This is a genomic window from Lutispora thermophila DSM 19022 (genome assembly GCF_900142105.1).
GTDB classification, from domain to species: Bacteria; Bacillota; Clostridia; order Lutisporales; family Lutisporaceae; genus Lutispora; species Lutispora thermophila.
Window position 1 is genome coordinate 1 of sequence record NZ_FQZS01000018.1, and the last position, 57,671, is coordinate 57,671.

General features: G+C 36.4%; 58 protein-coding genes, 1 pseudogene and 1 other annotated feature (1 of these 60 running past the window's edge). Of the genes and pseudogenes, 45 read left to right on the forward strand and 14 right to left on the reverse strand.

Annotation, left to right across the window (positions count from 1 at the left end):
* Positions 1-334: pseudogene (locus tag BUB48_RS12625) on the reverse strand (hypothetical protein); the annotation flags it as partial.
* Positions 335-380: 46 nt separating this feature from the next.
* The gene (locus tag BUB48_RS12630; protein ID WP_084524595.1) at positions 381-1,673 is read right to left on the reverse strand and encodes an L-cysteine desulfidase family protein; all 1,293 of its coding nucleotides are present in this window, start codon (positions 1,671-1,673) and stop codon (positions 381-383) included.
* A gap of 428 nt (positions 1,674-2,101) precedes the next feature.
* On the opposite strand from BUB48_RS12630, the gene BUB48_RS12635 reads away from it, so the two are divergent.
* The 6 genes from BUB48_RS12635 to BUB48_RS12655 all read left to right on the forward strand — a co-directional run bounded on the left by BUB48_RS12635 (position 2,102) and on the right by BUB48_RS12655 (position 9,086).
* The gene (locus BUB48_RS12635) at positions 2,102-3,835 is read left to right on the forward strand and encodes a sigma-54 interaction domain-containing protein (RefSeq protein WP_073026596.1); all 1,734 of its coding nucleotides are present in this window, start codon (positions 2,102-2,104) and stop codon (positions 3,833-3,835) included.
* 388 nt (positions 3,836-4,223) lie between these two features.
* A complete protein-coding gene (locus tag BUB48_RS12640; protein ID WP_073026597.1) occupies positions 4,224-6,722 on the forward strand; it encodes a GxGYxYP domain-containing protein in 2,499 nt (832 codons plus the stop codon).
* Positions 6,723-7,015: 293 nt separating this feature from the next.
* On the forward strand, positions 7,016-7,576 hold the full coding sequence (locus tag BUB48_RS12645) for a GNAT family N-acetyltransferase (RefSeq protein ID WP_073026598.1): 561 nt from the start codon (positions 7,016-7,018) through the stop codon (positions 7,574-7,576).
* Positions 7,577-7,833: 257 nt separating this feature from the next.
* Positions 7,834-8,061, forward strand: a complete 228-nt coding sequence (locus BUB48_RS18600) for a hypothetical protein (RefSeq protein WP_242944212.1) — start codon at positions 7,834-7,836, stop codon at positions 8,059-8,061.
* Entirely contained in the window at positions 8,058-8,255 is a 198-nt protein-coding gene (locus tag BUB48_RS19155) for a GNAT family N-acetyltransferase (protein WP_242944213.1), read from the forward strand. The genes BUB48_RS18600 and BUB48_RS19155 overlap by 4 nt, the downstream gene beginning before the upstream one ends.
* Positions 8,256-8,609: 354 nt before the next feature.
* Positions 8,610-9,086: a pyridoxamine 5'-phosphate oxidase family protein gene (locus tag BUB48_RS12655; protein ID WP_073026599.1), complete on the forward strand. Its 477-nt coding sequence runs from the start codon at positions 8,610-8,612 to the stop codon at positions 9,084-9,086.
* Between the two features lie 301 nt (positions 9,087-9,387).
* On the opposite strand, the gene BUB48_RS12660 is transcribed toward BUB48_RS12655, so the two are convergent.
* Positions 9,388-9,948 (reverse strand): winged helix-turn-helix domain-containing protein, encoded by a 561-nt coding sequence (locus tag BUB48_RS12660; protein WP_073026600.1) that lies wholly within the window; start codon positions 9,946-9,948, stop codon positions 9,388-9,390.
* 440 nt (positions 9,949-10,388) lie between these two features.
* On the opposite strand from BUB48_RS12660, the gene BUB48_RS12665 reads away from it, so the two are divergent.
* The 10 genes from BUB48_RS12665 to BUB48_RS12710 all read left to right on the forward strand — a co-directional run bounded on the left by BUB48_RS12665 (position 10,389) and on the right by BUB48_RS12710 (position 19,194).
* Positions 10,389-10,766, forward strand: a complete 378-nt coding sequence (locus BUB48_RS12665) for a BlaI/MecI/CopY family transcriptional regulator (RefSeq protein WP_073026601.1) — start codon at positions 10,389-10,391, stop codon at positions 10,764-10,766.
* A gap of 1 nt (position 10,767) precedes the next feature.
* Positions 10,768-11,085, forward strand: coding sequence for a M56 family metallopeptidase (locus BUB48_RS12670; protein WP_073026602.1), 318 nt, complete (start codon positions 10,768-10,770; stop codon positions 11,083-11,085).
* A gap of 31 nt (positions 11,086-11,116) precedes the next feature.
* Positions 11,117-11,641: a M56 family metallopeptidase gene (locus BUB48_RS12675; protein ID WP_073026603.1), complete on the forward strand. Its 525-nt coding sequence runs from the start codon at positions 11,117-11,119 to the stop codon at positions 11,639-11,641.
* A gap of 84 nt (positions 11,642-11,725) precedes the next feature.
* The gene (locus BUB48_RS12680) at positions 11,726-12,238 is read left to right on the forward strand and encodes a hypothetical protein (RefSeq protein WP_073026604.1); all 513 of its coding nucleotides are present in this window, start codon (positions 11,726-11,728) and stop codon (positions 12,236-12,238) included.
* Between the two features lie 127 nt (positions 12,239-12,365).
* Entirely contained in the window at positions 12,366-13,439 is a 1,074-nt protein-coding gene (locus BUB48_RS12685; RefSeq protein WP_073026605.1) for a hypothetical protein, read from the forward strand.
* 309 nt (positions 13,440-13,748) lie between these two features.
* Complete coding sequence (locus BUB48_RS12690; protein WP_073026606.1) at positions 13,749-14,879, forward strand: hypothetical protein; 1,131 nt, start codon at positions 13,749-13,751, stop codon at positions 14,877-14,879.
* A gap of 519 nt (positions 14,880-15,398) precedes the next feature.
* Positions 15,399-16,097, forward strand: coding sequence for a response regulator transcription factor (locus BUB48_RS12695; RefSeq protein WP_073026607.1), 699 nt, complete (start codon positions 15,399-15,401; stop codon positions 16,095-16,097).
* On the forward strand, positions 16,087-17,679 hold the full coding sequence (locus tag BUB48_RS12700) for a HAMP domain-containing sensor histidine kinase (RefSeq protein WP_084524597.1): 1,593 nt from the start codon (positions 16,087-16,089) through the stop codon (positions 17,677-17,679). Before BUB48_RS12695 ends, BUB48_RS12700 begins: the two co-directional genes overlap by 11 nt.
* Positions 17,680-18,017: 338 nt before the next feature.
* On the forward strand, positions 18,018-18,608 hold the full coding sequence (locus BUB48_RS12705; protein ID WP_073026608.1) for a hypothetical protein: 591 nt from the start codon (positions 18,018-18,020) through the stop codon (positions 18,606-18,608).
* Positions 18,601-19,194 (forward strand): TVP38/TMEM64 family protein, encoded by a 594-nt coding sequence (locus BUB48_RS12710; RefSeq protein WP_073026609.1) that lies wholly within the window; start codon positions 18,601-18,603, stop codon positions 19,192-19,194. Before BUB48_RS12705 ends, BUB48_RS12710 begins: the two co-directional genes overlap by 8 nt.
* 44 nt (positions 19,195-19,238) lie before the next feature.
* Here BUB48_RS12710 and BUB48_RS19160 read toward each other — a convergent pair whose 3' ends face one another.
* Both BUB48_RS19160 and BUB48_RS18610 read right to left on the reverse strand, forming a co-directional pair.
* Positions 19,239-19,436 (reverse strand): transglutaminase-like domain-containing protein, encoded by a 198-nt coding sequence (locus BUB48_RS19160; RefSeq protein WP_084524599.1) that lies wholly within the window; start codon positions 19,434-19,436, stop codon positions 19,239-19,241.
* A gap of 3 nt (positions 19,437-19,439) precedes the next feature.
* Positions 19,440-19,568 (reverse strand): transglutaminase domain-containing protein, encoded by a 129-nt coding sequence (locus tag BUB48_RS18610; protein WP_139249985.1) that lies wholly within the window; start codon positions 19,566-19,568, stop codon positions 19,440-19,442.
* A 598-nt stretch (positions 19,569-20,166) separates the two neighbouring features.
* On the opposite strand from BUB48_RS18610, the gene BUB48_RS12725 reads away from it, so the two are divergent.
* The 8 genes from BUB48_RS12725 to BUB48_RS12755 all read left to right on the forward strand — a co-directional run bounded on the left by BUB48_RS12725 (position 20,167) and on the right by BUB48_RS12755 (position 29,566).
* The gene (locus BUB48_RS12725; RefSeq protein WP_073026611.1) at positions 20,167-21,135 is read left to right on the forward strand and encodes a small ribosomal subunit Rsm22 family protein; all 969 of its coding nucleotides are present in this window, start codon (positions 20,167-20,169) and stop codon (positions 21,133-21,135) included.
* A 306-nt stretch (positions 21,136-21,441) separates the two neighbouring features.
* Positions 21,442-22,539 (forward strand): ATP-binding cassette domain-containing protein, encoded by a 1,098-nt coding sequence (locus BUB48_RS12730; RefSeq protein WP_333782607.1) that lies wholly within the window; start codon positions 21,442-21,444, stop codon positions 22,537-22,539.
* Positions 22,540-22,547: 8 nt separating this feature from the next.
* Complete coding sequence (locus tag BUB48_RS18965; protein ID WP_333782608.1) at positions 22,548-23,096, forward strand: ATP-binding cassette domain-containing protein; 549 nt, start codon at positions 22,548-22,550, stop codon at positions 23,094-23,096.
* A gap of 64 nt (positions 23,097-23,160) precedes the next feature.
* Positions 23,161-24,123 carry a UV DNA damage repair endonuclease UvsE gene (gene uvsE / locus BUB48_RS12735; protein WP_073026612.1) on the forward strand — a complete coding sequence of 321 codons (963 nt, stop codon included), beginning with the start codon at positions 23,161-23,163 and terminating at the stop codon, positions 24,121-24,123.
* 147 nt (positions 24,124-24,270) lie between these two features.
* Positions 24,271-25,362, forward strand: coding sequence for an NlpC/P60 family protein (locus BUB48_RS12740; RefSeq protein WP_175548420.1), 1,092 nt, complete (start codon positions 24,271-24,273; stop codon positions 25,360-25,362).
* A gap of 93 nt (positions 25,363-25,455) precedes the next feature.
* Entirely contained in the window at positions 25,456-26,676 is a 1,221-nt protein-coding gene (arcA, locus tag BUB48_RS12745) for an arginine deiminase (RefSeq protein WP_073026614.1), read from the forward strand.
* A gap of 514 nt (positions 26,677-27,190) precedes the next feature.
* Positions 27,191-29,026, forward strand: a complete 1,836-nt coding sequence (locus BUB48_RS18885) for a peptidoglycan-binding domain-containing protein (RefSeq protein WP_073026615.1) — start codon at positions 27,191-27,193, stop codon at positions 29,024-29,026.
* Between the two features lie 144 nt (positions 29,027-29,170).
* Positions 29,171-29,566 carry a hypothetical protein gene (locus BUB48_RS12755; RefSeq protein ID WP_073026616.1) on the forward strand — a complete coding sequence of 132 codons (396 nt, stop codon included), beginning with the start codon at positions 29,171-29,173 and terminating at the stop codon, positions 29,564-29,566.
* A 143-nt stretch (positions 29,567-29,709) separates the two neighbouring features.
* Here BUB48_RS12755 and BUB48_RS12760 read toward each other — a convergent pair whose 3' ends face one another.
* A complete protein-coding gene (locus BUB48_RS12760; RefSeq protein ID WP_073026617.1) occupies positions 29,710-29,982 on the reverse strand; it encodes a thioredoxin family protein in 273 nt (90 codons plus the stop codon).
* 448 nt (positions 29,983-30,430) lie between these two features.
* On the opposite strand from BUB48_RS12760, the gene BUB48_RS12765 reads away from it, so the two are divergent.
* The 7 genes from BUB48_RS12765 (at position 30,431) to BUB48_RS12790 (ending at position 36,629) form a co-directional block, all read left to right on the forward strand.
* Positions 30,431-31,432 (forward strand): ABC transporter ATP-binding protein, encoded by a 1,002-nt coding sequence (locus tag BUB48_RS12765; protein ID WP_073026618.1) that lies wholly within the window; start codon positions 30,431-30,433, stop codon positions 31,430-31,432.
* A complete protein-coding gene (locus BUB48_RS12770; RefSeq protein WP_073026619.1) occupies positions 31,419-32,216 on the forward strand; it encodes an ABC transporter permease in 798 nt (265 codons plus the stop codon). The genes BUB48_RS12765 and BUB48_RS12770 overlap by 14 nt, the downstream gene beginning before the upstream one ends.
* Positions 32,200-32,997 carry an ABC transporter permease gene (locus tag BUB48_RS12775; RefSeq protein WP_073026620.1) on the forward strand — a complete coding sequence of 266 codons (798 nt, stop codon included), beginning with the start codon at positions 32,200-32,202 and terminating at the stop codon, positions 32,995-32,997. Before BUB48_RS12770 ends, BUB48_RS12775 begins: the two co-directional genes overlap by 17 nt.
* 126 nt (positions 32,998-33,123) lie before the next feature.
* Positions 33,124-33,342 (forward strand) — a binding site (T-box leader).
* A gap of 191 nt (positions 33,343-33,533) precedes the next feature.
* Positions 33,534-35,090 (forward strand): sodium/proline symporter, encoded by a 1,557-nt coding sequence (locus BUB48_RS12780; protein ID WP_073026621.1) that lies wholly within the window; start codon positions 33,534-33,536, stop codon positions 35,088-35,090.
* On the forward strand, positions 35,068-35,208 hold the full coding sequence (locus tag BUB48_RS18135; RefSeq protein ID WP_175548421.1) for a hypothetical protein: 141 nt from the start codon (positions 35,068-35,070) through the stop codon (positions 35,206-35,208). Before BUB48_RS12780 ends, BUB48_RS18135 begins: the two co-directional genes overlap by 23 nt.
* A gap of 52 nt (positions 35,209-35,260) precedes the next feature.
* Complete coding sequence (locus BUB48_RS12785; protein ID WP_073026622.1) at positions 35,261-35,695, forward strand: hypothetical protein; 435 nt, start codon at positions 35,261-35,263, stop codon at positions 35,693-35,695.
* A 25-nt stretch (positions 35,696-35,720) separates the two neighbouring features.
* Positions 35,721-36,629: a GNAT family N-acetyltransferase gene (locus BUB48_RS12790; protein ID WP_073026623.1), complete on the forward strand. Its 909-nt coding sequence runs from the start codon at positions 35,721-35,723 to the stop codon at positions 36,627-36,629.
* Here the strand turns inward: BUB48_RS12790 and BUB48_RS12795 are convergent.
* Positions 36,626-37,297, reverse strand: a complete 672-nt coding sequence (locus BUB48_RS12795; protein ID WP_242944216.1) for a VCBS repeat-containing protein — start codon at positions 37,295-37,297, stop codon at positions 36,626-36,628. The genes BUB48_RS12790 and BUB48_RS12795 overlap by 4 nt on opposite strands.
* 217 nt (positions 37,298-37,514) lie before the next feature.
* On the opposite strand from BUB48_RS12795, the gene BUB48_RS12800 reads away from it, so the two are divergent.
* Complete coding sequence (locus BUB48_RS12800; RefSeq protein ID WP_175548422.1) at positions 37,515-37,838, forward strand: DUF3870 domain-containing protein; 324 nt, start codon at positions 37,515-37,517, stop codon at positions 37,836-37,838.
* Positions 37,839-37,989: 151 nt separating this feature from the next.
* Positions 37,990-38,895: a DUF4392 domain-containing protein gene (locus BUB48_RS12805; RefSeq protein ID WP_073026625.1), complete on the forward strand. Its 906-nt coding sequence runs from the start codon at positions 37,990-37,992 to the stop codon at positions 38,893-38,895.
* On the opposite strand, the gene BUB48_RS12810 is transcribed toward BUB48_RS12805, so the two are convergent.
* On the reverse strand, positions 38,864-39,979 hold the full coding sequence (locus BUB48_RS12810; protein WP_073026626.1) for an amidase domain-containing protein: 1,116 nt from the start codon (positions 39,977-39,979) through the stop codon (positions 38,864-38,866). The genes BUB48_RS12805 and BUB48_RS12810 overlap by 32 nt on opposite strands.
* Positions 39,980-40,077: 98 nt before the next feature.
* Entirely contained in the window at positions 40,078-41,019 is a 942-nt protein-coding gene (locus BUB48_RS12815) for a M15 family metallopeptidase (protein WP_073026627.1), read from the reverse strand.
* A gap of 136 nt (positions 41,020-41,155) precedes the next feature.
* Between BUB48_RS12815 and BUB48_RS12820 the strand changes: the two genes are divergently transcribed.
* The 4 genes from BUB48_RS12820 to BUB48_RS12840 all read left to right on the forward strand — a co-directional run bounded on the left by BUB48_RS12820 (position 41,156) and on the right by BUB48_RS12840 (position 45,340).
* Complete coding sequence (locus BUB48_RS12820) at positions 41,156-42,100, forward strand: AAA family ATPase (RefSeq protein ID WP_073026628.1); 945 nt, start codon at positions 41,156-41,158, stop codon at positions 42,098-42,100.
* A 9-nt stretch (positions 42,101-42,109) separates the two neighbouring features.
* Entirely contained in the window at positions 42,110-43,225 is a 1,116-nt protein-coding gene (locus tag BUB48_RS12825) for a DUF58 domain-containing protein (RefSeq protein ID WP_073026629.1), read from the forward strand.
* Between the two features lie 3 nt (positions 43,226-43,228).
* Positions 43,229-44,470 (forward strand): hypothetical protein, encoded by a 1,242-nt coding sequence (locus tag BUB48_RS12830; RefSeq protein ID WP_073026630.1) that lies wholly within the window; start codon positions 43,229-43,231, stop codon positions 44,468-44,470.
* Positions 44,471-45,007: 537 nt separating this feature from the next.
* The gene (locus BUB48_RS12840; protein WP_242944214.1) at positions 45,008-45,340 is read left to right on the forward strand and encodes an NUDIX domain-containing protein; all 333 of its coding nucleotides are present in this window, start codon (positions 45,008-45,010) and stop codon (positions 45,338-45,340) included.
* A 120-nt stretch (positions 45,341-45,460) separates the two neighbouring features.
* Here BUB48_RS12840 and BUB48_RS12845 read toward each other — a convergent pair whose 3' ends face one another.
* On the reverse strand, positions 45,461-45,958 hold the full coding sequence (locus BUB48_RS12845; RefSeq protein WP_073026631.1) for a GAF domain-containing protein: 498 nt from the start codon (positions 45,956-45,958) through the stop codon (positions 45,461-45,463).
* A gap of 11 nt (positions 45,959-45,969) precedes the next feature.
* A complete protein-coding gene (locus tag BUB48_RS12850; protein WP_333782611.1) occupies positions 45,970-46,650 on the reverse strand; it encodes an MBL fold metallo-hydrolase in 681 nt (226 codons plus the stop codon).
* A gap of 165 nt (positions 46,651-46,815) precedes the next feature.
* Between BUB48_RS12850 and BUB48_RS12855 the strand changes: the two genes are divergently transcribed.
* Positions 46,816-47,184, forward strand: a complete 369-nt coding sequence (locus BUB48_RS12855; protein ID WP_073026633.1) for a VOC family protein — start codon at positions 46,816-46,818, stop codon at positions 47,182-47,184.
* A 198-nt stretch (positions 47,185-47,382) separates the two neighbouring features.
* Here BUB48_RS12855 and BUB48_RS12860 read toward each other — a convergent pair whose 3' ends face one another.
* Positions 47,383-48,573: a coenzyme F420-0:L-glutamate ligase gene (locus BUB48_RS12860; protein WP_073026634.1), complete on the reverse strand. Its 1,191-nt coding sequence runs from the start codon at positions 48,571-48,573 to the stop codon at positions 47,383-47,385.
* Positions 48,574-48,696: 123 nt separating this feature from the next.
* Between BUB48_RS12860 and BUB48_RS12865 the strand changes: the two genes are divergently transcribed.
* The 3 genes from BUB48_RS12865 to BUB48_RS12875 all read left to right on the forward strand — a co-directional run bounded on the left by BUB48_RS12865 (position 48,697) and on the right by BUB48_RS12875 (position 50,679).
* A complete protein-coding gene (locus BUB48_RS12865) occupies positions 48,697-49,578 on the forward strand; it encodes a LysR family transcriptional regulator (protein WP_073026635.1) in 882 nt (293 codons plus the stop codon).
* A gap of 79 nt (positions 49,579-49,657) precedes the next feature.
* Complete coding sequence (locus BUB48_RS12870; RefSeq protein ID WP_073026636.1) at positions 49,658-49,864, forward strand: cold-shock protein; 207 nt, start codon at positions 49,658-49,660, stop codon at positions 49,862-49,864.
* Between the two features lie 62 nt (positions 49,865-49,926).
* The gene (locus BUB48_RS12875; protein WP_073026637.1) at positions 49,927-50,679 is read left to right on the forward strand and encodes an exodeoxyribonuclease III; all 753 of its coding nucleotides are present in this window, start codon (positions 49,927-49,929) and stop codon (positions 50,677-50,679) included.
* Positions 50,680-50,831: 152 nt separating this feature from the next.
* Here BUB48_RS12875 and BUB48_RS12880 read toward each other — a convergent pair whose 3' ends face one another.
* Both BUB48_RS12880 and BUB48_RS12885 read right to left on the reverse strand, forming a co-directional pair.
* A complete protein-coding gene (locus BUB48_RS12880; protein WP_073026638.1) occupies positions 50,832-51,947 on the reverse strand; it encodes a Ger(x)C family spore germination protein in 1,116 nt (371 codons plus the stop codon).
* Positions 51,944-53,347 carry a spore germination protein gene (locus BUB48_RS12885; RefSeq protein WP_073026639.1) on the reverse strand — a complete coding sequence of 468 codons (1,404 nt, stop codon included), beginning with the start codon at positions 53,345-53,347 and terminating at the stop codon, positions 51,944-51,946. The genes BUB48_RS12880 and BUB48_RS12885 overlap by 4 nt, the downstream gene beginning before the upstream one ends.
* Before the next feature lie 80 nt (positions 53,348-53,427).
* Between BUB48_RS12885 and BUB48_RS12890 the strand changes: the two genes are divergently transcribed.
* The 4 genes from BUB48_RS12890 to BUB48_RS12905 form a co-directional block, all read left to right on the forward strand.
* Positions 53,428-54,528 carry an endospore germination permease gene (locus BUB48_RS12890; RefSeq protein ID WP_073026640.1) on the forward strand — a complete coding sequence of 367 codons (1,101 nt, stop codon included), beginning with the start codon at positions 53,428-53,430 and terminating at the stop codon, positions 54,526-54,528.
* 160 nt (positions 54,529-54,688) lie between these two features.
* The gene (locus BUB48_RS12895; protein ID WP_073026641.1) at positions 54,689-56,257 is read left to right on the forward strand and encodes an ATP-binding protein; all 1,569 of its coding nucleotides are present in this window, start codon (positions 54,689-54,691) and stop codon (positions 56,255-56,257) included.
* A gap of 168 nt (positions 56,258-56,425) precedes the next feature.
* Positions 56,426-57,109, forward strand: coding sequence for a phosphoribosylaminoimidazolesuccinocarboxamide synthase (locus BUB48_RS12900; protein ID WP_073026642.1), 684 nt, complete (start codon positions 56,426-56,428; stop codon positions 57,107-57,109).
* A 113-nt stretch (positions 57,110-57,222) separates the two neighbouring features.
* Positions 57,223-57,671: the 5' portion of a 50S ribosomal protein L25 gene (locus tag BUB48_RS12905; RefSeq protein ID WP_073026643.1), read on the forward strand. Its footprint extends 127 nt past the window's final position; only the first 449 of its 576 coding nucleotides appear in the window; the start codon lies at positions 57,223-57,225; its stop codon lies beyond the right edge, outside the window.

Sequence of the window (57,671 nt, forward strand, 5' to 3'; positions counted from 1 at the left end):
CAACCAATGGAACACAAATGAACCAGCAGAATGCTACCATGCCTGCAAGGCCTGCCAGTGTAATGACGATGACTTTCCATTGTTCAAGAAGTTGTTTGACGCTGATTATTGTACCCATGTGGGTGATGCAAAGCATGATTGCTATGGTTCCTCCCAGAGGAGCACCTAGACCTGCCAGATCTACTATGTTATTTGGGAAGAATGTCCAATAACCGACTAGAAACAGGCAGGCCGTGACGAAACAAGACGGAATCCATGCCTTTGATTTTGTTCCTATGAACTCACCTATATAGTATGCAATGGCAAGAACGAGGAACGCTACTATGTTACTCATAAAATCCCTCCTATAAATTGATGTTTTTTAGTTGATTTATGTTTTGCTACACACATTTTTGTAGCATTACATCTAAAATAGTGCTGTCTGTATTGCTCATACCGTCAATGGAAACTTTAGCGAGATTCATTATTGTTTTTTCAGCAGTTTCACCAAGTATTCCATTATCCGATGGGATATAGATATTTTGCAGGGCCATATTGGAGGCATCTATTGCCGCATCTACTGCCACCGAAACTTTATAAGAGCAGCCCAGCTTTGCCCCGTCGCATATCATTCCGGAAATACCGGCTACCATATTGTTTATGGAACCTTTAATCTGTTCTTTATTTCCGCCCATCATATAGGTCAATCCAGCGGCACTTCCAACGCCTGCTGCAACACCGCAACCGCAAACAGGGGATAAGGTTCCAAGGTAAGCCTTGACAAATATAGTTACCAGATGGCTTAATGTTACGGAGCGAATTATTTTTTCCTTAGGAATATTCATACCGGAGCCGATGACAGCTATAGGGATAATGGTCACGAGGCCGTGGTTTCCTGAACCGGCACTGCTCATAACCGGAAGCAGATATCCAGACATTCTGGCTTCTGAAGCTGCGGCGGTATAGGCCTTAGCCTTAGAGAAAATGTCGTAAGCTTTGCCGTAAAAGCATTTACCTATTCCCTTGCCTAAGTCTTCGTTAATGCCAACATTGGCAATTCTCATATTCATATCGATACCGTCTTGAATAAATGCCAAGTTTTCTAAAGGTGTGCTGTTTGCAAAGTCTATGAGGTCATCAAAAGAAAAATCTTTGATCTTATATTTAATGTCCTTATTATGGGAGTTATTTTCTTCGGTATGTTTTGTTTGGGAAACATCACAATTATAAAGAATGACATCATTTTTGCTTTCGAATACGATGTTTGAATGACTGTTCTTTATTATTACGCAAGCCCTATCATTCTCTCCGAAAGCTTCCACATTAATATAAAGATTGTCAGCCTTTTCATCCAGACTCAATCTGATTATCTTAGAATCTATTATTTTTATGGCAGCTTTTATGCTTTCATCCGTTACATCTTTTAGAACTTCCAGTTGATACTTAGATTTTCCGATCACCAGCGAAAGAGCTGCGGCGAAAATTATACCTTTTTCATTGGTCCCAGGTATACCTACTCCCATTCCGTTTTTTAAGACATTCTTATCCACTTTGATTTCAAGTTTTTTTACCTCATCATTAAGCAATTCCTTAGCACGAGCTACAGCATAAGCCACAGCGCCGGGCTCTGTACACCCTAAAGCAGGTTTGACTTGATTCTTAAGGATTTCAATCAGAAGCTTATCATCTTTCATATTCATTACCTCCCGATTATTGAAAATGCAAGTAACATGCCAAAGCATCCAGCGAAGTCATGAAAGCTTTGAAACACTTTATTATGTTTATGGTGAAGAGGACATGGGATACTTGATATTGCTGATTTCAGCATATGACAGTGACATTGCTGCCTTTGCTTTCATATCATTGGCTGATGCGCTTTTACAATTAACTATATTTATCAAATTTGATAATTAAAGTTCCAAAATATTAGCAATGGAGCTATAATATGAATTGATGGTGAATATTTATTAAAAAAGATAAGCTTTTATCAAACTTGATAAATATATTGAACCAGAGGAAAACTAATATTTTGACAAGTATAATTATGTTATAATACTGAATTATGTAATCACATATTTATAATAAGGTTTGCTCTTTATACTCATTGAAAGGAAGTGATGAAATGAGCGTTTTAAAGAGCATCAAGAATGAACTTCAGCATATTATAGAGGCCATGAATGCGGTAACCAGCATTGATATAACCATTGTGGACGAAAATATGGAAAGAATTGTAGCTACGGGCATCCTAAAGGAAGGAGTAGGACAAAAGGCCCCCGTTAATTCCGTATTTCATAGCTGTCTTACCACGGGACAGCAGTATTTCATAGAAACTCCTACAGTGGATTCAATGTGCATTAATTGTACCAATCATTCTAACTGCAGGGAATTGGTGGAGATGTGTATTCCCATTAAGTTTAATGATGAGATAATCGGCGTTTTAGGCATGTGTGCCTTTGACAGGCAAGCTCAACAAAATCTTATAAACAACAAGGAAAGCTATATAAGATTCGAAAGTCAGCTTGGCAATATCATATCCACCATGCTCAGCGAAAAGAAATTCGGAATGATGCTGGAGTACCGTTCTTCTGAGCTATTGACTCTCATAAACTCTCTCAATGAAGGAATAATCATAATGGATAATAACAATGATGTGATTACCACAAATAAATATATAGTGGAGAAGTTACATTTGAGAAATGAATGTCCCTTTCCGATAAAAAGCATTTTACCGGCTAAAGTATATGAAAAACTGATATCAAATAACTTCTGCGGTGAAATAGGACCTGTAAATATCAATGGATATGAATTCATCATAAATGCAAATCCTATACTGATAAAAAATGAGAAGACGGGAATCATATTGGTTTTCTCTGATTTCAAAAAAATGAGGGAGTCTGTATTGAATTCTGCCATCAGCAAAAACCTTATAACCTTTGACTATATTTTAGGTGAAAGCGAAGCCTTTGTATATGCCCGCCAGCAGGCAATACAAGTAGCCCAAAGCGATGTTTCGGTAATGCTCATAGGAGAAACGGGCACAGGTAAGGAGATGTTTGCAAGAGCTATACATGCAGCCAGCCGTAGAAAGAATAATATCTTTTTGCCTATTAACTGCGGTGCCATACCGGAAAACCTTATAGAAAGCGAACTCTTCGGATATGAAAAAGGCTCTTTTACCGGTGCCAATGCCACAGGCAAGATTGGAAAGTTTGAGATTTGCAAAGACGGAACCCTTTTCTTGGATGAGATAGGAGACCTTCCTTATGCTATGCAGGTAAAGTTGCTTCGGGCTTTGGAGGAGAAGGAAATAATCAGAGTTGGCGGGCATACCCCAATCAAAGTTAACCCGAGAATAATCTCTGCCTGCCATGGTGATCTGAAGGCTATGGTAGAAGAAGGAACCTTCCGGGAAGATCTGTATTACAGGCTCAATGTGGTGCCAATATTTATACCTCCGTTAAGAGAGAGAGGATATGATATAATAATATTGTCCAGGTATTTCCTGAAACATTTTTCTCAAGTTTACAATAAAGATCTAAAAGGCTTTACGGAGGAATGTGAAAACTTTTTGATGAGTTATACTTTTCCGGGTAATATAAGAGAACTTCGTAATCTCATTGAATATGCGGTGATTTTTGAAGAAAGCAACCTCGTCGGAACGGAAAACATCAGAAAAAAGCTGGGCCGTACAAAAGAACGAAACAACATGACTTTGGGAGATATGGTAAAAGCCTATGAAAAGAAGATCATAGAAAGCTATCTTCAGCATTCGGGCAATAGCCTGGAGGCCAAGAGAGAAGTAGCCAGACAGTTGGGCATAAGCATAGCCACTCTTTATAGGAAGTTGGAATCATGACATTGGGCATCTTCGAGAAACTCGATGGAAATATTAATGGGTATGGTCTGTTATGCGGTGTTTAAAGCAAAATTAACCATACCCATTAATATTTAAATTTTTTGCTGTAATTTATTGATATTTAATTAACCAGATTTTGTACAAACAGAATGAAACAAATTGGATTAAATCACCTTGGTAAATCATCAAATAAATACAAAGAATGAGACAGAAAAGTTGAAACTGTGCAGTACTTGTTTCATTTAAATTGGAAAATATATATAAAAAGCCGAAATTAAATTATAAATTTATGGAAATTATGACATTGATAACTTGTATATAAAATATTCCGTCACCTTATACTATGATTAATCACCTTAATCATTTTATAAGGAAAGAAGGGATTTATTTGGATAAAATTTCTAAAAGAATGGTATCATTCTTATTAATATCGATAATGACTATTTCAATGGTATTATTTCCGGATACGGCTATTGAAGCTCAAGGCATAGATGAAAAAAAAGAGGTTAATCTTGTGGTAGATTCGCCGGGTAATGTAGATGCATTACCTAAGAATTTTCGCAAAACTACAGATTTAAGCATAATAAAAGATAATAAAAGCCTAAATTTAACGGGATTAGATAAATTAAATATTTCAGGCAGCCAGCAATTTTCGATGAAGAATTTTCCCATGCTCATAGATGCAATTGGTACTTCACTGCCAATAACTGTGGTAGACTTGAGACAAGAATCCCATGGATTTATCAATGAATACTCCGTAAGTTGGGCAGACGAAAAAAACAGTGCCAATTTGGGCTTGACCAGAGATCAGGTATTGCTGGATGAAGTAAATAAGCTGAACAGCATTAAGTTGAACACACCTATCAGTTTTTACAATCATCCTAAATTGACCATAACACCCACAAAAGTCCAAAACGAGGATAATCTTGTAAAGTCAAAAGGGTTGTCTTATCTGCGTGTAACTGTAAGAGACGGAGGAATACCCACCGATGACATGGTTGACTACTTTGTAGATGCCATAAAGGCACAACCGAAAAACGCGTGGCTTCATTTTCACTGCAAGGAAGGTATTGGAAGGACTACTACCTTTATGGTCATGTATGACATGATGAGAAATTATAAGTCAGCTAGTGCAGATGAAATCATAAAGCGACAGTTGGCTTTGGCAAATTTTAAGGAAAGTACAACCCAATCCTTCTACAATAAGGAAAGGATAGGTTTCTTGAATCAATTCTATGAATACTGTAAAGCTCATGGAAATAACTTCGATGTAGAATGGAGTCAATGGAAAAAAGCTGCTGCCAATTCAGCAGCTTTTCCTTTTAAACTGATTTCTGATATATTTTCCAGCTATATGAAGAATCCGGTATTGCCGAGGAGCTTGTATGTTGTATCTCTGGACTCTATGACACCAAGTGAAAAAGCCATGATTTCAAGCCTGCAGGGTATAGTAAACGGATGTTCCGTTTCACAGATATACACACTTAGTTCTTCCCATCCTGACTATAAAATATGGTTGGAGGATTTAAGGGATAATTATAATGTTTATTATAAGATAATTTCTGATCCCTGGGAATTGATAAGCATTTACAAGGACTATATAAATGGATATATCATATATGGCAGCAAAGTACAAAAAGATCCTTCCATAAACAATGCTTGTTCTCTTGCTTCGTTAACCAATGCTATAGTTGTGGAAGAATCACTTGAGGATAAAGTGAAGAGCTATGGTATAGAAAAAATGATAGGAGACTGCCGCAATACCGACGAAAGCTGGGCTTATGAAAATCTGTGGGATAAGGGGCTAAATCACTCCATGGTAATTCAGCTTTCTCCTGACAAAGCAGCTCCATTGAGAGACTATGCCATTATGACAAAATCGCTTGTATTCTATGAAGACAGTGTAGATGAAACTGATTTGAGAAGCAAAGTATTTTCATCAATGAAAGGAAATGCTGTTTGTTTGGGATGGGGACCTGATGAGTTCATCAATGTAAGTACGGCTTCAAAATATGGTGTTGCTGTAGTGGCAGCAGATTGGTCATATAATCTGACTACTTTAAGCGCATTTCCGTTAAAATCTATACCTAAAAAACCATTGCCACCTGTTGTGAAAGAGGATAATGTTCATTATGTGACTTTTCTCATGTCAGATGGAGATAATCAGCAGTGGAATTTGGGCAATAATTATTCTATTTATAAATGGTTTGGACATCCAAATAGATACAAGCTTAACTTGGGGTGGACCATTAGCCCGTCGCTATACTATTTGGCACCCACTGTATTTCAATTATATTATCAAGGCATAAGCAATGAAGAGGCAGATAACAATTTTATCGTATCACCGTCAGGAAACGGATATATTTTTCCAAGCAAATATGACATAAGGAAACTAGGTTCATATATCAATGTGCTGAATAGCTACATGGAGCGAGTAAACCAAAAGTATGTTGCTATAATAGACGACTCTTCCTTGTATGATGTACAACTGTGGGATAAGTTTACTGCAAAACCAAACATAGATGGGATATTCTATCTTGACTATAGCAGGCATGATAAATATAAGGGAGAAATTTTATGGTCCAATGATAAACCAGTCGTATCCTGCAGGGATTTGCTGTGGAATAACATTACCAGTGAAGATGAACTGGTAAAAAGAATTAATGAAAGAGTTAATGCAGGAGAAACAGATATAACAAAAACCAGTGCCTATACTTTCGTTTATGTCCATGTATGGAGTAAAGGCGTCAATAATGTTGAAGAGATTGTAAACAGGTTAAAAAAGAATCCCAAAGTAAGAATAGTAACTCCTGAAATGTTCATGGAATTGATAAAGAATAATGTGAGGCATCGGGAACGGTTCTCGGTGTCTTATTTAAAAACATAGAGAGGATTTTTATTTCTGATATATTGGATGTGGGGTAGAGCTACCTTCTTTAGTTCAAAAAAGCTGGGCTTGTTGAGTATTACTATGATTATAGTAGGCAAATATAAATATTATTTATGAAAAGTTATGGTTTTGAGAGTTTATTTCAAAGCTGTATAATACCATTGGTGTTTCATAAAAATAAAGAAAGGGAGTGTTTGGCATGATTAAAATGACAATAACAGCTAAGTTAGCAAGGAGGGTACATATCCTATAGGCCCTCCAAGTAAATTATTGAAATTCAGGGGGTAACTATGAGGATTCAAAAAGATAATATTGTAATCAGAAGCGCTATTATTGATGATGCCATTCAATTAAACAAGTGGTGGAATGACGGCAAGGTTATGGAACATGCAGGTTTTCCAAATGGGTTAGGAGAGCCTATAGAAGATACTATTGAAAACATTAAAAGAAGGACGGACATATTAAACCAGCTTTGCATTATAGAAATTGACGGTGAAGCTGTAGGTGAGTTGAGCTACAGCATTAAAGGGGATACAGCATATCCTGGATGGAAAATATGCAATTTTAATTATCAGAATAAAGGGTATGGTCCCAAAATCATCATGATGCTGTTCGAATTTCTTTTTACAGATGAAGCCATTAATTCAAAATGTGAAGTAGAAAAAATTGCTTGGGATACCATGCTGGAAAACGAAAGGGCCCAATTTGTCTATGAAAATAAAATTGGAGCCAGGAGAATTGGAATAAGAAAAGACTGTTGGAAGGATCAGAATGGCAAGTTGAGAACTGTTGTTGACTATGAACTTAGCAGGGAAGAATTCTTTAAGGTTAAAGAAGAAAGATTTGCGTAGCTTGATTTAGTTTAAAATATGTAATGATATTCAAAACAAAGCATTAGGCTTATATACTTAAGCCTAATGCTTTGTTTTGAATGAGCCTATTTTTAATAGATTCATGTATCTTAGGAATATGTGCCTTTTATACTGTTATTTACAAAATATGGAAATGAAGTTGGGGAATTAAAGTCATATAAGAATTAAGGGGTGAATAAGGTGGTTAAATTACGAAATCTTCTTCAAATTGAAGAGTAAATTTGAGGAGGGTAAAAATGAACAAAGTAATTATTAAAGAAGATGTAATACCTGAAATAGACCAATTAGCAGTCTTGTATAACGATGCAGGATGGTATACTTATACAAATGATGTAATAAAGCTGAAAAATGCTGTCCAAAATTCGTTAAAAGTGATTACTTCATGGGACAATGAAAAACTGGTTGGACTCATTCGTGTGGTAGGAGATGTTTTTTTTTCATCGTTTATATACAAGATATTTTGATTTTAGAAGAATACAAAGGACAAGGCATTGGGAGCCGATTATTAATGCTGATTCTGGAACGCTATAAAACGGTTCGCCAGATAGTTTTAATGACGGAGCAAACCGAAAAGACAATAAATTTTTATAAGAAAAACGGGATGATAAAAGTCGAAGATTACAATTGCGTTGCTTTTGTGAGGTTTAATGGAAATTAGCAGAAACATGGCTGTATTTTTTTGAAAAATACCTGTCATGACTTTGAAAATAACAATAAAATAGGCCATGTTTTGAACTAAATAGAAGAGTAATGACAGGTTATACTGAATTTAATAAAACATGACATACAGTTGTCATATTAAAAAAAGTATAATTATAGAAAACAGAAGAAGAGAAAATGAAGGCACATGTAGAGGAAGTCCTTATTTACAGGGGATGTATATCAGCTAAGATCATGGGAGTTTGTGTTGTCTCTATGATATGGTTATTGCTTAGTTATGGGTCTGTCAAGGGGTCACCATGATCAATGGGAAAGCACTTCATTTAAAACATATTTAAGGAGGAGTATATAAATGAGCAAATACGAAAATGCAATGAAACTTATGGAGGAGTTTTGTGGAAATGGCAAGGACAATCTTATCGCTCTTGCTACAATATCATTGACACCGAACGCCGCTGGTAATCCACGTCCTTCTGTTCGCATTGTTGATGCATATTATGAAGACGGTAAGTTCTATGTTTCTTCAGCTTCATGGAAAAACAAAACCCTGGAGATTGAAAAGAACAATGAAGTTTCTGTCTGCGGATTGGATCTGTTCACAGCTCATGGTATAGCTGAGAACCTAGGATGGGTTAAAGATGAGAAAAATGCAGAAATAAGAGCCAAGATGAAAAAATACTTCGAATGGTTCAATGACCATGCTAATGAAGACAGCCCTGAGTCAATTGTTTTGCAAATTACTCTTACAGAAGCAACAATTACTGATAACGAAAAAAAATATGGCGACTGGCAATATAAAGTTGATTTTGTAAATAAAACAGCGGAGTAAGTTCATTTGTTCTTAGGAAGTACAAAATAAATCATGCTGCCTATAATTAAAAACGTAATTATATAATTATTATTTGAAGGGAAAGGTAATAAACCTTTCCCTTCAATGTTATGGTTCCATTTACCATATAGATCCTAAAATTCTGGCGAAGCATTCTTATAGATCTTAAAATTTATGGTTGAATATACTGAATTACCAAAAAACAAGGGCTTGAAAGATATTGCCGGACAGACTGAAACTAGCAATGTTTCAGAAAGTGTGTTCATATACAAACCAACAAAGTTATCTGTACTTTCTAATGTTAATCGGAAGTTTTATCCGGGTACTTTATTTCTCCATTAATGAGCTTTTTTATAAAGCCTGCTTGCATTATAGCATCGAATTCTCGAACATCAAAACTGTTATTTATAAAAAGCTTCCCCAGCTCCGTAAGTTTGTAAAAGCCTCTTTTAGGAGATTCTATTAGGCCTTGATTTTTAAGCTTAAGTATAACAAACCTAACCCGATTTTCGTAACGACTTATATTGGCTTTGGAAGGGATGTTTCTCTGATTAGAGCTTATATTTAGTGCATTTGCACAATATTCGTATATTTCTTGCACATTTGCACCTAATTTGGAATCCTTTGGCTTAGCTATGTATTGAAAAACATAAGGGATCATTTCTTTTTCCGTAGGTAAGGAGCTATCGTTGTTTTGACTTAAGTCTGTTATTCCATTGGAGTTGATTTCTTTTTTTATAAGCGATATTAGCGAATTATTGATGGAAGTTTGTGCGTTAACCCATTCCAATACTTCCTTATCCACATTCAATGGGAATCTTATGCTTATTGTATCTCCTTCTGCAATTTTTTTTGGTGCCATGGGAATCCCTCCTGTTATTCATATTTGTTTTTTACAATATGTAATTACAATGTATATTATATAATGTATGCGCAATGAAAGCAAGTTTTTTTTAAAAAAATTTTGAAATCATAATACGTTTCACCTATCATTTTTTTCTATTCTAAAATTAGCTTTAAGCCTTTTTCTACGAAATGCTTTACTCTTTTATTGGTGAAAAATTACTTAAAAATGTATTTGAAGATGAAACAATAATAACTGGGAGATTATTGATGTGCTTGAATTAGATTTAAAGGATATTCTATTTTTAGATAAAATGATACCAAAGCAAAATGAGTTTTGAGAAATCTATAGATATATTTTAGACATTTGCAAAAAATAATTTTAAATTCTATTGATATTTATTTTAGGCAAGTGTAAAATATAAATATAGGCAATTGTCTAAAAAGGAGACGATATGAATGAGCAGTTTTAGAAGACTACCTGACACGGAATTCGAGATCATGAAAGTGGTGTGGTCAAAGGAACCGCCCATAACAAGTAACATGGTTATGGAAGCCTTAGGTAATGAGCGCGGATGGAAAGCACCGACTGTAATTTCACTGATGCTCCGGCTGGTGGAAAAGGGGTTTTTGCGGACAGAGAAAAAGGGTAAGGAGCGTACCTTTTTTCCGCTTATAAGCAAAGAGGATTATCTGAAATTCGAGACAGGTAACTTTATGAAACTTTATCATGAAAACTCATTTCTTAGTTTTGTGAATACTCTTTATGATGGCAAGCAGCTTAAGGATTCCGACATCGAAGAACTGATGAAATGGGTAAAAGAACGGAGGACTTGACGTGCAGGTGTTTATGGCTGCATTAATGGAATGTTCTGTCACCATGTCGGTGCTTATATTGGCATTTATTCTTGCTACTCCGTGGTTGTCAAGAAAATATTCTGCAAAATGGTTGTATTATATCTGGTTGGTGCTTGTAATAGGTCTAATCATTCCATTCAGGGTTCATCCGGATACAGCGCTTATTCAGATTGAGGCTGACCCTGATTATATAAGGCAAATCATGCCGGGATATGGGGATAATGCTGTAGAGGTAGCAATTTCAGACAATATACCGACACAGGTTCTATCGGTAATTCTATGGCGTCAAACCGGTTAAGCTGCAAATATGCCCCTGTATTTCAAGTCCAATGCTCATTGGCTTTTTAAAACCTGTAATCTTATTGCCGGGGTATGATTTTTCAATGGATGAATTGTCATACATCCTCAAACATGAGCTGATACACTTAAGACGAAAGGATTTGTGGTATAAAAGGCTGGTGTTTATTGCTACTGCCATCCACTGGTTTAATCCTGTGGTGTATGCCATGGCAAAGGCAATAGCCTCACAATGCGAGATATCATGTGATGCTGAGGTAGTAAAAAAGGCTGATATTGGCACGAGACAGCGTTACAGTGAAATCATCATTGGAATCATTAAAAATCAATCAAGAACTCAAACAGCATTCTCAACAAATTTTTATGGAGGTGAAAAAGGCATGAAGAAAAGAATATTTTCCATTATGGACACAAGCCAAAAAAAGGCAGCAATTGTAGTTCTTTGCCTGGTTTTGGCAGCAACACTGGGGACGGGGGTGGTGGCATCTGCAACCAGTTTACCGCCGGTTCACGAATCATATGCCACATATGTACTTTCATCAGGAGAAGACCCTTAACAGGCTGTCCAGAATATATCTACAAAAGAAGATTTGCTATCAGAATACGGGCGGTTCGGCATTTCCTTCGATAAAGACGGGAATATGTATTTTAATGATGAGCTTGTGAGGTATTTTTGGGATGGTGTGGAGTCAGGCAATAACGCTTCAATTGTTAATTATGAATATTTGAATGAAGATGGTGTAATTGACGTTCACACAATACGCAAAGTCGAGGACAATGGGGATGGAAGCATAAATCCTTTTGGTGACTTGATTGGAATTGTGAAATACACACAAGAGGAATTCGCTCAAAGAAACTTGGATGATTTGAAGGGATACTACAATCCGGTCACATATGTAATGGGAGATGTTACATCAGAGGGTAAAACATTTGCAGAGATGTTTGCTGAGTATAAGGCTTTTGGTATTGAATACAAAGAGCTTCAAGAAAACGGCAGGGGTAATGTTTATTATAACGGTCAATTAGTAAAAAAATTTATAGATGAAAATAAAGCAGGCGGCATTTTTACTTATGAGTCTGTTGACGGTGGGCAAATCACTGTTCATACAATTTATGATCAAAAGGGAAAGTTGATAGGAGTTGAAAAACAGTAAGGGGCCTCAATGGATTTGACACGCAGGATAGATTAAAATTCATGAATTTGAGATATGGTAAATGTACAGAAGATGAATCAATTTTATGAAGGATTTTTCAACAAAAAATATATAATGAGGTGGGGTTATGAAAAATAAAATATTATTTAAACTAATTGCTGTATCCATGATATTAGCTTTGGTTGTCTGCTCAAAAAGCCTTGCATTTGTCAATGAAGACAAGTCTTTAGAAAAGCCAATGGGGAAAATTTACTTGTATGGAGAATATCATGGCAATGAAAAGATATTGGAAAAAGAATTGGAACTATGGAGTAAGTATTATCATGAGGATAACATGCGTCACTTATTTGTTGAAGAGCCTTATTATACTGCGGAGTTTTTAAACCTTTGGATAAAGGCAGACAACGACGATATTTTAAATGAGGTCTTTGAAGATTGGAAAGGTACAGCATCCTATAAGGAATGTGTCAAAGAGTTTTATAAAAAAATAAAAAAGCAGTGTCCGGAAACTATTTTCCATGGAACTGATGTAGGGCATCAATATGATTCAACGGGGCGACGATTTTTAAAGTACCTTGAAGAAAATAATATGAAAGGAACAGAGAAATACATATTGACCATGGAAGCCATCGAACAGGGAAAAGTTTTTTATAAAGATGAAGACTTTGCTTACCGGGAAAACAAAATGGTAGAAAATTTTATCCGCGAGTTTGACAAATTAGAGGGCGCCAATATTATGGGAATCTATGGGGGAGCACATACAGATTTTTATGCTATGGAATATAATACTCAATCCGTTCCCTGCATGGCTAATCAATTGAAAGTGCGTTATGGAGATGCCATTTGGGCAGAGGATCTGACATGGTTAACAAAGATGATTGAACCAGAGAGAGTGGATAAATTCACCATCAATAACAAAGAGTATAAAGCCAGCTATTTTGGAAAGCAAGATTTAAACGGTTTTAATGGTTATGCCTATAGACAATTCTGGCGCTTGGAAAATGCTTATGATGACTTTAAGAACAATGAGAAAACAGGGGATGTATTGCCTTATGATAATTACCCAATGTTGATAGAAACAGGCCAGGTTTTTGTTATAGACTATGTAAAAACAGACGGATTTGTAGAAAGAACATACTATCGCTCTGATGGGTATGTCTGGGAAGGGTTGCCTTCAACAGAAGAGTTTGTCATAAAATAGGTGGCAAAAGCGTATAAACCATAAATTCATATGAATCTATTAAGGGATATAAGTAAAAAGCTTGGTACAATGCAAGCATGCCAGGCTTTTTCTATTTATATCCGATACATAGTATAATTAAAATAGTATATGTCAAAACAAAGCAAAAAAATAGGGGAATTTAAGGATACAAGGAAATTAATATAATTGATTCTTGTCGCTTCCAGCTATCATGATTTAAAAGAATTGTCCAACAACTATATTTAATATGACATGCTGATGTCATATTAAATACATTATAATAATTTTAAAAACAGAAGGTGAGAAAACATGAGTGCACATGATAGAGGCCCAATAACTCAAAAACCCATCAGTGAAATTGCTGAATACATAAAAAATTTGATACCGGCCAATATACCTGAGAATTATGCCATAAAACCCAGATTTGAAAGCATCGCAAAGGAAGAGATCATACGAAAGGGCGTTGTTGCTTTCAGAGATTTTTTGTATTTATTTTGCCACCGTTTAATTTCAGATGGACATTTATTTGTAAAGCCACAAAAAAATCCGAAGAGCCAGATGGATTATCCCTTTTTACATAGTATTACAGATCTGTTAGCTGATATAGGTTACTATGGTAAGCTGTCTGAGGATGGACAAACATTATTGGTAACAGAATTGCCCTCATATACATCTTCAATTGATGGGAAAGGGAATAAAAAAAATCCAAAAAACTCTTCTTCTATGCTGCTTGAATGCTTGCGTTTTTTAACTTTATGTGGTTTTGCTTTTAACGGTGTTGATTTAGAAGCAAAGAAGGTTAATATTTCCGGAATAGGATTATTGGAAGTATCATACCCCAATGACCCTGTCTTGTTGGTTGGGTTGAAAGTTATGGCTATTGCAGATGTAGAGTTGCGCAGGAAAAGATATATAAACGACAATAATCACGATAATCTTTTATGTTGTGATTACAGGTTAATAAAGGAAGAAGATTCAGATGTACTTGATGTTTTGAGAGATTTTTTACATCCGTTACCTGAAGAAGTCCAAAAGCTGGCATTAGAATTGCACCAGCGTTATATAGATATGGGAATGACTTGTGCAGTCATTAAATCGGTATTGGATATTCATTTTGCTTATGCAGATATAAAGAATAGTCGGAAAGTCTTATCCACAAAAGATATATATCAAAAGAGAGCATGGGAGTTTTCCTTTACCATGAGATTTGGTTATTGCTTAGTTATAAAAGCCAAAAAAGTAGATAAATATTCTGATGTTATCAAAGAGTTTCCCTCACACTTGCAACAATTAATTGCAAGGGGATATGGCTGTGACAGGAAGTTGCGCAATGAACCATGTCAGTGCGGTTGTCATGGATTCCGCATACCTTTGGACAATTCAATATTAAATATTGGCAGCAGCATTGAAACATGGCTTGATAATGAAATAAAAAAATAAACCCTCTCTCTAGATTAAATAAATATGGTCTGCCTGAAAAGGTATAAATCATATAGTGCTAGGTGCATAAGCTGTCAGGTTGATAACAACTAAATGTATAACCTGATAGCTTGTTCCTGGCACTTTTTGTCCTATTTTGGCATCTTTATTTAATTATTGGGGTTTGGGGGAGTTTTGATCTTTGGAATAAGCGATTAGTACCACTTGTTCACCCAACTCCTAGGTTAATTCCGCTTCATATTTTTTAACTTTGCTCTAAGCTTTGCATCATCTTTTATTTCTGCAAGTCTATAGTTTTCTTAATCCATCGGAACACCTCCTGGTTTTTACTGTTGTATTCAAATATGGCCATTACATCAGGTTTTCAGCCATTCGATTATTAGCATGTACAAAAAACAGATGTACAGTTATATGGTTAAGAAAAATTTAAGATTTTCTCAAAAATTTATTATGAAAAATGTTATATAATGGGAAGGGATAATAAATAGATGATTAGTTTATTTGGTGGTGGGATAGTCTATGATCAATAAGGAAACGGTGCTTATTGTTGATGATGAAAAGGAAATCAGCGATTTAATAGAAATTTATCTTAAAAATGATGGCTATAGTGTGTTGAAGGCATCCAATGGGCTTGAGGCCATTAAGATTCTGGAAGAGAATGAGGTACATCTCATCATTCTTGATATAATGATGCCAAAAATGGATGGGATACAAACCTGCATGAAAATAAGGGAAGAAAAAAACATGCCTATAATTATGCTATCTGCTAAAAGCCAGGATATAGACAAGATTATAGGTCTTAGTACCGGTGCTGATGATTATGTGACAAAACCGTTTAATCCTTTGGAGCTAATGGCTCGTGTCAAGTCTCAACTAAGACGATATACAAGGCTTAATACTCCAAAACCGTCAAAGAAGGATGAAATTGAAATTGGCAATATAAGCATAAATGTTGCTACCCATGAGGTGTTTGTTGATGGGAAAGAGGTAAAGCTTACCCCAAAGGAGTTCGATATTCTTGAGCTTCTTGCAAGAAATAAGGGTATAGTATTCAGCACACAAAAGATATTTGAAAGCGTATGGAAAGAAGATTATTATGAATCTGACAATACAGTGATGGTGCATATCAGAAAAATAAGGGAAAAGATTGAGCTGGATCCGAGAAAACCTCAATATATAAAAACTGTTTGGGGAGTGGGGTATAAATTTGAAAGTTAGATTTTTAGACTTTTCATGGTTGATGAAACCAATAGTCTGGCTCATGAAACCAATTATCCGGTTGGTGAAGCTGCTTTTTTGGCCCATAAGAAAATTGCTTTCACCAGTGAAGCAATTTTCCAGATCTTTAAAAGCAATTTGTCAAGAAATTATTATCAGGATTAAAGCCAGCATTCGAATGCAATTGATTCTGACTTTTGTCCTATGCCTTTTGGTGTCTATATTTCTTGGAACCTATACTTATGAGACTTTGACGGCTTATACAAGAAATGCCTATATAGAATACACCATAAGCATGTATGAAACTGATGATATTGTGAGAGGTATTGCTGAAAGCATTGAGGAGACGCCTGATTTACGGTTGGATGATGATTATATTCAGAAAATTATAGATGAAGCTGTTGAAGAGGGAAATTTAAAAGTAATGATTACGGATATGGATGGTAAGGTATTATACAAATCAGCCAATGTTGTAGAAAATGAGATTGATTTGTATGAACTGATTAGAAATATAAAGCATGTAGAAGACCGTTCGAGAGTTCCCCAAACATTAATGGAATATTCCTGCCTTTATCCTTCAAGGCTAAAGGACATGAAGGTTTATGTTATCGGCACCGGAGTACCTGAAGCAAATATTGCCTATGAATATACAGGAGCTGGAGCAGCCACCTTGATAACCACAATTGTGTACATAGGAGTATTCATCATAACTTTTCAACTTCTCACAAAGAAAAAGATGAAATATATAGAGGAAATAGCCGCAGGACTTCAGGTCATATCTACAGGTAACCTTGATTTCAGAGTGCCAAGGAAGGGGTCCGATGAACTGGCCTCTCTTGCCAATAACATTAATAATATGGCAGAAGAACTTAAATCCAAGATAGAAGAAGAGCGGAAAGCGGAGAGAACAAAAAATGAATTGATTACCAACATATCACATGATTTGAGAACTCCCCTTACTTCCATTATGGGATATTTGAAACTCATAAGTGATAAGAAATATGAAGACAGCAAGCAATTAGAGGATTTTGTAAACATAGCCTATGGCAAGGCAGAAAAGCTTAAGACGCTTATAGATGATCTTTTTGAATACACTAAGATATCTAACGAAGGTATTAAGTTAAATATTGCCGAAGTAAATATAAATGAACTTTTGGAACAATTGATTGAAGAATTGGTGCCTGCCAGTGAGGAGAACCAATTGGAATTCGTAAAGGAAATACCTCATGAAAAAATAATTGTGAATGTGGATGCAGATTTGATGGTTAGAGTTTTTGAAAATCTTCTGGTCAATGCCATTAGATATTCCTACAAGCCAGGAAAGATAGCCATCAATTTAAGTTGTATTGATGGTAAGGTTACAGTGTGCATAGAAAACAGAGGAGATCCCATACCTTCAGAAGAACTACCTAATCTTTTCAATAGGTTTTATAGACTTGAGAAGTCCAGAACATCATCCATGGGTGGTTCAGGCCTTGGACTTGCCATAGCTAAAAGCATAGTGGATCTTCACCAAGGAGATATATGGGCAGAATGTAAAGGAAACTGTATCAGGTTTTTCGTAGGATTGAAGCAAAAATAGCCTTTGAAAAAGCGATTACATGGCTTTTTCTCCATGTTCAATTTAAAATGATTTATAGAAGGGCTTCCTTAGATGTAAATACTTTTGAAGGATGCCCTTTTTATAATGCTAGGAAAGTATAAATTTTTAATTTATACTCTCCGCAAAAGCATTTCAAGAAAGGCTTCATTGATTGATAAAATGCTTCCAAAGAAAGCCTTCCTTATTTCTAAAAAGTATGTATGTCAATATACATAAAGTTTTAAAGCAAATTTAAGATAATATTAAGATATTGTTTAATGATTGTTAAACTCCTTATTGCATAATAAATGCATCACATAAAAAGGAGTTTATGAATCATGGATAAAAAGCATATTTATATTGTCCTTGTTAGAACCAAAACTTTAGTTTCAAGGCTTGTAAGGCTATTTATGAAGGATGAATATACCCATGCTGCAATTTCCTTGGATAGGGACCTAAAACATATGTACGGTTTTGGGAGGAAATATACATATAATCCTTTCATTGGGGCCTTCAGGAGGGAATATATAGATAGAGGAGTTTACAAGCTTCATAAGAAAGTACCCTGTATGGTGTTGGAGGTGGAAGTTTCGGATGAGCAATACAAGAAGGCTCAAAGCATAATAAAACGGTTTTATACTAACAGCCATCTCTACAAATACAATTACAAAGGACTTTTATGTAATTTACTTAATATTGGGACATGGGATGATAAACATTTCCTTTGTTCAGAATTTGTTTATTATGTTTTAAATGAAATAGGAATTGTAGATTTTAATATGCCTAGAAACCTGGTAAGACCCCAAAGCCTATTGAATATCAAAAGCAATGTTGTATATAAAGGAGACTTAAAAGGTTACAAGCAAAGAAAGAGAGATTTTGCCGGGGCAAAAAGTCTTATCAGGGGGTTAAGCACCGTATATGAGTAACAGGGCGGAGAAACTAAAGCATATTTTTAGGGTTTTAGTGGTTATTGGAGCGTTAATTTGTATAGGGGTATATGTAAAAGTAAGTGGCATTATGCAGGTCCTTACATCATTGGAGGAGTTTAGAAAATATATAGCCGGCTTTGGAGCAAAAGCAGATTTGGTGTTTTTCATTGTCCAGCTTGCTTCTGTCATTTTTGCACCAATACCGAGCAATGTAAGTTCAGCGGCAGGAGCAATGATATTTGGTTTATGGAAGTCCTTTATCATCAGCACAACTGCAATAATATTAGGGTCTATCATTGTGTTTGCGCTGGCAAGAAAGTTTGGGAAGCCCTTTGCTGACAGGTTTGTAAATGACAAAGTTACAATCAAATATGGACATCTTCTTGCAATGAAAGGAGAGATGCTGCTGGCTATAATGTTATTCCTTCCTTTCTTTCCCGATGATGCAATTTGCATTGTGGCAGGGCTCAGCAATATAAAATTCAGCAAATTTCTTACCATCGTTATTTTTACTCGGCCTTGGGGGATTCTGGTTTCATCGGTTGTCGGTTCAATGGATACAATTATCAGATGGTGGGGTTAAGAAATCTAATTGCAGGGAGGTACACAAATAAAATGCCCGATTTCCTATTGATTTAAGTTTACTTTCAGGTATGATGACTTCCTTAAGATTGGAACATTATATGCAAAAATCCAAGCATGAGATCCATTGGTTAACCTAAACACATTTCCAGTTTCTATTCTGGCAGGTATGCCTACAGCACGAAGCAGTCTGATGGTTGATGTACAATAATCACTGCAGTGTTCAAATCTTGCATACAGAATTCTTCATAGTATAGTATTGTAAGTTTTTTCAGTAAGTTTGAAGCCATACCACATGTTTGTTGCAACCCAATAAAAGATTTTTCCTGCTTTCTCATAATCTGTAGTACATACTGCCGTAATTTCTTCAGCCAATTTAATAAACTCAGGGGTTTTCAAGCCGCTGGTCGCATTATCCTCTCTCAGATAATATTCCAGCACGGCAGGATAATTTTCATATTTAGCATACTCTTTTTTGTTGTATTCAAGTATCTCATATGTAGAGCCTCTACAAACCGGTATAATGGATAAAAAATAATATATACTGGAAAGCTTGATAACAAGCGTTTCTCCATTAGTAAGTCTCCATTCTGCAATTTAGCATTAGTCCGATAGATGTTCTGTGGATTTTCCTATTTTGGGAGAATCAACATGTATAGACGGATGAGATAAGGACATGAGTTGGATTAACATCCGCAAGGTTGAATTTTCTGCCAAATAGAGCCTTGTCCAAGTTTAGAAAACATGCGGAAATATGCCAAAATATCAAGTATATATTACCATCATGTGCAAAATGCTGTCAACAAAAGCTCTGGGGCGTAGCCCTCGGCACAGCCTATGACCAATAAGAGAACAAGCTAGAAATGATATATGAAGTTAGGTTATTATTATGGTATAATTCAACGAAGCAGATAGCAGATCTGGGGTTTTTATAGACATTTCATAGAGCATAGCTAGAGCGGAGGTAGTGTCAATGGAGTTGCCTATTGGACTTAGAATAGCCATAGAAAATGAGATTACAGGAATTAGACATGAGCAATTAAAGCAGGATGCTCAAATGCTAAGTAAAAGATATAGAAATGAGAGCAAAGAAGGAAGAAGATTGATTACCAGCAGTAACGAAGCGGCAGCTTATTCGGTGGTAAGGATGCCAGCAACATATGGGGCTGTTTACACAGCCCTGAGATATACTCTCAACCTTATCAATTGTAAAATAGAATCATTGATGGATGTTGGTGCAGGGACAGGCACTGCATCTTGGGCCGCTGATTCCCTAATTCCTTTAAAAAGAATCCTATGCCTGGAAAGGGAGAGGGCAATGGTTCAGGTAGGCCAGAGGATGATGCGAGAGGGTTCTCCAGTTTTGAGAAATGCGGAATGGGTGAATTATGACCTCGCCATGGATGAAATTCCAGAGAAAGCAGATTTGGTCATTGCTTCCTATGTATTGAATGAACTCACAGAAAAAGAAAGAATTAAAGCTTTAGATAAGCTGTGGCAGTCAGCGGATAAAATATTGCTGATTGTGGAGCCAGGAACCTCAGAGGCATATTTTCAGTTAAAAAGGATGAGAGAGTATATGCTGACTAAGGGAGCTCACATAATTTCACCCTGTCCCCATGAAAATGGGTGTGGGATTCCAGAGAATGATTGGTGTCACTTTAGCTGTAGAATACCCAGAAGCAAACTGCATCGTTTATTAAAAGAGGGAGAATTACCTTATGAGGATGAAAAGTTCACATACTTGGCTATAGCCCCTCAACAATACAGTAAGCCGGAAGGACGTATATTAAGGCATCCCATCATTGAGAAGGGAAGAGTGACCCTTGATATCTGCTGTCCGGATGGAATAAGGAAAGTGAATATCACCAAGAAGGATGGGGAATTATATAAAAAAGCAAGGAAAGCCAACTGGGGCGATGAATTTGGGTTGACAATATAGCTTGTATAATTGTATAATTTAGTAAAAATTAAGAAAGGTAAGGTATTTGCAGCGATGAGAATATAAGTTCACTTCATAGGATGATAAATACGGTTATATGATGAGGTCTTGGGAAAAGGCTTTGTAGTCATGCTTATGAGTGGATAGTATTCTGAAGCTGCAAATGGCTTGTTTCATAATATGCTTAATGAATAGTGAAGACTGACAGATAAAGTCTGCCAGCTTCTATTTAGTGTGGTCTAATTTATTATGCATTTGCATATTATATGGAATACTATCCTCTCTAAAGAAAGGGAGGATTTTTTTATGTTATTGATTGAGTGCAATAATATTAAAAAATATTTTGGTGATAAGTTGATATTGGATTTTGAGCATTTGGAAGTTCATTCGGAAGATAGAATAGGAGTAGTTGGCATAAACGGAGCAGGCAAAACTACACTGCTCAATATATTGAGCAGTAGGCTTGAACCCGATGAAGGTCAGGTAAAGCTATATGGAAGGGTAGCGTATATATCCCAGCTGGAGCCTGCCGAAAGGCAGAATATAAGCAGTGAGATGGCTTCAAGATTTGGTGTTGGAACTGTTTGGAATGAGCATATGAGCGGTGGAGAGAAGACAAGGTTCAAACTGGCGGCGGCTTTGGATGACAACAGTTCTGTGATACTGGCAGATGAACCTACCAGCAATGTAGACATGGAAGGCATTGAGCTAATGGCAGAAAAGTTCATGGAGTACAATGGTGCCTTGATGGTCATATCCCATGATCGAAACTTTTTGGATAAGATATGCAATGAGATTTTGGAAATAGAAGATGGCAAAATAAAATTATACAATGGCAATTACAGCGCATACAGGGACCAAAAGATTCATGAAAGAGAAAGAGCCCAACTTGAATATGAGGAATATGTGAAAGAGAAAAAGAGGCTTGAAGGCGTTATTGAAGGATTAAAGCGGAATGTGAAGAGCATGAGAAAAACGCCAAAAAGGATGGGAAATTCTGAGGCGAGACTCCACAAGATGGGACCACAGAAATCCCAAGCAGCTTTGGAGAGGGCAGTTAAGAATGTGGAAAAAAGAATTCAACACCTTGAAGTAAAAGAAAAGCCTAAGGAGCAGCCTGAAATAAAGCTGGATATTCAGGAAGGAGACAGACTCCATAGCAAAATAATTATAGAGGGGAAGAATATTACAAAGGTCTTTGGTGAAAAAATCATATTTAAAGAGGCTTCCTTCAGCATCTACAATAATTCTAAAGTCGCTTTGATTGGTCCAAATGGATGTGGCAAGACAACTCTGATAAAGATGATTATGGACAATGATGCCTCAATAAGAATTGCTAAAGGAGCCAAGATAGGATACTTCAGTCAGGAAATGGATATTCTCAATAAAATCTTAGCATCATAGAAAATGTGATGGAAAGCAGCATATATCCTGAAAGTTTCGCAAGATTATTGCTTGCTAGACTGCTTTTCAGGGGAGATGAAGTTTACAAAAAGGTTCATGTGCTAAGCGGAGGAGAACAGGTGAAAGTTTCCTTTGCCAAGATGCTGTTGCAGGATATTAATCTGCTGATACTTGATGAACCCACCAATTATATGGATATAAACTCCCTTGAGGTTATGGAGGAAAGCCTTAGGGAATATAACGGCACATTATTGTTTGTTTCCCATGACCGTAGATTTGTTGATGCTTTGGCAGATCATATCATGACGATTGAAGACATGAAAATAAGGATGTTTTCGGGCAATTATGCAGAATATCTGGAGAAAAGAAAAAAGTCTGGAAATGAGACTAAAGAAGATATTGAAAAGCAGGTACTGTTGTTGAGGAATAGGCTTTCGGAAGTCATAGGCAGATTGTCTATGCCATCTAAGAATGATGATGTGGAAGCATTGAATAAGGAATATTTCAAGATAATGGATGAACTGAGAGAGCTTGATAATATTTTGAAAAGCTTTTAAGTATTTAAGACTATGGTAATAATAAGGGGGAGCTTTCATAGATAATTTTACAAGGTGGTATTTTATGATTTTTAGACTGGGATATGTGGCAATGACTCTCAATTTGGCTGATTGCTCCCCTTCAACAACTGTGACGGTTGCAAACTTTAGCAAGTTGTCGGATGATGATACCAGGTTATATAAGCTTAGGAAGATAACACAGAAGAATCTTCATAATACCCTCAGAATCCTAAGATATAATGAGGCATACAATATAAAGGTTTTCCGATTTACATCCAAGTTGGTGCCTCTTGCTACTCATCCTCTTACAGAGGGATGGGATTATGCAAAGGACTTCGAAAAAGAGTTTAAGGAAATAGGGGACTTTGTAAAGTCGAGGGATTTCAGAGTTAGCGCTCATCCAGGTCATTACACTTTGATAAATTCTAAATCAAAAGAGGTTGTGAAGAGCTCTATAAAGGATCTGGAGTATCATGTGAGAGTATTTGAAGCCATGGGCCTTGAAGATTATAAGTATAAGCTTGTGATACACATTGGTGGCTTATATAAGGACAAGGAAGAATCCATTGAGAGGTTTAAGGAAAACTTCGTGATGCTTCCTGATGGAATCAGAAAGAGGTTAATTCTCGAGAATGATGACAAATCTTATACTGCCTATGATGTGCTGAATATATGTAAAGAATTAAAGGTGCCTATGGTTTTAGATGTTCATCATCACAGATGTGTTAATAATGGAGAGGACCTTGAGGATCTTTTGCCTGAGATCTTTGATACATGGAATGGAGAAGCCTTTAATCCTAAAGTACATTTTTCAAGCTCAAAAAACCCTAAGAACTTTAGAAGCCATGCAGATGATATTGATGTTGATGAATTCAGAAGCTTCTTGGATATAGCTAAGAAAATAGGAAGAGATTTTGATGTAATGCTGGAAGCTAAGAATAAAGATGTGGCTTTATTGAATCTCTCCAACAAACTTGAGAAGATAGAAGGAATAAAGAAAATTAATGAAGGAGAATTTGAGATCTAAATAAACATATAATGGGTATTAAACCATACAATTACGCCCATGGAAGAATAAAGTTGACACAGATAATAAAATATATGATATTATGTTAACATAAAAATGAGCTATTGCTTTGGAACAAATCACTACTCCCCAACGTCGCAGGAAAGGATGAAGCAATTAATGAGGAAGATATGCAGCAAAAATAGCTTGGTTTTTATGTTTATAATTATTGCTATTACAATAATTACAAACATTACATATGCTGATTCAGCATTACAGGCAAATTATCAAGTGTCTCTTAATAAAGAGGATATTCCAAGTGAATGGGCTAAAGAGGAGATTTATAAAGCTAAGCAGTTATATCTTATACCAGAAAAAATTCAGGGAGAATATGGAAAGAATATAACAAGAGAAGAATTCAGTGAAGCTGTTATAAAGTTATATGAGGCTTTGAAAGCCGAAAAGTATACTTTAGAAACTGAAAGTCCCTTCATAGATACCCAAAATCCAGAAGTAATAAAGGCAAATAGATTAGGCATAGTGAAGGGAGTAGGAGAAGGAAAGTTTGCACCTGATGAAGCCATAACCAGGCAGGACATCAGTGTCATGATGTATCGTACTTTGAAAGCAGCGAAACCGGGGTATGATTATTCCATTATAAGCAATCATGTATTTGGAGATCAGAATATTATTTCTCCTTGGGCAAGGGAAGCAGTTGCTTATCTTTATGGAATCGAAGTAATAAACGGAGTAGGCGGAAACATGTTTAATCCTTTGGATAATACATCAAGGGAAGAAGCAATAGTTCTTATAAAAAGGATGTATGATAAAGCCATTGCATCCGGCAATTCTATAATAGTATCCAGAGAAGGAACCAGCAGACGGGAATTGGCTATGAAGATGAAACTTGAAGAGCTTATAGCTCAGGAAATGGGAAAGCCCTATCAGTGGGGTGGTACAGGGCCTAAAGGTTATGATTGCTCTGGTCTAGTTTATTCCATATATGGCAAGCTTGGCATAGCCCTGCCAAGAACAGCAAGTGCCCAATCCAAGGTAGGCACATATGTACCGAAGGAGAGCTTGGCATATGGAGATCTGGTATTCTTCGCCAGAGACGGCAAGAATGTACATCATGTAGGCATATATGTGGGCAACGGTGAATTTGTGCATTCACCACAAACAGGAGATGTGGTAAAGAAGACCACTCTTTTGTCTGGATATTATCAGAAATGCTATTACACTGCCAAGAGGGTTTTCTGATGTAAGCTCCAAATGGCAATACAGATAAGAGAATAATGAAGTTTTCATATGAAGAAACTATGGTTTAGAACACATTAGGAAAGGGTGATGTTCATGGTTCTAAATCATAGTATTTCTGTTTTTAATGAGATAGGAAAGTTGAAATCCGTTCTTCTTCATCGCCCCGGTGAGGAAATAGAAAATATTGTACCTGATTATCTAGGAAGGCTTTTGTTTGATGAAATAGCATATTTGGAGCAGGCCCGCAGAGAACATGATCAGTTTGCGGATATACTGAAAAAAGAAGGTGTGGAGGTCCTATATCTTACGGATTTGATGGTTGAGGTTTTGAAAGACCAAAAGATAAGGGACGAATTTCTAAAAGACTTTATCAGAGAAGGGAAAGCCGGCACGGAAGGGCTTAAGGAGGCTTTGCTTGAGTTCTTTGATCAATATTCACCGGAGGATTTGATAATAAAATGTATAGCAGGAGTAAGGAAAGAAGAACTGAAGGATATAAGGCCAAAATCCCTAGGAGATATGGTAAAGAATCCTTATCCTTTCTATCTGGACCCAATACCTAATCTGTATTTCCAAAGGGACCCCTTTGCATCCATAGGGCATGGAATCTCTTTAAATGTTATGGCCAATGAGACTCGAAACAGGGAGACCCTGTTTGCAAAGTACATATTTAAATATCATCCCAGGTTTAAAGATGTGCCTAAATGGTATGACAGGGATAACACCTATTCCATTGAAGGCGGAGATATTCTGGTGTTATCGAAAGATGTTGTAGCTATAGGCATAAGTGACAGAACAAGCCCCATGGCTATTGAAACATTATCCAGTAATATTCTCAATTCGGAACAGGGTTTTAAAACAGTATTGGCATTTGATATTCCTAAAGCCAGGGCTTTTATGCATCTGGATACTGTTTTTACCATGGTTGATTATGATCAGTTTACTATTTACCCTGGTATAGAAAATCCCTTAGATGTTTACAGCATTACTCTAGGTAAAAATAAAGAGCTTAACATAAAACATGAACAGGAAAGGTTATCAGCCATTCTTAAAAAGTATTTAAAATTATCGGCAGTTAATCTGATAAGATGCGGTGACGGGGATGCCATTGCAGCCGGTAGGGAACAGTGGAATGACGGCAGCAATACGTTAGCCATATCACCTGGAAAGGTTGTTTGCTATAACCGAAACCACGTGACCAATAAAGCACTAGCAAGAAATAATGTAGAGGTTTTGGAGTTTGAATCCTATGAACTTTCCAGAGGCAGGGGAGGTCCCAGATGTATGAGCATGCCCCTTATCAGAGAATTCTGATTGTCCCAGTTTGGAAGTTAGCAACCTGAGCGCCAAAAAGCAATATGTTGTGTTTCAAATTATAAAAAATAAAATAATCAAGAAAGATACATAAATAATGGGCGAATTGCCCATTATTTATGTACTATAGTGCAAAAGATTTGTATTAAAAGTAAATATATGAATATAGTTTGGTTTATAATGAATAAAATTTGGATGGAAATAGCAAACAGAATTAACAAAAATACATTGAAAATCCTTTAAAAAGATAATATACTATAATCTAAAGGCATGACTATATTTCAACTAGTTAGATAAATCACAAACATAGGTGATTCTTGTCAGCAGAATAATGTATAAATTAAGCATAAAAAGTAATATGCAATCATATAAGCATAAATTTGGTATTAAATATATATACATAAGCATATACATATTATCAGGTTGTAGGGAAGTTAATTAAAAGATTGAAAGGGAGCATCTCCCGTATGAAAGGAGAGGTTTCCTTCAAAATAAACCACAAGGAGGGTATTCTTTGAAAACCAGAGTAAAAAAATTATCCTATGTATTAGTGGCTGTATTATTGCTTTCTGTAGCATTAGGCGGCCCAACGCTTGGCCCCTTTGGTGTAGATGTTGTGTCTGCAGCTACAGGACAAGCAACTCCTTCACCAACTACAAGTACAGCTAAAGCATCAACCGGATCAAAGACTCCTGTTTCCTTCGAAACAGCATCGGAGATTGCCAGATTGATTGCTTTCGGTTCATATGGTGGAGATGTCAAGTTATTGCAAGAAGTTCTTAACAACCATGGATATCAATTGAAGGTTGATGGGATCTTTGGTAAGAAGACTGAAGCTGCAGTCAAGGACTTCCAAGGCAAAAATGGTCTCAAGGCTGACGGCATAGTTGGTCCAAAGACTATTGCAAAGCTGAATATAGGAAATGTTGCAAAGGTTACAGAACCGTCCCCTTCAACAACACCAATACCAACTCCAGCCCCTGCTGATGGCAAGGTATCTGTAAAACTTGGTAAAGTTGAATATGCAGCTCATGGCACAAAGTGCTTCACAGTTGCTGCAGTAGCAATGGTAGATGATAAGATAGTAGATGCAATACTTGATGATTACCAAGTAGGAGCTGCCGACAGCTTTGTAGGAGTTCCAAATTCAGATTCAGATTTTGGCAAAAACTTTGCAGAAGGGCAAGTGTTACTGTCCAAGAGGGCCAATGCAGCAACCTATAGTGCTAACATGGCACAAAAGGCAGGTTCTACAGTCCCTGTTGACAAATCCTTAGATGCAATACAGGCTTATGTAACAGGCAAAACTGTAGCAGAGCTGGAAAAAATTCTTGCAGGCACACCAGCAGATAAGATGGTTGATGCAGTAAGCGGAGCTACTTTAGTAGACACATACGGATATGTTTCTGCAATAGTGGAAGCTGCTAAAGCAGCTAAGGAAACAACAAGAGTTGATGCAGAGACAGCAAAGTCAATAGAACTAGGCAAAGTTGAATATGCAGCTCATGGAACCAAATGTTTCACAATAGCCATTACTGCTGTATCAGGAGATAAAATAGTTGGCGCAATACTTGATGATTACCAAGTAGGAGCTGCCGACAGCTTTGTAGGAGTTCCAAATTCAGATTCAGATTTTGGCAAAAACTTTGCAGAAGGGCAAGTGTTACTGTCCAAGAGGGCCAATGCAGCAACCTATAGTGCTAACATGGCACAAAAGGCAGGTTCCACAGTTCCTGTTGACAAATCCTTAGATGCAATACAGGCTTATGTAACAGGCAAAACTGTAGCAGAGCTGGAAAAGATTCTTGCAGGCACACCAGCAGATAAGATGGTTGATGCAGTAAGCGGAGCTACTTTAGTAGACACATACGGATATGTTTCTGCAATAGTGGAAGCTGCTAAAGCTGTTGCTCCAGTGAAAGCAGATGCAGTGACCAGCGCATCAGTTGTAACTGATGAAGTATCATTGCTAAAGGCTATGAGTAAAGACGGTACATGGATTGTAATTCTAGTAAATGATTTTACTACAGATAAAGAGCTTGTAATGGATGGAGAATTCATAAACAAGGAAAAAGTGGATCGTAAATTAGCTCTTTATTCACAGGACGAAAACAAAAATGTTCTTGACAGATATACTTTGGCAGCACCAAAACTAACTGTTAAAAGCCCTTCGACAAGAATACAAAATGGTACATTTAAGGGTGATCTTTATGTTGCGGCACCAAATGTCCAATTAAGAGGTGCAAAGATAGAAGGCAATGTATACTTTGTCAACGAAGAAGTAAAAGCCACATTTACTATGGATGAAGCAAGCTCTGTTTCAGGAGTTATGGAAATAAAATCAGAATAAATTTTACAAAAATACCACTTGCAGTAACATATGCTGTAAGTGGTATTTTTTCATTTCCATATATTTATTTCATAAAATATACTTCTTTAATTATCTTCAATAATTCAAATAATAAAACTGAATAAATTATTGAGGAGGAATATTATGAGCAATGATGATAGGAGAAGACAAAGAGAAGACAGTTTGGAAGATCTCAAAAAGACCAATGAAAGGCGAATTGAAGAGCTGTTAAATATTAACAATAAATATGTAAGAACTCAAAGACACTTAGAGGAACATAAAGATATTGCAAGCCTGGATCAGCTTCAACACGCATTTGAGGTCCAAAAAGACCGAGAAGAAAGAATGGAAAATCTTAAAGATTTGATAGTCAATGGCGCACAGGATAGGGAAGATAATATAGAAGCTTTGGAAAAGAGAATAGCGTATACTAATGGTTATCTGGATCATAACAAAGATCACATGGACGATATTACCCTTGAAAACGCTGTTCAAAAGCAGGAAAACAGGAAAGAGCAATTGGAGAATCTTTTGGAATAGTCATAAGGGCAAAGCAAAGAACTTTGCCCTACTCGATTTTATAAACCATAGAAAGTATAATTCCACCTTAATATAAACTTTCCGTAATGGGTTTCAAGAAAGGCTGCCTTGATTGTTATAAACGCTTCCAAAGGAATCTTTTCCTATTTTTCAGAACTCAAGGTTGCTTCTTTGAGTATGTTTTCAACTATTTCCCTAGAGGCAGCTCCTTCGTGGACTTTTTTACCGTTGACATAGTATGTAGGCACAAGGTAATAGTCGTATTTATCAGCAATATCAGGGTTTTCCTTCTCATCTATAATTGTAAAAGCAACTTCTTCATAAGCAGGATTTTCTTTTTTCAACTCCTCCATCCAGGATAGAGCCTGTTTGCAGTAAGGGCATGATTTAAGGATAAATAATAAGTTTTTTTCCATATTATCACCTTTCTTTGTAATTCTTTTTATCTATAGTGCATATAATGGTTATTCAATAATTATTCTATAAAAAAATATAAAAGTTATCCAACTAATTATAATTGATTCTTATGCAAATAATGTTTTTCAGGGTTTATTCAGAGGCATGGGGTGGTTAATAATGTTGTCATTTGAATTAACCTGCTATAAAAGTATTTTAGGAAGGAAATTATTGCAGGAGAAAGCTAATTATAAAGTGATATTTGAATGAAATATCTTGACAGATTTAATATTTGTAATATAATAAAATTTTATAGAGAGTGTATCTAGGGTTCCGGTTTCATGCGTCAGGTCCGAGCGATACAGGATAAGATCTACACTTTTGGGACAAAAGCCCGAAGGACGAGTCTCTATTGTTGGAGGATTCGTTGCGGGCTTTTATTTTTTTTATAGGAGAGGTGGGGGTACTATGAGCATAATAAAGGTTGGAAATCTATGCAAAACATTCAAAGTAAAAACCAAAGATGAAGGATTAAAAGGTAGTTTAAGATCTATTTTCTCTCCTTCCTTCAGAGATATTCAGGCAGTAAACAATATTTCCTTTGAGGTAGAAAAGGGTGAGATATTAGCCTTCATAGGTCCTAACGGTGCAGGAAAATCCACAACAATAAAGATGATGACAGGGATACTGCAGCCTTCTTCAGGAACTATACAGGTTTTAGGGTTGGATCCGACGAAACAGAGAAAAGAGTTGTCCTATAAAATTGGTACAGTCTTCGGGCAGAAGTCTCAGCTTTGGTTTCATCTGCCGCCTTTGGACAGTTTCAACCTATTAGGAAGTATATATGAGATAGATAAAGTAAAACTGAAAAAGAGAATAGATTTTTTGAAAGAAGTATTTGAAATTGAGGAGTTAATGGATGTTCCGGTAAGGAAGTTATCTTTAGGGCAGAGAATACGTTGCGAGATAGCTGCATCTATTTTGCATGAGCCTGAAATAATCTTTCTGGATGAGCCTACCATAGGCCTTGATGTGGTGGTTAAGCAAAACATAAGAGAGCTCATATTGAGGCTTAACAGGGAAGAAAAGACAACTATATTCCTCACTTCCCATGATGCCGGCGATATAGAACAGTTGTGCAAAAGAGCAATAATAATAAACCATGGAGAAGTTGTGCTCAATGAAAGTATAAAGAAGCTTAAACATGATTACCTCAATAAAAAGGTAATAAGCATTAAATATAATGAGCCGGTAAATGTAGAAAAAGGGGATTTAAATATTCTAAAGCACAAAGCTGATTCGCTGAAGGTTCAGGTAGATACTTCAAAGCAGGATATTGAAGAAGTTCTAGAAAAGTTAATAAAACTAGGCAAGGTGGATGACATAGTAATATCGGATCCTCCCTTGGAAGAGATAATATCTTTCATATATAGGCAGAGCAAGGAAGGTGGTATAGATGAAATGGTATAAGTATTGGCAAGTATCCAAGATAACAATGGTCAATAGTCTGGTATACTTTTGGAATTTCCTTAGTAGAAATGTGTTTTTCGCATTTATTATGTTTGTCTACATGATGCTCTGGAGAACAATATATGCTCAGAAGGGAACAGCCACAATAGGAGGGCTTACTTTTAAGGCAATGATATGGTATCTGGTTGTTACAGAGCTTGTGACTCTATCAAGAACAGACCTGCATAATCAAGTAAATAATGATGTGAAAAGCGGGAATGTTGCTTATTTGCTGAACAAGCCATATAACTACGTCATTTACTGTTTTTCATATTTTGTGGGAGAGATAGGGATAACCCTTCTATCCAATAGCATTATAGGTCTGGCAATAGGGTTTATATTTGCAGGAGCTTTGGAAGGTTTCAACATAATGCATCTTCCCTTTATTATATTATCCTTGCTTGCAGGTTGTACTATAAACTTCTTCATATACCTGTGTCTTGCATTAACATCCTTTTGGGTGGAAGAAAATAGTGCCTTTTTCTGGATTTATTCCAAATTGATATTCACCATAGGAGGCATGCTCATGCCTATAGAGCTTTTTCCTAAATGGCTTCAAAGTTTATCTCAGTACATGCCCTTTGCTTATGTGACTTATGTTCCTGCAAGGCTGGCTGTGGATTTTTCATTTATGACTTTTTGGAGTCAGTTTTCTATACAATTATTATATCTTGGAGCATTTTTCGTGTTAGCCATGTTCCTATATAGGAAGGGGGTCAGAAATCTCAATGTTAACGGAGGTTAGAAAAAGCCTGAAGCTTATGCTGTATTATTTGAAATTCAATATTTCTTCTGCCATGGAATACAGAACCAGCTTCTTAATCCAATGTTTCGGTATGATGCTCAACAACTCAGCCTTTATATTCTTCTGGTGGATACTTTTCAACAATGTAAATACCATAGGAGGATACACTTTCAGAGATGAGATGATGCTTTGGGCCATATCATCCACCAGTTTCGGAATTTGCTTCATAACCTTTGGAAATATAAGCAACATCACCAGGATGATACTAAATGGAGAACTGGACACATATCTGCTGCAGCCTAGAGATCCTCTTATGAACATAGTCTGCTCAAAAACTGAGGTTTCAGCATGGGGAGATACCTTATATGGCATAATTATGTTTTTTCTCATAAGAGGTTTTGATATGAAAGGATTCATGTTGTTTTTGCTGTTTTGTGTAACCGGTGGACTCATACTGGCTTGTGTCAGGATTTCCTTCCATGCATTAAGTTTTTATTCAGGAAATGTGGAAGGGCTGGCACATTTGGTTACAGATTTTCTTATAACCTTCGGTATCTACCCCAAAGGGATTTTTACTGGAGTAGTTAAGTTTATTATATATACAGTAATTCCTACAGCTTTTATAGTTCACATTCCTGCAGAGATTATAATGCAGTTTTCAATAGTCAGGCTGCTTGGAGTTTTGGCCGTAACCCTTCTATGGATAGTTATAGCCTATGTAATGTTCTACAGAGGATTGAAAAAGTATGAGTCAGGAAATCTTATAATAAGTAAATTATGATATGAATTGTAATCAATTAATATAACATAAAATTGTATATTAGATAAAGATTGTTTAGAAAATTGCATAAATTTCAAAAAAATATTTGACAATTTATACGATGGTATGTATACTTAATCATAAATATTGAAGGCTATGAAGAGGAATAGTAAATAGGAAGATTCTAACAGGAAGGAAGACCCATCGACTGAGAGGTTTTCTAAGATTATTTCTATTGAACCCACCCTCCGAGCTGCAAATGAAAAGTTTGTCCGTCTGGTCCGCGTTATGGACTTAAAGAGGAATAGATGTATTAATGCAATCTATTTAACTTGGGTGGTACCGCGAATGACCTTCGTCCCTTGTCTGGGATGAAGGTTTTTGTAGTTAAATGGTTGCTTTGCTCTTATCTATTCAACTTGGGTGGTACCGCGAATTGCCTTCGTCCCTTGGTTTGGATGAAGGTTTTGCTTTACTTGAAGGAGAGGAGGGCAATGGATAGAGTTCAATATAATTACATTTTTGCATAATTATAATTCGAAGTAGGAGGTCATACTATGGAAGGCAGTATTCAGATTCTTGTTGCCATGATTTTTTATATGGCAGTAGTCGTTGGAATTGGACTATATTATGCCAAGCGTGCCAATGAGAGCAGTGATAATTATCTTATAGGAGGAAGATCTCTTAATCCGTGGTTCACTGCATTGGGCGCTGAGGCTTCCGATATGAGCGGATGGCTTTTGATGGGGCTTCCGGGAGTAGCATATTGGGTTGGCTTAAGTGATGCAATTTGGACAGCAATAGGGTTATTGGTAGGAACATATTTAAACTGGTTGTTTGTGGCAAAAAGGCTTAGAAGATATTCTCACTTGGCAGGTAATGCCATAACTATTCCTGACTTTTTAAGCAACAGATTTAAGGAAGAAAAAAAGGTGATTATGACCATAGCCGCTCTTTTCATTCTAATATTTTTCAGTGTCTATGCAGCCAGCTGCTTTGTCACTGTAGGAAAACTTTTCAGTACATTGTTTGGAGCTAAATATATAACCATGATGATTGCAGGAGCTTTGTTTGTTGTTTTCTATACATTCATAGGAGGATTTTTGGCAGAAAGTGCTTCAGACTTTATGCAAGGCGTTGTTATGATAATTGCTCTTGCTGTAGTTCTTATAACAGGAGTATCAAAATCAGGAGGAGTGTCAGCTGTCATTGAAAATGTGAAGTCCATTCCAGGATTTTTGGATTTCTTTGGAATAGCCCAGCCTTTACTGGTAGATGGAGTTCAACAGGTGGAAGCAGGCATGCCTTTATTCGGAGAGGAAGGCAAATATGGATTATTGACCATCATTTCAACTTTGTCATGGGGATTGGGATACTTTGGTATGCCTCAGGTATTGCTGAAATTTATGGCTATCAGAGATGCCGATGAACTTAAGCTGTCAAGGAGAATAGGAACAATATGGTGTGCCATTTCTCTGGTTGCGGCTGTAGCAATTGGAATCATTGGCAGGGGGTTATACCCGTATGCATTGCTTACACAGAGCGCATCAGAGAGCATATTTGTATTGATGTCAACTAATTTCTTCATGCCTATATTTGCAGGAATAGTGATGGCAGGCATTTTAGCGGCTACCATAAGCTCATCGGATTCTTATCTGCTTATAGCGGCATCTGCTTTTTCAAAGAACATATACCATGGCATTATGAAAAAAGAAGCAACTGATAAAGAGGTTCTGTTTATATCAAGGCTTACCCTTATTGCAATATCAGTTATTGCAATGATAATTGCATTGGATGAAAATAGTGTGATATTCAAGGTAGTTTCCTTTGCATGGGCAGGTTTTGGTGCTACCTTCGGACCTATAATGATCTTCTCCCTCTTCTGGAAGAGGGTTACCAGATCAGCAGCCATCGCTGGTATGGTAACCGGTGGAGGAATGGTTTTCATATGGAAGCTTTTATTGAAACCCATGGGAGGAGTTTGGGGTATCTATGAATTATTTCCTGCCTTTGTTGTATCCTGTATTGTAATAGTGGTAGTATCTTTATTATCCGAAGAACCTTCAAAGGAGATACAGGAGGAATTCGAAATTGCCAAAACTTATAACGGTTAACATGAATGAAAACATGGTAGATATAAGCATCTATCATGTTTTTATGTTTTCGGATATAATGGGATTAAATGTTTATATGTCAATGAATGTGAAAAGTATAAAATGGCAAAATGCTTAGCAAGTCTGAGATTGGATGTTGAGGTATATTATTCTGAAAGAAGTGAGATAGTTTGAATAGGATATATATTATTCAATCTACTATTTTGTGTTTTGTGGGTATAGGAGCGTTGTTTGGAGGAGCCATAGCCATTATTGATCCCTATGAGGCACTTTTGGGTATTAGCACTGAACTGCTGAAAAAGGGGCCCTTTAGCAACTTCCTGATTCCAGGATTATTTTTGTTTATTGTTATTGGACTGGGACATTTGCTTTCATTTTGGTTTGTAAAAAGGAAGATGAAGTTTCATCCATATTTAAGCGGTGCCATGGGTTGCATTTTAATGGCATGGATTGTTATTCAGTGCTATATATTAGAAACTATAAACATTTTGCATGTAATTTATTTTGCAATAGGTGTGATTGAAGGCCTAGTATCATTATATATGCTTGTTAAGTTAAGGCTGTTTCCATTTGATAAAGGAAATAAATCATTGACCAAGGATTAAATTTAATAAAAGGAAGGAGAAAATATTGAGAATTGAAGTTTTAGAAAATGATAGGTTGGAGGACTTCATAAAGTATTGCAAGATGCATAAAATGGAGATTGATGATTCATTTCTCTATGATGAGGATTTGAGAAATTTCAGACCAGATGATGAAAACCCTACTTATGTAGCCATTGATGAAGATAATAAAATAAAGGCTGTAGCTTCACTTATAGTTGATGAATACAACAGAAGAGGGAAAAAAGGGCGTTTCAGGATATTCCACTCGGAAATACAGAATGTCGAATATTATGATATGCTTTTCAAAGCCATATTAAAGCATGCAGAAGGCTTGGATAAGTTAAATGTTTTTGTCCCATTGCTCAATAAAGAATTGATGGAGATGATGGAAACATTGAGCTTTGACATAGAAAGGCATATATACCTGCTAATTAGAGAAGATTTTGAGGTAACTGAATATGAACTGCCGGAAGGTTATGAAATAAAGGCTTTTAGACGAGGAAAGGATGAAGAGGCGTGGTGTGAAGTAAGAAATTCAGCTTTTGCAAATCTTAAGGGAAATGAAACCCATGTCACACCAGAGCAGGTTTGTAAAATGGTATATGCTGATGAGTATATAGAAGGTGGTCTTATGATACTTTACCATAATGAAAAGCCAATAGGAGTAGTAAGAGGATCAAAGGACGAGCATGAAGGTATGCCTATTATGAACATAGGCCCCCTTGCCATTATGCCTCAGTATCAGGGACGAGGCTTGGGAAGAAACTTGCTTAGAGCTTCCATTAAGTTTGCAAAGGATAATGGATATGATAGAACCATTCTATGTGTAAACGCAGATAACGAAAGAGCAAAAGCTCTATATATTCAGGAAGGTTTCAATCAGATTGAAGGAGTTGCATGCTATAAATATGATTTAACCCAGGAAAGGTACTAGCCTTCCCCGGGTATCCCCACGGTTTGATAAAAGGTCACAAAGCTTTTGCCATTCCATTTCAGAGATGTTTGAACATAACCCAGACCATCGGCATGATATCTTCCGGCAATCAACTGTTCAGCGTACAACTCATATGTTCCGTTTCTTTGATAGTCTATAGGATGTAAGCCACTTAAAGGATCTACCCAGCCTATTATAGGTTCTTTTAAAGTGCCATCGCTATTGTATATTTCTGATAAATACTTCTGTCCCTTATAGGTCAGATCCAGTATATATCTTTTATTATTGGCCTTGCTGATGACCTCTGCTTTGTAATTATCCAGATAGTTTACATCATAATCAAAGTCCTCATCAAAGGCTTCAAAATCGAATATTTTTCGCGGAATATTGTTTTCAAATGTATAAATGTAGTAAAAGCCGGTGGCTCCACTTCCCCCTGAGTCTATGCTTATCAAAATGTCATCAACCTTATTGCCTGTGAAGTCTCCCAAAAAAAGTGTAGGGTTATAGCCACGGTCTTCCTTCAATCTGATTATGATCCTTTTTTTTGTATATCCATCAACAACCATCAATCTGATGTTGCTTCTGGCAGGACTTTCATCACCAAAAGGCTTATCTCCTATGAGGTATATATAATCTTTGATTCTATCTCCATTTACATCTCCCATTTTAAAATCCAGCACATTTTTTATGGGCACATAGCTTTTCAATTCGGACTCACATCCTCTCAAAAATGAATCTTAATGATATAATATGTGTAACGCCATATTTTGCTCACCTTCAGTATGCTTAATCTATGACTGAAGATAGGGGTTGTGCAATATGTTACAAAGCAATATTATGAAATTATAAGCTGATAAGATAATATACGGGGAGGATGACAAATTGATTTATCCCAAAAATACAATATATATTACAGGCACGGCAAAGGTAGCTGCAAACGATCCTATATCTGCAATATATGATATGTTTTTTGTAGGAATAATATTGGAGAAGGATAATGGAAATATTGTGGATGTCACATGCAATATGGTAAGAGATGTGACTTCAGATTTCATAAAATCCATATTGGTGGGCTATAATCTGGAAAATGATATAGAGATCATTGTTGAAGAAATAAAGGAAAGGTTTCTAGGAATAGCCCAGAAAGCTGTTATTGCAGCAGTGAAGGATGCACGAAACAAGTACCTGATGGCAAAACCCAATTGAAAATGATCCATTGATGATATATACTTTTAATAGGTATAATTACATATGTTTTATTTACATGTATATGGATTACACCATTATACAACTGTAAATAAGACCCAGCTAACTACTGTTATGCTGGGTCTTTATTTTTTGATAAGGAGCTGATACTATGTGGGAAGATTGCTTTAAGGAGCTGGAGAGAATTTTAAAAGATAATCTTGAGTATAGAGGTCTGAAGAATGCTTTTCTGGAAGGGGAATTGAAAAAGGCTGCTGAAAGTCTTATGGAAGGGGATACCGTATTTATCGTTACAGGATTTGTCATAAGGGATGCGGCAGTAGGAGAAACAGATGGCCCAATAGGTGCAGTATCCTTGGCTGGGGCACTGAAAGAATTAGGCAAGGAAGTGATTTTCATAACGGATATTTATTCCAAGAATCTGTTGGTGAAATGTGCTGGGGCAAGGGGAATATGTTGTCCTATAAAGGTAATAGACCATGATGTCAATAGATGGTTTTCTTTAAATTTGCTTAAGATATATAAGCCTTCTCATATAATATCCATTGAAAGACCGGGCAGGGCCATGGATGGCAAGTGCTATTCTATGAGGGGAGAAGATTTAAGTGATATTATACCCATTATGGATCCTTTATTTGAGGAAGCAGCAAGACAGGGCATAAAGACTATTGCCATCGGAGACGGCGGAAATGAGATAGGAATGGGAAAGATTCGAGGCTTTGTGGAGGACTCAGTGGATAAGGGTAAATTGATTTGTGCCTCTTTTGCTGCTGATTATCTCATTGTGGCAGGAGTTTCCAACTGGGGTGCCCATGCTTTGGTTGCAAGTCTATCTTGTCTAACCGGAAAATCTCTTCTCCATGATGCAAATACAGAAATAGATATGCTGAAAAGCATAGTAGAAGCTGGAGCCGTAGATGGCTGTACAAAGAAAAGAGCCATGACGGTAGATGGATTAAACCTTGAAGAGAATATTAAAATATTTATGGCATTGAAAGATACAGTAGAAAAACAATTCTATCAAACTAGAAGTGAACTCGCACCAGCCAAAATCTAATGTTGGAGTTGCTCCAGCCTAAGTCCCAGGGGACTCTGTTTCTATCTGTGTTGTGACAGGTTACCAGAGCATAACCCTTTGAGTCAGCACCGGTCACCACAGAAATGTGCGTGACCTTTCCTTTTTTTTCGTAGGCCACGAAATCACCCGGTAAAAGCTTATATGAAGCTTTATAAACTTTTTCATAGCTTCCGTAGGCAATGAGGGAAGCTCTGCCGCTGCTGATCATATAATCTTTAAAGCCCTGGGCATTGAGCCATGCTCTTGTGGCACCGTTTTTATCATAATTCCAGGAGTAGGTCTTCTTGAATTTGCCGCCTTCGTGGAGTATCTGGGAAGCAAAATTGGCGCAATCTCCGCCCTGGGAGTTGTAGTTTCTGTATTTTTTGTTGTATTGATAACCATAATGTTCTTCACTAGCAGCACCACAGTAGCGATCTGCATATTCTACAGCCCCTTTTCTTCTCTCACCTATGCTGGAAAAGTCTCTGGGGCCCTGGGATAATATGAATTCCTTAATGGAATCCACTTTCGGACTGTCTAGATTCAATGAATCTGCAAAGGGGTCATTATACCATTCCTTTGATATGAACCATAAATCATCTTTTTTGACCAGATCAAGGATATGATAGGTCCCTATTCTGGAAACATTTATTTCGTCAGGCTTATCTTCATAAACATATTTATACTCCGTATTGCATAGCAGAGTAACAGATATATGATCTTCGCTCTTTTTGATATTTTTAATTACTACCTTTGGGTTTATTTCCGTGAATTTAACTCCTTGTTTTTGCTCCCAGTTGTGAATATATTTCAACTTCCTTACTTCATATTCATAAGCCCAGCGGCCATATTTGGAATCCTTGGCGTACAATGCCTCGATGGATTCCAAGTCGCTTTCTATAATGGCTTTGTTCCTTATTTCAAATACGAGCTGTACAAAGTCTTTAATTTCTTCATTGGAGTTGAATACATTATAGATGGGCCCTTTGTATAAAAACAGCAATGAAAGCAGAAAAAGGACCGTAATTATTGCAAATTTCGTTTTAATTTCATTGTTCATTTTGTTTTTTGGGGACATCATATAAAATGCTCCTCTGCCATATACGATAATATTTTCAATAGTTAAATATATAGAGATTGGCATAATAAAATTACTAAAATTATATAAAAATTAATAAATTATCTGATAACTTCATCGATGCGTTTTATATATTTTACTGCCAGCTCATTGCCCATGGGTGCACCTTCATACCAAAGTTCTTTAGTATTTTTTCTATTTCCGAAATAGGAAGCCATCATTATTATTTCAGGCCTGTACTCGAAATGGAGGATATCAAAATGTCCCCATTTGCCACCCCATATGAAGTTATTCTTTTCGAATATATGAACTATCTCCATAGGATAAGATTTAAGCCTCTTTTCACCTTCTTCTCTTGAAGCCCATTGCCAGTAATCTCTCTTGTCCATGGCCAGATCAATGGCTATACCGAAGGCATGAGCGCTTAACAGATTGGTCCCTGCAATTTTACGATAATTAAATGTGCCACAGTAAGGTATAACACAAGCTTTAATGTCAGGTCTTTCCTGCGCCAATGGTATGAGTTCAGTCATAACAGATTCCAAAGCTTTGGCCGCATTATTATTTCTATTGAATTTCATATTGAGGTAATCAGTTTTTACGGTTTCCAAATTTGACTGGACCTGTTGTCGAGTAGCACCATAAACTTCTTTGAGTAGTGGATATGATCTGACCCTGCCGGGGTCAAAATCTATGTCCATCAATCTATCTATGGGTCCCAGGGGATAAATTTGCTCCATCATATCCTGTAAGTCAGGTTCAGCTATTTTTTCACTCAAGCTTTTATTCTTTTTATCATCATAAAGTATTTTGTTTCCTGATTTCATTATCAAATATACATTGTCGTCCTCTGAACGCTTCAAGTCCACTATATATTCAGGATATGCCAGCATAAGACATAATAGATGCTGTTTCATCCTTATTTCATACTCATTATCTCCTGGTTCTATTAATGTTCTTAGATTCTGTATATCAACTATATTAAATAAGGACAGGATTGCAATAGAAGAAATTTGAATCAATCTTAAAAGTGTCTTTTTCAATGGTTTTACCTCCTAATGAATACTTCTTGTCTTATTATTCCATAGTATTCACTGCATATTTCACATGTTATCAAAAGAAAAATGTGATATTATATTTATTAATATTAATTTTGTTGGATGTTATACGGGGGATATTATGGATAAGGAAAGATTTATAGATTTCAGGAATAAAGTTGTAGATAATGTTTCAAAGGTTATAGTAGGTAAAGAAGATGTTATTGAACTGATTATCGTAAGCTTCATATGCGGAGGCCATGTGCTTTTGGAGGATGTGCCGGGTCTAGGCAAGACTGTGCTTGTAAAGGCCTTTGCAAAAACCATAGGAAGCGATTTTAAGCGCATACAATTCACACCGGATCTTCTTCCTTCAGACCTCACAGGTATAAATTTCTACAATCAGAAAATCCAAGATTTTGAGTTCAAACCAGGACCATTGTTTTCGAACCTCATCTTGGCAGATGAAATAAACAGAGCCACACCCAGAACCCAGTCCAGCTTGCTGGAAGCCATGGAAGAAAAGCAGATAACAGTAGACGGAGTTACCAGAAAGCTTCAGGAGCCTTTTATGGTCCTTGCAACTCAAAATCCGGTGGAATCCTTTGGCACATTTCCACTGCCTGAAGCCCAGCTGGACAGATTTTTTATGAGGATAACCATGGGATATCCAAAAAGGGATGAGGAGATAGATATAATATTGATGAATAGTTCGGGAAATTCCTTAGAACAGCTTAAGTCAACAATAACCTCTGAAGAAATTCAATATGTGAGGGATAACTATAGAAATGTGAAGGTTTCTAAGGATGTTTTGGGATATATTATGGATATCATAGAAGCTACCAGAAAAGACGAAAGGGTACAGTTGGGAGTTAGTCCTAGAGGAGCCATTGCGTTGTTTAAGGCATGCCAGGCTTATGCTGCCATACAGGGGAGAGACTATATAATTCCCGAAGATGTGAAGAAGATGGCACCATATGTATTGAATCACAGGATGATAATAAAAGGTATAAACAAAGGAAAGTATATTTACGAATTTGCAGAGCTTCTTCTAAAGGGTATAAAAGTTCCGGTGGAAGATATATAGGGGTCTGTTATGATTTATGTACTTGTGTTTCTAATACTCATAGGATTTGCATTGAATTATCTATCTAGGAAATATGTGCTTCATAACTTAGATTACAGCAGAGAAATCAGCAAAAAAGTGGTGGAAGTGGACGAGGAATTTGAGATAAGCACCATAATTGAAAATAGAAAGCTGCTTCCTGTGACCTTTTTGCAGGTAGTAGAAAAATATCCCTCAGTTATTAAATTTAAGTTCAAAACATCTATATCGAAATCAGAAGAGCATTTGTTTCATAGGACTACAATGATGTTGCTTCCCTATCAAAGAGTAAAAAGGAGCGTTAAGGTATCATTTGGCCGCAGGGGAAGAATGGTACTAAGGGATGTGATACTTCTGGGAGGCGATTTGCTGGGTTTTCACACTGCCACCAAGGAATTGAAGTATCTCCAGGAGATTGTGGTTTTGCCCAAGAAGACCAGCTTGGATGATGAAATACTCCCATATGGAAACTATTATGGCGATATATCGGTAAAAAGATGGATAATAGATGATCCACTGTTGACTGTAGGTATAAGAGAATACACAGGTAGCGAACCCATGAAAAGCATACATTGGCCTTCCTCCCTGAGGACAGGTGCCTTGATGGTAAAACAGTTGGATTTTACCACAGACAATACCGTTATGATAGCCTTGAATATTGAATGCTCGAAGCCTTTTTGGAGCGGATTTAATATAGGATATATAGAGAGATGCATCTCCATCACAAGAGAAGTTATGGAAAGATTTGAAGAAGCGGGTATACCCTATGGACTTGTTTCAAATGCTCGATATAGTGGAGCTTTGAATTCCGGTAGCACTGCCGGTGTAGGGTATGGGAGAGCCCATTATAACAATCTGGTTGAAAATCTGGGTAGAATTGAATACAGCATTACTATGACTTTTGATGAGCTCTTGGATAACATGACAAAGGACAGCGGCAGCTATACCACATATGTGATCATAACCCCTGTCATGCTTAAAGACTATATAGATGTTGTCAATATTTTGAGCAATAAGTCCATGAGAATGGTGGTAATATCTCTCCATGAAACTAATCTTGAGTACCTTAAGGATGGAATAATTGCCTATGTGGGAAGAAAGGAATAGACTATGAAGCAGCTTGTCTTTATAAGAATATTGAGTGATGTGTCAATTATGTTTGCATTATGCTGTTATCTTCTTTCCTTTATTGGAGATGTGAAGCTGAGCGGCATAACCTATTTGATCGTATGTGTCATGATTTTTGGAGCCCATGAGATAAAGCGGGGCAGCAGGAAGAAGGCCTATGGCTTCTGCGTCTTGTTTCTTGTAATATTTATGTTTGCAAAGACCCTAGTAGATATGATATTCATTGGGATATTAGTTTTCTATTCCATGTATACGGTCTTCAAAGGATTAGGTGAAATAGGCTATTATATGGCCGTGGAAAGATTTAATAAAGGTCTTATTATATTGGCTGCCATGTTCTTGCTGGCTTTATTTGCACATAATATGGTTGTTATAGAAACCAAATCAGCTCCTTTTATGATAATCTTTCTGGTAACTGCGGTTATTCTCATCAGATCTTTCAGGCTCCTTCAATATAACGAAGATATAACCCAGCTCAACAGGATCAATATAAGGTATTCCATAATAGTGGTTGCATTATCTTTTGGCCTGAGCATACCCCAAGTGAGACAATATATTTTTAAGGTCGTGGGTAACATATATGATCTTTTGGTGCAAGGGATAGTGTTCATATTCTATGGTGTGTTTATCATTATGGGCAAGGGAATAGAGTATGCTATAGCCTTTATGAAGGCGCTTATGGAAAAAAAGAGCATTGGAGAACTCTTGGAATCTCAGGGATCATACTTTGACAATGTTGAGATTTACAATACCGAGAGCCTCATAGAGATCATAAACAGAAGCATTATATTTAAGATTATCATAAATGTGTTGGTAACTATTCTGATTTTTCTTGCATTGTACCATTTTATGAGGATGTTGATGAAAAATAATCATATCAAGAGGAATGATGAAGGAGAGTATATGGAGATCAGGGAATTCATCACCAGAGATAGGAATCATAAGAAATTACGAAAAATCACATTGCCTTTCATGGCAGGAAAGTATGATGAGTATATAAGGTATTACTATCAGAAGTTTATGAGGCTATGTGTAACAAACGGAGTCGAAATATTAAAAGCCGATACTACTCAGGATATCAGCAGAAAATCAGAAACCAACTTTGACAAAGCATCTGTGGATGAAATGAGGAAAATATATATAAAAATTAGATACGGAGAAGACTCGGGAGATAAGGATAATGCCAGGAGGTTTTACAACTATTATAAAAGGTTGAAGAGATGAGAACCGTAAAATGAGCATATCTACATCATTCTATTAGAGGCATAAAATGCAGCCATAAAACTTCAACAAATCAAGGAAATGGATATACCATGCACAGCATGTTTAACCTTTCCATAGCGAGCGCAAAAGTGGATGGATAGTTTTTAATGGTGTTGCAGCTAAATATGTCGCTAACTATATGTATTGGTTTGAGTGGTTTGAAATCTTTAGCACAGGGAAAGATACTGCAAAAAGCAAAAATTTACTAGTGCAATGTCATATTCTCATATTGATGCAAAATTAAAGGATTTTACAGTCAGAGGAGTAATCTATATATAACCCGTGTAAAATACTTGTGATTTTGCAATTATATAATGTATAATCAGATGAATGAAGAGTTGTATTTATGGCGGAATATTTGGTGTTCAATATAGAGGAGGAAACATAAACATGGACAGGCACTTTACAGTTTCGGTATTTATTGCTCATAAAGATAAAGTATTATTGCACTTACATTAAAAGGCTAAAAAAATACTTCCTTTGGGTGGGCATATAGAAGTGAATGAATTACCGCAAGAAGCGTGTATTCGTGAAGCATGCGAAGAAGCAGGCCTAGAAATAAGCCTATATGACCCAGTAATCAAAGAATTAAAGAAATCCTGTGAATTAGTAGGAGAAAAACTATTAATAAATCCTATGTACACAATTTTAGGTGAAATAATAGCACCAAAGCATTGGCATATAGACTTTGTCTATTATGCAACTGCAAAACCTTATGAAATAAGACCCGCCGTTGGAGAATCTAATTTGCTCAAGTGGCATACTCAAGAAGAGTTGAAAATGCTGATAATATCCAAAAAAATATTATTACAATGGCTAATGAAGCACTAGAATTATTAGGTAAAAAATAGATTATTCCAGAATATGATTTGGATAATAGTTAAGGGAACTTTTAACAAATTCCCTTAAAAATAATATATTATCAGCACCATTCTTTAACATAACCTTAATCTATATTTTGTCCCAATCAATATACATATTGAGCTTTTCAACAAACTTTTCCAGGTATCTCGCTTCAAGTTCTGTAAACCTGTTGAATTCGGGACTGTCTAAGTCCAGCACACCATATACTTTATCGTTTTTTATTATAGGCACTACTATTTCCGAATTGGATGCACTGTCGCAGGCTATGTGTCCTGGAAACTCATGAACATTAGGTACTATCTGAGTTTTTCGGGTAGAAGCAGCAGTGCCGCATACACCGGAACCCAGCTTTATCCTATTGCAAGCAGGCAATCCCTGAAAGGGTCCCAGCACCAGCTCATCATCTCTCATTATGTAGAAGCCTGACCAATTGAGCCTATCCATAACAGCTTTTATTATGGCAGATGCATTGGACAAGTTTGCTAAAACATCTTTTTCTGAAGATAACTGACCTTCCAATAGAACCAGCATATAGCTGAGCTTTTGCTCTTCATTCATTTTTTCAATTCCATTGAGTTTAAACATACAATAACCTCCTATAAGTTTATTTCCTGATCTTTGGCTGAGATTTCTACAACCTTTGTTGAATAATCCTTAACCTTTTCCATAAAGGATTTAATTGCAGCATAATCTTCACCAAAATGCATGGGGATAAAATACTCAGGTCTTATTTCCTTTATGAAATATTCTCCCCCCAGGCTATAATTGTGTCTTAATCTTGGGTCGACAGGGAAAAAGGCAATATTAATATTTGTATCCCTGAGTTTATGTATTTCTTTCTTGAAGGCTTCTTCCATAACACGTATTTCTTCCGGAGTATCGTCCCACCAATACCACCAGTTCAAATCTCCCGCATGAAAAATGGTCAGGCCATCAATAGCAATGAGGAAGGAAACTCCAAGGTCAGTGGAACCTAAAGCTTTTATGTGTGTATCATCAATGCGTGTCTCTTCATCTGGAGACATAAATGTGATGCTTTCATCAGGTCTATTTAGCTGAATATCATGGCTGAAAATATATTTTATGTTTTCTTTGTTGCTTTTCCACTTAAGTATATCAGGGTTGTAATGATCCGGATGACCATGGGAAGCAAACACAATAGTATCTTTTTGAGTGAGCCTTGGAGAACCCTTGTAGTAGTCGAAGATTAGTTGATGTTTCTCAGTTTCAACTGAAAAACCGCTGTTAAACAAGTATTGAATCTTAACATTTTTCATAGACATACCACCTTTTAGATGATGAATATAATATATTATACCAAAAGCTATATATATCAAGTATTATTGTTAACTATTTTTTGGTATAATAATTATAATTATATTTGAAAAATCACCAGAAAAAAAGAAAACATATAGCTATAAAATCATGAAAGGAGTTTTCTTATGAAGTTTAAATTTGAGCATAATAACATTAATGTGCTGGATTTAGATAGAAGCATAGCCTTTTACAAAGCTGCACTAGGCCTACAAGAAGTGAAAAGAAAAGAACATGAAAATGGAGATTTTATCCTAGTATTCATGGGTGACGGAATAACTGAGCATCAGTTGGAACTGACGTGGCTCAGGGATAGGACTGAACCCTATGATCTGGGGGATAATGAATTCCATATTGCTTTCAGAGTAGATGCTTTTGAGGCAGCCTATGAGTATCACAAGGAAAATGGATGGATCTGCTTTGAAAACGAAGAAATGGGCATCTATTTCATAGAAGATCCCGATGGATATTGGATAGAGATTCTGCCTGCAAAATAGGCAAAAGCAGTGGGTATGGATTTACATAGAACCGTTCCTGCTTTTCTATTAAAATGGAAAAGGAGTGGTATTTTCTACTTAAAAAGTAGTTTTGCCACTCCTTTCATTGTATAGGCATGTATATTTAAAACAATAGTGAATTCCAGGAATAATTTTCCTGGAATTCACAAAGGGCGATTAAGGGTGCATTGCAATCTTTTACTTAGTATAGTTATCGAAATAGCCTTGAATATATATTACAGGTGTTCCTTTATCTCCGCTGCCTGAAGTCAAATCGCAGAGAGAGCCTATAAGGTCTGTAAGTCTTCTTGGAGTAGTACCCTGGGTTTCCATCTTACCCACCAGATCAGCTTCCTTGTTCTTTATATATTCTGATATGGCCTTTTGAAGTTCTTCTCCTTTTAGATGAGAGAAATGGTTGTCTGCTATATATTTTAGCTTGATTTCATTTGGGGTTCCTTCCAATCCTGCTGTATAGCCAGGAGATACCACTGGATCAGCTAGTTCCCATATTTTACCTACGGGGTCTTTGAAAGCTCCATCTCCATAGACCATTACTTCTACAGTCTTGCCAGTTTTTACATAAAGCTCTTTTTGAACTTTTTCTACCAGTTCCCTACAATTTCTTGGAAATAGTTTTACGGTGTCTTCAGTAGCTTTATTGGAACCTAGCAGCCCATATAATTCATTGTATCCGCTGCCGTCTATGGATTCAGTCAAGATATCTTCAAGGCCATAGACTTTTTCTCCTCCATTGGCAAGAAGAAGTCTTTTTGTTCTCTTTCTTGAGTGAATATCACAGGCTAATACGCTCTTTGTATAGTTCAATATGGTTTTTGGGTCGTTGGAGAATATGATTTCACACTCAACCCCATATTCTTCAACTATGGATTTATAGTATTCTATATAATCAATTCCGGTAAAAGGATGTTTATTATAGCCGAAATAGTTTCTGAATTCCTCTTCTGTCAATACATCAGTCCAAGGATTTACGCCCTTCACATCCAATACATCTATATCAACCAAATGATTGCCTACTTCGTCAGAAGGATAGCTGAACATTAGGATAATCTTTTTAGCTCCCTTTGCTATACCTCTTAAGCAAATAGCAAATCTGTTTCTGCTTAATATGGGAAATATAACTCCTATTGTATCGTCACCGAATTTACGCTTGATGTCCTTTGCGATAGCATCGATGCTTGCATAATTACCCTGAGATCTAGCCACTACAGACTCAGTTATGGCCACAACATCTCTGTCACATATGGAAAAGCCTTCAGATTGAGAGGCCTTCAACACTGTATCCACTACAATTGAAGATATATCGTCACCTTGCATTATTATGGGTGTTCTCAGACCTCTAACCACTGTACCAACTATTCTTTCCATTTTAACATCTCCTCACAATTTACTTTTTGGGATTAATATGCATTTCCCTCTTGTACTATATACCATTATGTGATATAAGTAAAATAAATATCTGTTATAGCCCGTATAATAGGAGGTTATACCTTGATAAAGCTTGAATTATATAGAGTTTTTTGTGAAGTAGCAAAGCAGCAAAGTCTTTCAAAGGCCGCTGCAGTACTTTATATGACTCAGCCTGCGGTAAGCCAGGCAATAGCCCAATTGGAGAGAGATCTGGGTCTTAGGCTTTTTACCAGGACCTCTAAAGGAGTTATATTGACCAATGAAGGGAAGCTGCTATATGAATATGCCAACTCTGCCATAAACCTTATAAAAAAGGGTGAAGAGAAGCTTGAGGAATGGAAGAATCTATCGGCAGGCGAGTTGAAAATCGGAGTGGGAGACACCATATCGAGACATTATTTGCTGCCATATTTGGAAAAATTTCATAGTTTGTATTCAAACATAAAATTGAAAATAATCAATAAGACTACTTTGGAGCTTTGTGCATTGGTTAAATCCGGAGAGATAGATATTGCAATATGCAACTTACCAATAGAAGATCCTGCACTGGAGATAATGAAAATAATGGACATACATGATATTTTTGTATGTGGCAATTTATACAGGAATAAGCTACCACAGGTTTTAAGCCTGGAACAATTGGCCAACCTTCCTCTCATACTATTAGAACCAAAATCCAACTCAAGGTTATATGTGGAGAAGTTTTTTTTATCTAAAGGCATAAGCATAAAACCGGAAATAGAACTGGGTTCCCATGATCTGCTGCTGGAATTTGCACGGATAAACTTAGGCATATCCTGTGTGATAAGGGAATTTTCTCAAGAATATCTGAAAAAAAAGGAACTTTTTGAAATAAAAATCAATGAAAATATCCCCAAGAGGAATATTGGCATATGTTTTTTGAAAAGCGTCTCTTTGTCGCCTACATCGGAAAGGTTTGTCCAAATATTAGGAAAATATTGATAGGCGGATGCCACATTTTTTTTAATTATCGTGATATAATAATATCACAAAGTGTTTTAACAAATTAGGAGGACTTTTAATGAAAGAAGGAGTAGTTAAGTGGTTTAGTTCCGAGAAAGGTTATGGCTTTATAGAAGTTGAAGGCGAAAAGGATGTTTTCGTTCATTATAAAGCTATACAAGGAGATGAACCCCATAAGAATCTTGAAGAAGGCCAGAGAGTTCAATTTGAAATAGAACAAGGACCAAAAGGGCCTCAGGCAGCAAATGTTGTTAAGATTCAATAGGCAAGAAAAAGGGGCTGTAGCAAGTACTGCAACAGCCCATAATTATTAACAGGAGGTTTTTTATGAAGCTGGTTTCGTGGAATGTAAACGGTCTCAGAGCATGTGTGAGCAAAGGTTTTCTCGATTATTTCAAGGAAGTGGATGCAGATATTTTCTGCATTCAGGAGACAAAACTGCAGGAAAATCAGATAGTCTTGGATTTACCGGGATATGAGCAGTATTGGAACTATGCAGAGAAAAAAGGTTATTCAGGTACTGCAGTGTTTACTAAGAAAAAACCCATAAGCGTTAAGTATGGAATTGGAATGGACGAGCATGATCAGGAAGGCAGGGTTATTACATTGGAATATGAGGATTTCTATCTGGTTAATGCATACATACCCAATTCCCAGCGAGAATTAGCAAGATTAGATTATAGAATGAAATGGGAAGATGATTTCAGAAAATATCTCATGGAGCTTGATAAAGTAAAACCAATAGTCTATTGTGGTGATTTAAACGTGGCCCACAAAGAAATAGATTTAAAAAATCCCAAGGCCAATAGGAGAAATGCGGGGTTCACCGATGAGGAAAGGGAAAAGATGACAAAGCTTTTAGATTCAGGCTTTGTGGATTCATTCAGATATTTTTATCCCGATAAAGAAGAGGCCTACACTTGGTGGTCCTACATGGGCAATGCCAGAGCTAAGAATATAGGATGGAGAATTGACTATTTCATAGTATCGGAAAGATTGAGGGACAGGATGAAGGATGCACAGATTCATTCCCATGTTATGGGAAGCGACCATTGCCCTATAGTGTTGGAACTGTTCTAATAAAACGATTTTACTGTTGTACTGAATATTTTAGCGAAGGGCTTTCTGATATGAAACTGAATATTTTAGCGAAGGGCTTTCTGATATGAATAAGTAAAGGACCCTTCGCTTCTTTCATATAATTGTATAAAGAAGCTTGAAACAGTTTATTATTAATTATAATTTGTCACATCAGAGCTTCCATTAAGTTTTATTTTAGGGATGACTTTTAACTGCACATTATCCAGGAAGTCTTCATTTGCAACTAATTCTGGATATTTTCTTTCTATTTCTAATTTAAGGTTCAATATATCAACTCCCATATCCTTGTATTTTTTGAAGAGTTTTGTGCATTCACTTACTACATTTTTTGAAATTTCTTCTACTAAATATTCTCTTATTTCTTTATTTTCCAGATCAATAGGCCCTTCGGTCATCGAAAATACAGTCTTTATGTTTGGTGTCTTTATAACATGTATGGTTTGCCCATCATAATAAATATTGCTTTTGGTCTTTGTTCTCAAGATCTCCAATGTTACTGATTTGCCAGGTATTGATGGGTGTGGAATGGGGTAGAACCCTCTAAACTTAAGATCTTTGATGATGCTATAGGCTCTGCCTTCATCAAGGGTTAGTTCTCCTATCATTTTGTCATCATTGATTACAGCAAGGCTATTTATGCCTATTTCTTTAACTTTAGGGCCTTGCACTAGATAAACCTTGTTGATAATATTTACTTTGCTTCCCATGTCCTTTCTTGCCATATATTCGCCGAATGTTAAATTAATGGTCGCAGCTGTGGCAGATTTGTTCATCATAAGGCTGTTGAGAAATATTCCCACAAAGGGGTCTTCCTTTGTTTCAACATTCAGCAATTCCTCTATGTCACCATCGTATATAAATATGTACTGCCTGAATAAAAATTCCTGATCACGAAATAGCATATCAATAAATTCATCCATGCCCTTTCTTGCAGCCCTTTCACTGATGAGTATGGCTTTGTTGTGCATATAATTTACCTTATATCGTGAACTAAGGTTTATTTTTCTTATGGCTTCAAAAAGGGTTTCTCCTTCCTTTTTGAATATTATTGACTTTTCTTTTCCTTCCTTCTGCCCTTCTGTCCTGGAAGCAACAAAAGCCTCTACAAATACAACTATATTGTTGTTTTCATTTATATCTACTCCCAAGGCGGTAGCAAAATACTCCTGATTTATTTCTTTATAATTGTAACAGCTAGTGAGCATAAAAATACAGGCTAATATGAGGCAAATCATCTTTATTTTCAATTCACATCATCCTCGGCAAAAACATATTGGCTTATTTCAGAAATATCGCTTCTAAAAATCACATCATTGTATTTAAAGGTTTTCAAAGTTCCTAATGGGTATAAGTATGGATAGCCGCAGCTTGTCAGGCTTGCAATACGGGAAACAAACAGCACGAACCCCATATAAAAGCCTGGTAACCCCATAAGCCCTGAAAAAATCAGTATTATCAAATCCCAGTAGAATACTGATATGGATATTTTGGGTGTAAGAAAGGATGCAATGGATGTGACAGCTACGATTAAAACTGTGATATGGGAGGTAAGCCCCGAGTTGACTGCCGCATCACCCAATATCAAAGCTCCTACAATGCTCAATGTGGGCCCAATGGGCTGAGGAAGCCTGATTCCACCTTCTCTCAACAGTTGAAAGAAGGTGAGCATCAATACGGTTTCCACTATCAAAGGGAAGGGTACACCTGCTCTTGAAGCAGCCATATGAAATATGAATATAAATGGCACAAGGTTAAAGTGATAGGCAAATAAAGCTATATATAATCCCGGCAGCAAAACAGAAGCCAAAAATGCTCCCCATCTTAAGATGATGCCTAAAGCAGCAGTATATTTGTCCATGGTATAATCATCTGTAACATGGAAGTTTTCCACAAAGAAATAGGGCATCGTTAAAACCACTGGTGTCCCATCAAGAAACACTGCTATTCTGCCCTCTGCAAGCCTTGAGGCCACTACGTCAGGTCTTTCTGTGTAACCAATTGTGGCGAAGGTGGTTTTATTCATATAGAGCTCCTCTTCAATGGCTCTTATATAAAATATGTAATCGGCAGTAATTTCATTGATTTTATTCCTCGCTAAATTTACCAGCTTTTCAGGAGCGTTGCCTTCTATATATGCTAAAACCGCATGGGTTTTTGATTTTTTTCCTATTTCCATGCTTTCAAATCTCAGATTTGGGTCCTTTATTCTTCTTTTTACAGCAGAAATATTGTCCTGAAGAACTTCGTTGAAACCTTCTCTTGGACCTCTGATTATGGTATCCGTTGGAGGGGTATCTAGGCTTCTTCTGTGAAAGCCTGGGGCAGAGCAATAGATGGCCTTGCTGAGAAAATCAAAAATTAGTATGGCGTCACCGGACAGAATATGGAATATAGCTTCATCATCGGATTGTATATAGCCAACGGAAGCTGAGGTGATTATCTCTTTGCCAACCATCTTTGAATTTGTGATAGTCTTGTTTTTATTTAAGATAGGCATAATCACATACTCGCTTATGAATTTAACATCGCATAAGGTTTCATCATATATTATTTCTACAGTTCCTTCATCTATGGCTATATTTCTGTATCTGATTGAATAATTGCTCTTCAGCTTCTGTCTTATCATATCTGCTGATACTAAATCCATAAATATCACCCAGCATATTTTTTGCATGATATGAAATAATATGCACAAAATAAACAATACAAAATTAGGTGAGGTTAAATATGGATAAGTTAAATTCGAAACACTTTGTTTTTTTTATACTGGCCACTACAATTGTATCTTTAAAAACCTATCCGGGAATTTTTATGAAAGATGGGGGAAGAGAAAGCTGGATTGCCATATCCATTTCATCAGCCCTTATATATGCCTTTTATATATATATAATAAGCATTTGCAGGAAGACAGAAGTCTATGATATGAGGGAGATATATGAAAAGGCTGTTGGGAAAAAGTTAGGAAATGCACTAATAGTTCTTTTTATAGCAAATCTGTTTATAACTTTGGTAGAGTCTGCCTCTGCTGAGGCCAATTCAATGCATACCAATATGATGATAGAGACACCTACGTGGTATTTGCTGTTGTTTTTTGTATTCCCGATAATTTATACCATTCGCAAAGAAATCGTGGCCATTACAACTGTCACCATGATTGGGATAGTTCTCATAATGATGGCAGGCATAAACCTTGGGATTCTTACTGCAAAATATAAGGATCTGAGTTTGCTTTTTCCTGTATTCAGAGAGGGAATAAAACCTGGATTTTTATTATCTATAGTGAAATCCCTTGGGTTGTATGGATGCATATCTATCACCATACCTTATCTAGCGAAGGTAGAGAAAACTGAAAAGATCATAAAGCATGTTACTGTAGGACTTGCTATTGTAATCCAAATGGAAATTGTATCAGTTACAGGTATCATATCCACCTTTGGTCCTCTGTTTGCCAATACTATGGCTTATCCAAAGCTTATTCAGACCCAGCAGGTGAGCTATTTGAGGTTTCTTGAATTTGGTGAGCTTTATGTAATGCTTCAAATCCTTGGGGGATTTATGCTTAAATACCTTCTATCCTTTTATGCCATGCTTATACTTTTAAAAGGATTAGGGTTGAAAAGAAAACATCTTATATGGATTACATATATAGGAAGCTTGGCAGTATATCTATCATCCTATTTTCTAGCCGGCAATCTTTTCACGCTGTTTGCATTCTTTAATATATATTCCTATTTATGCTTGTTTAACTTTATAATAATTCCCTATATCATATTTACAATATTCTCATTCAAAAATAAGAATAGCAAAGAAAATAAACATCCTGTATAATCTATATCAATATATTATTTGGGAAAAACAACTATTTATTTGGAGGAATTGATTTGTTTTTCTAGAATATATAAACTTATTCATATGTTTGTATACAAGTTATACAGTTATTGAAAAAAGTGTCATATGTATGTACATATATTGCGTGGTGAAAGATTAAATGGAAAGAAAAAAGGAGATTCATCAGTATATCCACAGTCTTGGTATAGGATTTATAATATCAGTTATTCTATACCTAGCATTATTGAAAGTTTGTGTAAAAGTTGTCCATAGTTTATTGGAAATTGTATGCGCATTCATAGCTGTTGCCATATTCCTGATCGTATGGAATACCATGGATGAGATATCGGATCAAAAACATTTCCTGGGCTTTGCTATACTGCCCGTTCTTATTTTTAACATATGCCATATATATGTTTTTGCCGTACCTCTTACTTCAGGTATTGATGCTACAGGATTTGTTATAGTGTTTTCAGTATTGGCACGATTGACGGAAGTTGTGGCATTATACATCATATCCTTGAGACTGCCCATGCTCAATACTAACAAATGGATATGCTTGTTTATTGCTACAGTAATACCTTTTGCCATGGTTATGATGATAATTAACTTACCCTTTATATTTCCCGATTTGCTTACAGGACCAATCTTCACATTGGCATATATAGTTGCGGAAATGGTGGTAATCATTATTGCACTAATGAGTTTTGTCAATTTAAAAGGAAAGATAAACAATTATTCTGAAGAGATATATAGATATCTGTTGACAGCTCCATTCATAATCGTTGCTGCTCAGATAATGTTTATACTATCTGATGGATCTTTTTCGATAAGTTGGATGTATGAACATGTTTTAAAGATAATATATTACTATTACCTGTACAAATCCGTATTTGTCAGTTATGTAAAATATCCTTACAAAATGATGAAGGACAAGAACAAAGAGTTGGAAGAAGCATATCATCAGCTGGAATTGAGCAAGCAGGAAGAAGCAAGAAAGCAAAACATAATGCTTCAACAGGAGAAGCTGGCATTGCTAGGGCAAATGGGAGCAGGCATAGTACATGAGACAAGAAATTATTTATCTACCATAAAGGGAAGTTGCCAGATAATAGAGGTAATTACCAAGGAATCAAATATTTTGAAGCATGTAAGCAAGATCAATAAGAGTGTAGACCTAATTGATGGCATCATAAGCAAGTTTCTATTCATGTCAAAGCCAAGGGAGACAACCTTTGAGGAAATGTCCATATGCGATTTGGCCCAATCGATTGAAAGCCTCATTGTTAGCACGCCTTTTGCAAAGAAGGTAGGCATTATATTTAACAGTACCAAGGAAGAGAGATATTTGCTCTGCGATGAAGGTCAGATAAATCAAGTTGTCTTGAATTTATGCAAGAATGCTGTGGAAGCCATGGAAGATACAGAATACCCAAGATTGGAAGTAGAAACAGGCTTTGATGAAGATAAGAATGAGATGTATATAAAGGTTATTGATAATGGAAAAGGTATGTCTGAAGAGGAACTTAGAAATATAGGCAATGCTTTCTATACAACTAAGAAATCCGGTACAGGGCTGGGATTATACTTGTGCAATCAAATTGTAAAAGAACATAAAGGAACGATTGAAGTTGAAAGCGAACCTGGAAAAGGGACAAGCTTTACAGTGTGGCTGCCCTGCATAGAAGATGAAGATTTACAAGATGAAATCACGAACGATATAATTTAAAACAAGAAGTTTGATTGCCCCGACAAAACTATGAATACATTAATAATAAAGGCTTATAGCAGCTATCAAATATTCTAATACTAGAATGACAAAAACTATATTTTATAAAATGTTCGGATATAGTATAATGAACTAAAGATTCAAATTATATAAAAGGAGATGCGGGGCATGAAACTTATTTACACGGGAAAAACAAAAAACGTATATTTATTGGAAGACGGAAACTATTTGTTAAAGTTCAAAGACGATATGACAGGAGAAAACGGGGTTTTTGATCCGGGTTCAAACACAGTAGGCTTAACTGTAGAGGGAGCGGGAAGAGCAGGACTTAGGCTTACAAAGATGTTTTTTGAAATATTGAAGGATAAAGGCATACCCACCCATTATATAGATGCAGATATCGATGCTGCAACTATGACAGTTAAACCGGCCAAATTGTTTGGAAATGGGCTTGAAGTTATATGCAGATACAGGGCAGTTGGCAGCTTCTTGCGCAGATATGGAAAATATGTAGAAGAAGGTCAACCGCTAGATGCCTTTGTGGAAGTTACATTGAAGGATGATGCAAGACAGGATCCACCAATTACTGAGGATGCCCTTGACATGCTTGGAATTCTCAGTCATGACGAGTATAAGGTATTGAAAGAGTTGACAAGAAAGATTGCAGGAATTGTAAAGGAAGAGCTGGCAAAGAAGGGCATGGAGCTTTATGATATAAAGTTTGAGTTCGGAAGAATAGGAGAAGATAATCAAATAGTTCTCATAGATGAGATTTCCGGGGGCAATATGAGAGCCTTTAAGGACGGGAAACAGGTAGAACCTCTTGAATTGGAGAAACTCATGTTAGAATAATAATTTTCTGTCTTGCTTTGTTATAATTGGCTTAATGATGGAGAATATGATATAATCGAATAAAAGCTCGAAGCTTTATATCACTCGTATAAATATTTGAAGGAGGAATTTATATGGGAATAGCTAAGCTGGAAGCTTTTAATCGACATGAGAAAGGTTACAAAGTAAGAAGGGAGAATTTTGTACCGGGTGTCATCTATGGAAAAGGTATAGGCTCAATACCTGTAAAATTCAAAAAGCAGGATGCTGATAAAGTCATTAAGAACTTTGGAAGCAGAGCTAAATTGACTTTAGTGTTAGATCAAAAAGAAAACTTCGGGTTTATAAAGGACACCCAGAGCGATATCATGTCTGGAAAGTTGATTCACATGGACATTCAAGTGGTTCATGAAGAAGAAGAAATAACCCACAATGTGCCTTTGATCTTTAAGGGGACGGATACATTGGTATATAAGAAGCTGATACTCCAAAGTCTTATTGATGAAATTCAGCTTAAAGGAAAAGCAAAGCTTATACCCGACGCAATTGAGTTTGATGTAAGTGGATATGATCATGTGGATAA

Bases quoted from the DNA above. Each gene is read 5' to 3' on its own strand.
- BUB48_RS12630 (WP_084524595.1), bottom strand. From the start codon at position 1,673: ATGAAAGATGATAAGCTTCTGATTGAAATCCTTAAGAATCAAGTCAAA.
- BUB48_RS12635 (WP_073026596.1), top strand. From the start codon at position 2,102: ATGAGCGTTTTAAAGAGCATCAAGAATGAACTTCAGCATATTATAGAG.
- BUB48_RS12645 (WP_073026598.1), top strand. From the start codon at position 7,016: ATGAGGATTCAAAAAGATAATATTGTAATCAGAAGCGCTATTATTGAT.
- BUB48_RS18600 (WP_242944212.1), top strand. From the start codon at position 7,834: ATGAACAAAGTAATTATTAAAGAAGATGTAATACCTGAAATAGACCAA.
- BUB48_RS12655 (WP_073026599.1), top strand. From the start codon at position 8,610: ATGAGCAAATACGAAAATGCAATGAAACTTATGGAGGAGTTTTGTGGA.
- BUB48_RS12660 (WP_073026600.1), bottom strand. From the start codon at position 9,948: ATGGCACCAAAAAAAATTGCAGAAGGAGATACAATAAGCATAAGATTC.
- BUB48_RS12665 (WP_073026601.1), top strand. From the start codon at position 10,389: ATGAGCAGTTTTAGAAGACTACCTGACACGGAATTCGAGATCATGAAA.
- BUB48_RS12675 (WP_073026603.1), top strand. From the start codon at position 11,117: ATGCTCATTGGCTTTTTAAAACCTGTAATCTTATTGCCGGGGTATGAT.
- BUB48_RS12680 (WP_073026604.1), top strand. From the start codon at position 11,726: ATGTATTTTAATGATGAGCTTGTGAGGTATTTTTGGGATGGTGTGGAG.
- BUB48_RS12685 (WP_073026605.1), top strand. From the start codon at position 12,366: ATGAAAAATAAAATATTATTTAAACTAATTGCTGTATCCATGATATTA.
- BUB48_RS12690 (WP_073026606.1), top strand. From the start codon at position 13,749: ATGAGTGCACATGATAGAGGCCCAATAACTCAAAAACCCATCAGTGAA.
- BUB48_RS12695 (WP_073026607.1), top strand. From the start codon at position 15,399: ATGATCAATAAGGAAACGGTGCTTATTGTTGATGATGAAAAGGAAATC.
- BUB48_RS12705 (WP_073026608.1), top strand. From the start codon at position 18,018: ATGGATAAAAAGCATATTTATATTGTCCTTGTTAGAACCAAAACTTTA.
- BUB48_RS12710 (WP_073026609.1), top strand. From the start codon at position 18,601: ATGAGTAACAGGGCGGAGAAACTAAAGCATATTTTTAGGGTTTTAGTG.
- BUB48_RS12725 (WP_073026611.1), top strand. From the start codon at position 20,167: ATGGAGTTGCCTATTGGACTTAGAATAGCCATAGAAAATGAGATTACA.
- BUB48_RS12730 (WP_333782607.1), top strand. From the start codon at position 21,442: ATGTTATTGATTGAGTGCAATAATATTAAAAAATATTTTGGTGATAAG.
- BUB48_RS18965 (WP_333782608.1), top strand. From the start codon at position 22,548: ATGGAAAGCAGCATATATCCTGAAAGTTTCGCAAGATTATTGCTTGCT.
- uvsE (WP_073026612.1), top strand. From the start codon at position 23,161: ATGATTTTTAGACTGGGATATGTGGCAATGACTCTCAATTTGGCTGAT.
- BUB48_RS12740 (WP_175548420.1), top strand. From the start codon at position 24,271: ATGAAGCAATTAATGAGGAAGATATGCAGCAAAAATAGCTTGGTTTTT.
- arcA (WP_073026614.1), top strand. From the start codon at position 25,456: ATGGTTCTAAATCATAGTATTTCTGTTTTTAATGAGATAGGAAAGTTG.
- BUB48_RS12755 (WP_073026616.1), top strand. From the start codon at position 29,171: ATGAGCAATGATGATAGGAGAAGACAAAGAGAAGACAGTTTGGAAGAT.
- BUB48_RS12760 (WP_073026617.1), bottom strand. From the start codon at position 29,982: ATGGAAAAAAACTTATTATTTATCCTTAAATCATGCCCTTACTGCAAA.
- BUB48_RS12765 (WP_073026618.1), top strand. From the start codon at position 30,431: ATGAGCATAATAAAGGTTGGAAATCTATGCAAAACATTCAAAGTAAAA.
- BUB48_RS12770 (WP_073026619.1), top strand. From the start codon at position 31,419: ATGAAATGGTATAAGTATTGGCAAGTATCCAAGATAACAATGGTCAAT.
- BUB48_RS12775 (WP_073026620.1), top strand. From the start codon at position 32,200: ATGTTAACGGAGGTTAGAAAAAGCCTGAAGCTTATGCTGTATTATTTG.
- BUB48_RS12780 (WP_073026621.1), top strand. From the start codon at position 33,534: ATGGAAGGCAGTATTCAGATTCTTGTTGCCATGATTTTTTATATGGCA.
- BUB48_RS12795 (WP_242944216.1), bottom strand. From the start codon at position 37,297: ATGGGAGATGTAAATGGAGATAGAATCAAAGATTATATATACCTCATA.
- BUB48_RS12805 (WP_073026625.1), top strand. From the start codon at position 37,990: ATGTGGGAAGATTGCTTTAAGGAGCTGGAGAGAATTTTAAAAGATAAT.
- BUB48_RS12810 (WP_073026626.1), bottom strand. From the start codon at position 39,979: ATGATGTCCCCAAAAAACAAAATGAACAATGAAATTAAAACGAAATTT.
- BUB48_RS12820 (WP_073026628.1), top strand. From the start codon at position 41,156: ATGGATAAGGAAAGATTTATAGATTTCAGGAATAAAGTTGTAGATAAT.
- BUB48_RS12825 (WP_073026629.1), top strand. From the start codon at position 42,110: ATGATTTATGTACTTGTGTTTCTAATACTCATAGGATTTGCATTGAAT.
- BUB48_RS12830 (WP_073026630.1), top strand. From the start codon at position 43,229: ATGAAGCAGCTTGTCTTTATAAGAATATTGAGTGATGTGTCAATTATG.
- BUB48_RS12845 (WP_073026631.1), bottom strand. From the start codon at position 45,958: ATGTTTAAACTCAATGGAATTGAAAAAATGAATGAAGAGCAAAAGCTC.
- BUB48_RS12850 (WP_333782611.1), bottom strand. From the start codon at position 46,650: ATGAAAAATGTTAAGATTCAATACTTGTTTAACAGCGGTTTTTCAGTT.
- BUB48_RS12855 (WP_073026633.1), top strand. From the start codon at position 46,816: ATGAAGTTTAAATTTGAGCATAATAACATTAATGTGCTGGATTTAGAT.
- BUB48_RS12860 (WP_073026634.1), bottom strand. From the start codon at position 48,573: ATGGAAAGAATAGTTGGTACAGTGGTTAGAGGTCTGAGAACACCCATA.
- BUB48_RS12870 (WP_073026636.1), top strand. From the start codon at position 49,658: ATGAAAGAAGGAGTAGTTAAGTGGTTTAGTTCCGAGAAAGGTTATGGC.
- BUB48_RS12875 (WP_073026637.1), top strand. From the start codon at position 49,927: ATGAAGCTGGTTTCGTGGAATGTAAACGGTCTCAGAGCATGTGTGAGC.
- BUB48_RS12885 (WP_073026639.1), bottom strand. From the start codon at position 53,347: ATGGATTTAGTATCAGCAGATATGATAAGACAGAAGCTGAAGAGCAAT.
- BUB48_RS12890 (WP_073026640.1), top strand. From the start codon at position 53,428: ATGGATAAGTTAAATTCGAAACACTTTGTTTTTTTTATACTGGCCACT.
- BUB48_RS12895 (WP_073026641.1), top strand. From the start codon at position 54,689: ATGGAAAGAAAAAAGGAGATTCATCAGTATATCCACAGTCTTGGTATA.
- BUB48_RS12900 (WP_073026642.1), top strand. From the start codon at position 56,426: ATGAAACTTATTTACACGGGAAAAACAAAAAACGTATATTTATTGGAA.